Origin of the sequence: Alcanivorax nanhaiticus, from assembly GCF_000756665.1 — a bacterium.
In the GTDB taxonomy this organism is placed as follows: Bacteria; Pseudomonadota; Gammaproteobacteria; order Pseudomonadales; family Alcanivoracaceae; genus Alcanivorax; species Alcanivorax nanhaiticus.
The window spans coordinates 55933-98958 of sequence record NZ_ARXV01000016.1 but is presented as its reverse complement, the minus strand read 5'-3'; the positions used below and the strand labels follow the sequence as shown (position 1 = coordinate 98958).

48 protein-coding genes and 1 riboswitch (1 of these 49 only partly in view) are annotated in these 43026 nt (G+C 58.1%); of the genes, 35 read left to right on the top strand and 13 right to left on the bottom strand.

Features of this window, described 5'->3' with window-relative positions; genetic code table 11:
- Positions 1 to 84 precede the first annotated feature (84 nt).
- The 11 genes from Y5S_RS16320 to Y5S_RS20140 all read left to right on the top strand — a co-directional run bounded on the left by Y5S_RS16320 (position 85) and on the right by Y5S_RS20140 (position 9928).
- Positions 85 to 426, top strand: coding sequence for a DUF3703 domain-containing protein (locus tag Y5S_RS16320; protein ID WP_035234532.1), 342 nt, complete (start codon positions 85 to 87; stop codon positions 424 to 426).
- Positions 426 to 1325 carry a cation diffusion facilitator family transporter gene (locus Y5S_RS16315; RefSeq protein WP_035234531.1) on the top strand — a complete coding sequence of 300 codons (900 nt, stop codon included), beginning with the start codon at positions 426 to 428 and terminating at the stop codon, positions 1323 to 1325. Before Y5S_RS16320 ends, Y5S_RS16315 begins: the two co-directional genes overlap by 1 nt.
- Positions 1326 to 1565: 240 nt before the next feature.
- Positions 1566 to 1784, top strand: a complete 219-nt coding sequence (locus Y5S_RS16310; RefSeq protein WP_035234549.1) for a DUF3820 family protein — start codon at positions 1566 to 1568, stop codon at positions 1782 to 1784.
- A gap of 15 nt (positions 1785 to 1799) precedes the next feature.
- Positions 1800 to 2480, top strand: a complete 681-nt coding sequence (locus Y5S_RS16305) for a DUF4336 domain-containing protein (protein WP_035234530.1) — start codon at positions 1800 to 1802, stop codon at positions 2478 to 2480.
- 227 nt (positions 2481 to 2707) lie between these two features.
- Positions 2708 to 3871, top strand: coding sequence for an efflux RND transporter periplasmic adaptor subunit (locus Y5S_RS16300; protein ID WP_035234528.1), 1164 nt, complete (start codon positions 2708 to 2710; stop codon positions 3869 to 3871).
- The gene (locus Y5S_RS16295) at positions 3871 to 5805 is read left to right on the top strand and encodes a MacB family efflux pump subunit (protein ID WP_035234525.1); all 1935 of its coding nucleotides are present in this window, start codon (positions 3871 to 3873) and stop codon (positions 5803 to 5805) included. The genes Y5S_RS16300 and Y5S_RS16295 overlap by 1 nt, the downstream gene beginning before the upstream one ends.
- Positions 5798 to 7186: an efflux transporter outer membrane subunit gene (locus Y5S_RS16290; protein WP_035234524.1), complete on the top strand. Its 1389-nt coding sequence runs from the start codon at positions 5798 to 5800 to the stop codon at positions 7184 to 7186. Before Y5S_RS16295 ends, Y5S_RS16290 begins: the two co-directional genes overlap by 8 nt.
- A gap of 76 nt (positions 7187 to 7262) precedes the next feature.
- Positions 7263 to 8180: a histone deacetylase family protein gene (locus Y5S_RS16285; RefSeq protein WP_035234523.1), complete on the top strand. Its 918-nt coding sequence runs from the start codon at positions 7263 to 7265 to the stop codon at positions 8178 to 8180.
- Positions 8181 to 8355: 175 nt separating this feature from the next.
- Positions 8356 to 8733, top strand: coding sequence for a sirohydrochlorin chelatase (locus Y5S_RS16280; protein WP_035234522.1), 378 nt, complete (start codon positions 8356 to 8358; stop codon positions 8731 to 8733).
- A gap of 21 nt (positions 8734 to 8754) precedes the next feature.
- Positions 8755 to 8997 (top strand): hypothetical protein, encoded by a 243-nt coding sequence (locus Y5S_RS16275; RefSeq protein ID WP_035234520.1) that lies wholly within the window; start codon positions 8755 to 8757, stop codon positions 8995 to 8997.
- Positions 8998 to 9016: 19 nt separating this feature from the next.
- The gene (locus Y5S_RS20140) at positions 9017 to 9928 is read left to right on the top strand and encodes a transglutaminase-like domain-containing protein (protein WP_065130337.1); all 912 of its coding nucleotides are present in this window, start codon (positions 9017 to 9019) and stop codon (positions 9926 to 9928) included.
- 105 nt (positions 9929 to 10033) lie between these two features.
- On the opposite strand, the gene speE is transcribed toward Y5S_RS20140, so the two are convergent.
- Positions 10034 to 10894: a polyamine aminopropyltransferase gene (speE, locus tag Y5S_RS16265; protein WP_035234518.1), complete on the bottom strand. Its 861-nt coding sequence runs from the start codon at positions 10892 to 10894 to the stop codon at positions 10034 to 10036.
- 197 nt (positions 10895 to 11091) lie between these two features.
- On the opposite strand from speE, the gene speA reads away from it, so the two are divergent.
- The 3 genes from speA to Y5S_RS16250 all read left to right on the top strand — a co-directional run bounded on the left by speA (position 11092) and on the right by Y5S_RS16250 (position 13949).
- Entirely contained in the window at positions 11092 to 12972 is a 1881-nt protein-coding gene (gene speA / locus Y5S_RS16260) for a biosynthetic arginine decarboxylase (RefSeq protein ID WP_035234516.1), read from the top strand.
- Between the two features lie 180 nt (positions 12973 to 13152).
- On the top strand, positions 13153 to 13497 hold the full coding sequence (locus Y5S_RS16255; RefSeq protein WP_035234515.1) for a Rieske (2Fe-2S) protein: 345 nt from the start codon (positions 13153 to 13155) through the stop codon (positions 13495 to 13497).
- On the top strand, positions 13497 to 13949 hold the full coding sequence (locus Y5S_RS16250) for a DUF4112 domain-containing protein (RefSeq protein WP_035234514.1): 453 nt from the start codon (positions 13497 to 13499) through the stop codon (positions 13947 to 13949). The genes Y5S_RS16255 and Y5S_RS16250 overlap by 1 nt, the downstream gene beginning before the upstream one ends.
- 225 nt (positions 13950 to 14174) lie before the next feature.
- On the opposite strand, the gene Y5S_RS16245 is transcribed toward Y5S_RS16250, so the two are convergent.
- The gene (locus tag Y5S_RS16245) at positions 14175 to 14843 is read right to left on the bottom strand and encodes a DUF523 domain-containing protein (RefSeq protein WP_035234547.1); all 669 of its coding nucleotides are present in this window, start codon (positions 14841 to 14843) and stop codon (positions 14175 to 14177) included.
- Between the two features lie 41 nt (positions 14844 to 14884).
- On the opposite strand from Y5S_RS16245, the gene Y5S_RS16240 reads away from it, so the two are divergent.
- Positions 14885 to 15835 (top strand): 2-hydroxyacid dehydrogenase, encoded by a 951-nt coding sequence (locus Y5S_RS16240; RefSeq protein WP_035234513.1) that lies wholly within the window; start codon positions 14885 to 14887, stop codon positions 15833 to 15835.
- A gap of 118 nt (positions 15836 to 15953) precedes the next feature.
- Here the strand turns inward: Y5S_RS16240 and Y5S_RS16235 are convergent, their stop codons facing one another.
- Positions 15954 to 16760: an SDR family NAD(P)-dependent oxidoreductase gene (locus tag Y5S_RS16235; RefSeq protein WP_035234512.1), complete on the bottom strand. Its 807-nt coding sequence runs from the start codon at positions 16758 to 16760 to the stop codon at positions 15954 to 15956.
- A 94-nt stretch (positions 16761 to 16854) separates the two neighbouring features.
- On the opposite strand from Y5S_RS16235, the gene Y5S_RS16230 reads away from it, so the two are divergent.
- Positions 16855 to 17274, top strand: a complete 420-nt coding sequence (locus tag Y5S_RS16230; protein WP_035234511.1) for a secondary thiamine-phosphate synthase enzyme YjbQ — start codon at positions 16855 to 16857, stop codon at positions 17272 to 17274.
- 117 nt (positions 17275 to 17391) lie between these two features.
- On the opposite strand, the gene Y5S_RS16225 is transcribed toward Y5S_RS16230, so the two are convergent.
- The 3 genes from Y5S_RS16225 to Y5S_RS16215 all read right to left on the bottom strand — a co-directional run bounded on the left by Y5S_RS16225 (position 17392) and on the right by Y5S_RS16215 (position 18787).
- Positions 17392 to 18072 (bottom strand): DUF2057 domain-containing protein, encoded by a 681-nt coding sequence (locus tag Y5S_RS16225; RefSeq protein ID WP_035234510.1) that lies wholly within the window; start codon positions 18070 to 18072, stop codon positions 17392 to 17394.
- A gap of 83 nt (positions 18073 to 18155) precedes the next feature.
- Positions 18156 to 18494, bottom strand: a complete 339-nt coding sequence (locus Y5S_RS16220) for a DUF4870 family protein (protein ID WP_035234509.1) — start codon at positions 18492 to 18494, stop codon at positions 18156 to 18158.
- On the bottom strand, positions 18491 to 18787 hold the full coding sequence (locus tag Y5S_RS16215; protein WP_035234508.1) for a BPTI/Kunitz domain-containing protein: 297 nt from the start codon (positions 18785 to 18787) through the stop codon (positions 18491 to 18493). Before Y5S_RS16215 ends, Y5S_RS16220 begins: the two co-directional genes overlap by 4 nt.
- A gap of 130 nt (positions 18788 to 18917) precedes the next feature.
- Here Y5S_RS16215 and Y5S_RS16210 point away from each other — a divergent pair, with 130 nt between their 5' ends.
- On the top strand, positions 18918 to 19601 hold the full coding sequence (locus Y5S_RS16210; protein ID WP_035234507.1) for a hypothetical protein: 684 nt from the start codon (positions 18918 to 18920) through the stop codon (positions 19599 to 19601).
- 189 nt (positions 19602 to 19790) lie between these two features.
- On the opposite strand, the gene Y5S_RS16205 is transcribed toward Y5S_RS16210, so the two are convergent.
- Positions 19791 to 20309, bottom strand: coding sequence for a mechanosensitive ion channel domain-containing protein (locus Y5S_RS16205; RefSeq protein ID WP_231552723.1), 519 nt, complete (start codon positions 20307 to 20309; stop codon positions 19791 to 19793).
- A 21-nt stretch (positions 20310 to 20330) separates the two neighbouring features.
- On the bottom strand, positions 20331 to 20972 hold the full coding sequence (locus Y5S_RS16200; protein ID WP_035234503.1) for an MBL fold metallo-hydrolase: 642 nt from the start codon (positions 20970 to 20972) through the stop codon (positions 20331 to 20333).
- A gap of 178 nt (positions 20973 to 21150) precedes the next feature.
- On the opposite strand from Y5S_RS16200, the gene Y5S_RS16195 reads away from it, so the two are divergent.
- Entirely contained in the window at positions 21151 to 21981 is an 831-nt protein-coding gene (locus Y5S_RS16195) for a mechanosensitive ion channel family protein (protein ID WP_035234501.1), read from the top strand.
- Between the two features lie 138 nt (positions 21982 to 22119).
- Here the strand turns inward: Y5S_RS16195 and Y5S_RS16190 are convergent, their stop codons facing one another.
- Complete coding sequence (locus Y5S_RS16190) at positions 22120 to 23493, bottom strand: cytochrome P450 (protein WP_035234499.1); 1374 nt, start codon at positions 23491 to 23493, stop codon at positions 22120 to 22122.
- 154 nt (positions 23494 to 23647) lie between these two features.
- On the opposite strand from Y5S_RS16190, the gene moaB reads away from it, so the two are divergent.
- The 5 genes from moaB to cobU are packed head-to-tail and all read left to right on the top strand — an operon-like array spanning position 23648 to position 27074.
- Positions 23648 to 24160 (top strand): molybdenum cofactor biosynthesis protein B, encoded by a 513-nt coding sequence (gene moaB / locus Y5S_RS16185; protein ID WP_035234497.1) that lies wholly within the window; start codon positions 23648 to 23650, stop codon positions 24158 to 24160.
- Positions 24157 to 25389, top strand: a complete 1233-nt coding sequence (locus tag Y5S_RS16180) for a molybdopterin molybdotransferase MoeA (protein WP_231552722.1) — start codon at positions 24157 to 24159, stop codon at positions 25387 to 25389. The genes moaB and Y5S_RS16180 overlap by 4 nt, the downstream gene beginning before the upstream one ends.
- Positions 25390 to 25401: 12 nt before the next feature.
- Positions 25402 to 25926 (top strand): hypothetical protein, encoded by a 525-nt coding sequence (locus Y5S_RS16175; protein ID WP_156107817.1) that lies wholly within the window; start codon positions 25402 to 25404, stop codon positions 25924 to 25926.
- Between the two features lie 45 nt (positions 25927 to 25971).
- Entirely contained in the window at positions 25972 to 26550 is a 579-nt protein-coding gene (locus Y5S_RS16170) for a PhnA domain-containing protein (RefSeq protein WP_035234493.1), read from the top strand.
- Positions 26550 to 27074, top strand: a complete 525-nt coding sequence (gene cobU, locus Y5S_RS16165; RefSeq protein WP_035234492.1) for a bifunctional adenosylcobinamide kinase/adenosylcobinamide-phosphate guanylyltransferase — start codon at positions 26550 to 26552, stop codon at positions 27072 to 27074. Before Y5S_RS16170 ends, cobU begins: the two co-directional genes overlap by 1 nt.
- A gap of 161 nt (positions 27075 to 27235) precedes the next feature.
- On the opposite strand, the gene Y5S_RS16160 is transcribed toward cobU, so the two are convergent.
- Both Y5S_RS16160 and cobT read right to left on the bottom strand, forming a co-directional pair.
- Positions 27236 to 27832, bottom strand: a complete 597-nt coding sequence (locus Y5S_RS16160) for a histidine phosphatase family protein (RefSeq protein WP_035234491.1) — start codon at positions 27830 to 27832, stop codon at positions 27236 to 27238.
- A gap of 1 nt (position 27833) precedes the next feature.
- Positions 27834 to 28892 (bottom strand): nicotinate-nucleotide--dimethylbenzimidazole phosphoribosyltransferase, encoded by a 1059-nt coding sequence (cobT, locus tag Y5S_RS16155; RefSeq protein ID WP_052041661.1) that lies wholly within the window; start codon positions 28890 to 28892, stop codon positions 27834 to 27836.
- A gap of 113 nt (positions 28893 to 29005) precedes the next feature.
- Between cobT and cbiB the strand changes: the two genes are divergently transcribed.
- The 10 genes from cbiB to Y5S_RS16105 all read left to right on the top strand — a co-directional run bounded on the left by cbiB (position 29006) and on the right by Y5S_RS16105 (position 40265).
- Positions 29006 to 29926 (top strand): adenosylcobinamide-phosphate synthase CbiB, encoded by a 921-nt coding sequence (cbiB, locus tag Y5S_RS16150; protein ID WP_035234490.1) that lies wholly within the window; start codon positions 29006 to 29008, stop codon positions 29924 to 29926.
- Positions 29923 to 30918, top strand: a complete 996-nt coding sequence (gene cobD / locus Y5S_RS16145; protein ID WP_035234489.1) for a threonine-phosphate decarboxylase CobD — start codon at positions 29923 to 29925, stop codon at positions 30916 to 30918. Before cbiB ends, cobD begins: the two co-directional genes overlap by 4 nt.
- A gap of 83 nt (positions 30919 to 31001) precedes the next feature.
- A riboswitch (cobalamin riboswitch) is annotated at positions 31002 to 31214 on the top strand.
- 111 nt (positions 31215 to 31325) lie between these two features.
- Entirely contained in the window at positions 31326 to 33143 is a 1818-nt protein-coding gene (locus Y5S_RS16140; RefSeq protein ID WP_035234488.1) for a TonB-dependent receptor domain-containing protein, read from the top strand.
- A gap of 82 nt (positions 33144 to 33225) precedes the next feature.
- A complete protein-coding gene (locus Y5S_RS16135) occupies positions 33226 to 34104 on the top strand; it encodes a cobalamin-binding protein (RefSeq protein ID WP_035234486.1) in 879 nt (292 codons plus the stop codon).
- Complete coding sequence (locus Y5S_RS16130) at positions 34091 to 35068, top strand: FecCD family ABC transporter permease (protein ID WP_035234484.1); 978 nt, start codon at positions 34091 to 34093, stop codon at positions 35066 to 35068. The genes Y5S_RS16135 and Y5S_RS16130 overlap by 14 nt, the downstream gene beginning before the upstream one ends.
- A complete protein-coding gene (locus Y5S_RS16125) occupies positions 35068 to 35832 on the top strand; it encodes an ABC transporter ATP-binding protein (RefSeq protein ID WP_035234482.1) in 765 nt (254 codons plus the stop codon). Before Y5S_RS16130 ends, Y5S_RS16125 begins: the two co-directional genes overlap by 1 nt.
- 20 nt (positions 35833 to 35852) lie before the next feature.
- On the top strand, positions 35853 to 37163 hold the full coding sequence (locus Y5S_RS16120; protein ID WP_035234480.1) for a cobyrinate a,c-diamide synthase: 1311 nt from the start codon (positions 35853 to 35855) through the stop codon (positions 37161 to 37163).
- 13 nt (positions 37164 to 37176) lie between these two features.
- Positions 37177 to 37788, top strand: coding sequence for a cob(I)yrinic acid a,c-diamide adenosyltransferase (gene cobO / locus Y5S_RS16115; RefSeq protein ID WP_035234478.1), 612 nt, complete (start codon positions 37177 to 37179; stop codon positions 37786 to 37788).
- Between the two features lie 240 nt (positions 37789 to 38028).
- On the top strand, positions 38029 to 39471 hold the full coding sequence (locus tag Y5S_RS16110) for a cobyric acid synthase (RefSeq protein ID WP_035234477.1): 1443 nt from the start codon (positions 38029 to 38031) through the stop codon (positions 39469 to 39471).
- A 122-nt stretch (positions 39472 to 39593) separates the two neighbouring features.
- Positions 39594 to 40265 carry a class I SAM-dependent methyltransferase gene (locus Y5S_RS16105; protein ID WP_035234476.1) on the top strand — a complete coding sequence of 224 codons (672 nt, stop codon included), beginning with the start codon at positions 39594 to 39596 and terminating at the stop codon, positions 40263 to 40265.
- Between the two features lie 71 nt (positions 40266 to 40336).
- On the opposite strand, the gene Y5S_RS16100 is transcribed toward Y5S_RS16105, so the two are convergent.
- On the bottom strand, positions 40337 to 40825 hold the full coding sequence (locus Y5S_RS16100; protein ID WP_035234475.1) for an FKBP-type peptidyl-prolyl cis-trans isomerase: 489 nt from the start codon (positions 40823 to 40825) through the stop codon (positions 40337 to 40339).
- 182 nt (positions 40826 to 41007) lie between these two features.
- On the opposite strand from Y5S_RS16100, the gene moaA reads away from it, so the two are divergent.
- Positions 41008 to 42021: a GTP 3',8-cyclase MoaA gene (moaA, locus tag Y5S_RS16095; protein ID WP_035234474.1), complete on the top strand. Its 1014-nt coding sequence runs from the start codon at positions 41008 to 41010 to the stop codon at positions 42019 to 42021.
- Positions 42022 to 42074: 53 nt separating this feature from the next.
- Positions 42075 to 42722 (top strand): carbonate dehydratase, encoded by a 648-nt coding sequence (gene can, locus Y5S_RS16090; RefSeq protein WP_035234473.1) that lies wholly within the window; start codon positions 42075 to 42077, stop codon positions 42720 to 42722.
- Between the two features lie 73 nt (positions 42723 to 42795).
- On the opposite strand, the gene Y5S_RS16085 is transcribed toward can, so the two are convergent.
- Positions 42796 to 43026, bottom strand: partial view of a c-type cytochrome gene (locus Y5S_RS16085; protein ID WP_065130335.1) — the end only. 324 nt of this gene lie beyond the right edge of the window; only the last 231 of its 555 coding nucleotides appear in the window; the start codon falls outside the window, past its right edge; its stop codon occupies positions 42796 to 42798.

Below are 43026 nucleotides of genomic sequence, written 5' to 3'. Positions count from 1 at the left end.
GGAGTTATTCAGAGACTCCCTTGAACCTGTAGTCACTATAGCTTTTTTAATGGAGGCGTGGGATAGCAGGAAGAGGTAGCCGAGATGAACGAACAGCAGCAACAGGCCTTTGAGCAGGCGATGAGCAGAGCCCGGCAGCTTTGCCAACAGGGGCGTTGGGGAGAGGCGTTCCCGTGGCTGGAGCGAGCGCATATCCTTGGCCAGCGCAGCACCATGGCACATGTGACCACTCACTGTTGGATGTTCAGGGTTGGCTGGCACCGGCGAGACTGGTCTGAAGTACGGGGCCAGTTGTTGCGCATTCCGGCGGCCCTGTTGATGTCCCGTTTGTGGGTACCGGTGGGAAATACTGGCGGTGCCAACGTGAATCCACTGAAACCCTTGCCCCTGCCGGAGAACCTGAAAATGATCATGGAGAAACGCTGATGCATGGACATCATCACGGCCATCATCATGGTGATGATGAGGGTAAGGCGATTGGTTTGGCCTTCTGGCTGAACTTCACGTTTACCATCATCGAGTTTGTGGGCGGCCTGATGGTCAACTCGGTGGCGATCCTGTCCGACGCCGTGCATGACTTGGGTGATACCCTGGCGATCGGCATGGGCTGGGTGCTGGGCAAGACCAGTAAACGCAAGGCGGACGCCCGTTTCAGTTACGGTTACCAGCGTTTGTCAGTGCTGGCGGCGGTGATCAACGCCGTGGTGCTGATCGTGGGCTCGGTGTTCATCATCAGTGAGGCAGTGCCGCGGCTTTGGGCTCCGGAAATGCCTGATGCCACCGGGATGTTTGGGCTGGCGGTACTGGGTGTGGTGGTGAATGGGCTGGGCGCCTGGCGGCTGTTACGGCAATCCTCCATGAACGCCAGCATGATCCGCTGGCACTTGCTGGAAGATGTGCTGGGCTGGGTGGCAGTACTGATCGTGTCACTGGTGCTGATGGTCTGGGAAGTGCCGATTCTGGACCCGATCCTGTCCATCGGCTTTACCCTGTTTATCCTTTTCAATGTGGCACGCAACTTGTGGGCGTCACTGAAGGTGTTCCTGCAGGCTGTGCCTGCGGATGTGGATGTGCAGCAGCTGGTGTCCCAGCTGTGTGAGCCGGAGCAGGTAAACGGGGTGCATCATGTTCATGTCTGGAGTCTGGATGGTGAGCAGCATGTATTCAGTGCCCATGTGGAGTTGAAGGGCTCTCTGGATGTGGAGCAGGTACAGACATTGAAACAGCAGTTTCGGGCGCTGGTGCTGGATTTCGGGTTTGCCCACTCCACTATCGAGGTGGAATGGCCGGGGGAGTCCTGCCGGCATGAGGATGTCGACGGCTGAGCGTGCGCGGGGTAGGCTGTGGGGCCGATCGTGAGTTTCAAGTTGCAAGCTTCAAGATTCAAGGCGCGGATGAAGCCTTGCTATGCTTCAAGGTCGTAACCGCGCCCTCTTCTTCGGTCGCGGGAAGAAAGAACCTGAGCCGTGACAGCCTGGCTTCGCGTTGCTTCTTGCAACTTGAAACTTGCCACTGATCCCGGTTTTCGCCAGCAGGCTGGCACCTACAAAAGATATCAGGCAGTAATGGATTTCAAACAGGAAGACCTTAAAGCACTGGTGGAACGCACCATGCCTTTCGGTAAATATCAGGGGCGCGTGTTGATCGATGTGCCCGAAGAATATTTGTTGTGGTTTGCTGACAAAGGCTTTCCGAAAGGGGAGCTGGGCAGGCTGATGGCTCTGGCCCTGATGCTGAAAATGGATGGCACGGAAAAGCTGCTCGATCCACTCAGGGCCAAGTAAACCAAGGAGAAACTGATGTCACGCCTTCAACCCCTTGCTGATGTCGTCTGGCATGTATCTGTGCCTCATACCTTTGTGGGTTTGCATGTGGGAACTCGCATGACGGTGGTGAAATTGTCTTCCGGTGGACTGCTGCTGCATTCACCAATACCGGTGGATGATGCACTGGCGGCAGAGTTGGCCGGGCTCGGGGAGGTAAAACATATTGTTTGTCCGAACCTGTTCCATCATGTGTTCGCTGCTCAAGTGAAGGCCCGTTATCCTCAGGCCCTTTTGCATGGTCCCGCCAAGCTGGCGAAAAAGCGCAAGGACCTGAGCTTCGATGCGATGCTTTCGGAAACGCCGCACCCGGATTGGGGAAGTGACTTTGAGTTGGTGTTCATTGAAGGCTCCATGCTCAATGAAACCGTTTTCTTCCACTGTGCCAGTCGCACCCTTATCGCCGCGGACCTGATCGAGAATTTCCACCAGTGTGATCATGGCTTTACCCGCTGGTACCTGAAAATGGGCGGGTTGTGGCAGAAGCCGGGTTGGCACCCGATCCTGCGACTGGTCTACCTGAATCGCCGCAAGGCTCGTGCGAGCGTGACTCGTATTCTTGACTGGCCTGTCGAGAATCTCAGTCTGGCCCACGGCGATGTGATTACCGGTAATGCCCGTAATCAGCTCTACCTTGGGTTGAAGTGGTTGTTGTAGCTACAAGCTACAACAACTGGATAGGGTTGGTCGAAAAGTTCCTGCCTGGCCGCCTTATTCTCATCAATGCAGGCCTCGTTGCAGCACGCAGTGAAAAGGGGATTCGTGTGGTTCAGACATCCCCTCGTGTTGCCGCTTGAAGCTTGTAGCTTGCCCCCCCCTCCACATTTCTTGCACCTTTCTTCGCTATCTTCACTGCCATTATTCATGGTGTGTGTGGACAGTTCATGGCTACCTGGATTCGCCGTTACCCGAAAACGGCTGGTGTTTTACTGATTATGCTGCTCCTGATGCTGGTAACTGGCTGGCGCTGGGGGATGGCGTCTTCCCCGCAGATCCAGTGGCAAACCGTCACGGTGGAACGGGGGGATGTGGAAGAGCTGGTGACCGCGCTGGGGACGTTGGAGCCCAGCGACTATGTGGATGTAGGGGCTCAGGTGTCCGGGCAGTTAACCCGTTTGCATGTGGCGGTGGGTGACCGGGTTGAGGAAGGCCAGCTATTGGCAGAGATTGATGCCTCGGTCCAGCAAAGCAAGGTGGATGCGGGTTTGGCGGAACTGGAATCCTTGCGTGCCCAACGGGATCAGCGCAAGGCCGAACTGGAACTGGCCCGGCTCCAGTTCCAGCGCCAGCAGCGCCTCCACGATGCCAGGGCGACCAGCGAAGATGCGTTCCAGAGTGCGCGCTCTGCACTGGCGGTGACGCAGGCGCAGATCAAGGTACTGGACGCACAGGTGCGTCAGAAGCAGGCCGCCATTGCCGGTGACCAGACCAGTCTGGGTTACGCCAGGATCTATGCGCCACGCACGGGGACGGTGGTCAGCATTGAGGCCCGGGAAGGACAGACGCTGAATGCCAACCAAACCACGCCGACTTTGATGCGCATTGCGGACCTTTCGGTGATGACGGTCTCTACCCAGGTCTCGGAAGCGGATGTGGATCGGCTGCAAAAGGGGATGTCGGTGTATTTCAACACACTGGGCAACAGCAAGTTGCGCTATGACAGCGCTCTGCGGCAGGTGTTGCCCACTCCGGAAGTGGTCAACAATGTGGTGCTGTATACCGCCGAGTTTGATATCGCCAATACCGAACAACGGTTGATGTCGGGGATGACAGCCCAGGTATTTTTCGTGGTGCAGTCCGCCCGCGATGTACTCAATCTGCCGGTGGCGGCGGTGAAACAGGCTGGCCGGGAACAGTGGCAGGTCCAGATTCTGGACAGCCGAGGCAAGGTGCAGCAGCAGAGCGTCAAGGCGGGCATCAGCAACCGGGTACGGATCGCCATTCTGGAGGGCTTGGCTGAAGGCGATAGTGTCATTGTCGGCCAGTCTTCCGCAGCTTCTGCCGCGGATGGTGAGCAACGTCGTTCGCGTGGTCCGAGACTGTTCTGATGGCCTTGATCGAGCTGCGCAACATTCGCAAACGCTACCTTACCGGCGAGCAGCAGGTGGAAGTGCTGCATGGTATTGATCTGGATATCGAGGCCGGTGAGTTTCTTGCCATCATGGGCAGTTCCGGTTCCGGTAAATCTACCTTGATGCACATTCTGGGTTGTCTGGATCAGCCCAGTGACGGCAGTTACCGGTTTGCCGGCAAGTCGGTGACCGGCATGGATCACGAACAGCTGGCCTGGCTACGCCGCGAAATGTTCGGCTTTGTTTTCCAGAGCTATCACCTGATTGGAACCGCCAGTGCCTGGGAGAACGTGGCGCTGCCGGCTATCTATGCGGGTATGCCTCGTGAAGAACGTAAGCATCGTGCAGAGACATTATTGGCTGGGTTGGGGCTGCAGGAGCGCCTTGAGAATCGTCCCAATCAGTTGTCCGGCGGGCAACAGCAGCGGGTGTCCATTGCCAGGGCATTGATGAATGGCGGCAAGGTCATCCTGGCTGATGAGCCCACCGGCGCGTTGGACAGCGCCAGCGGTGAGGCGGTGATGGCGCAGTTGCAGCAACTGGCAGAGCAGGGGCATACGGTCATTGTGATTACCCACGATGCCAAAGTCGCCGCCCATGCGGACAGGGTGGTGGAAATTCATGATGGCAATCTGATTGGCGATGTTCGTCACCGCAATCACCTTGCCGAGCGTGCCCATGCCAATGTTGAACCGCCTGTAGAGCGAGCCCTGCCGGATCTGGGCGAGGTGCGTGAGTCGGTGGTGATGGCCTTGCGTTCCCTGCGCGCCAACTGGATGCGCACCGTACTGACATTGCTGGGTATTGTGATCGGCGTGGGGGCAGTAGTGGTGATGCTCGCCATCGGTGAGGGGGCCAAGCAGGAGGTGGTCGACAGGATCAATGAACGGGGCTCTAACTTGTTGGTGATTCGCCCGGACCGGGGGCAGCAGCGCGTGGCAGATGGGGTGATCGCCACCCTGGTGCCGGAGGATGCAGAAGCGCTGAAAAAACTCCCCAATATCCTTCTGGCTGTGCCGGAGATTTCCGGTAGCGTGACCGCGCGGGCCAACGGCAAGGATATTTCCACCAGCGTTCAGGCGGTGAGCGCGGATTTTCCCCGGTTGCGTGACTGGCGGTTGGAGGCGGGCATATTTTTCGATGATCAGGATCTGACCCGCTATGCTCCGGTAGCGGTGATTGGCCAGACCGTGAAGCGATCACTGTTCCGGAATAGCGACCCACTGGGGCAATTTGTGTTGCTAAACAGCATCCCCTTTCAGGTTATCGGTGTAATGAGCGAACAGGGCGCATCGGGCCGCGGAGATGATCAGGACGATGTGGTGATTCTGCCGCTGACCACCGGAACCCTTCGATTATTCGGGCAGAACTATCTTCGCTCCATCACCCTGGCGGTAGATGACATAACGCAAATTGACGCGACAGAAAAGGCGGCAGTGCAGCTGCTCAGCCAGCGGCATGGCAAGGAAGATGTAAGGGTGTTCAATATGGCATCACTGCTCGACATGGTATCGGAAACCCAGAACACCCTGACCATGCTGCTCGGTTCCATTGCTGGAATTTCGCTCCTGGTCGGCGGCATTGGGGTGATGAATATCATGCTCGTCAGCGTGACTGAACGGGTTCATGAGATCGGCATTCGCATGGCAACGGGTGCGCGCCGTCGGAATATTCTCCAGCAGTTTCTTACCGAGTCTGTGGTGGTGTCTGCATTGGGTGGCGTAGTGGGTGTTCTGGCCGGCGTGTTGATTGGGCTGCTGCTGGCGCAGCTGGGAATGGCCATCATATTTTCTGTGCCGGTCATGGTGGCGTCATTTGTGTGTGCGGCGGGAATTGGTCTGTTGTTCGGCTTTGCACCTGCGCTAAAAGCCGCGCGCCTGAACCCGGTGGAGGCACTCAGTAATGATTAAAAGAGCCTCAGCATTGCTGCTGACAATTGCCCTGCTTTCCGGTTGCGCTATTCAGTCTGGGCTGGAGGCGCCCGAACAGACGATGCCTCAACAGTGGCTTAACCAGCAAAGTGCCAGTGAGGCCATGGTGGAGCACCCCCTATGGTGGCAGCAGTTCGAAAGTCAGGAGCTCAATCAGTTGGTAGAGAAAGCCCTGGCGGCCAATACGGATCTGCAGGTGGCGGCAGCTCGGGTGGAGCAAGCCGATGCCCAGCTGGCCCTGGCAGGTTCCGCCTTGTTTCCGGCATTGGGAATGAATGCCGGAGGTAGCCGTAGTGGTACGGTAGGTGAAAACGGTAGCAGTGATACTTTCAGTGCTTCTCTCAATGCGAGCTATGAACTGGATCTGTGGGGACAAATTCGCAACAGCCGTGATGCGGCACGAGCCTCCTTGCTGGCCAGCCGCTTCAACCGCGATACCGTGCAGCTCACTGTGATTGCCAGCGTGGTGAATACTTATCTGCAGGTGCGTTACCTGCAAGACAATCTGGCGCTGGCGGAAGAAAATCTGCAGCTGGCACAGCAGGTGCTGGCGGTGGTGCAGGTCAAGTTGGAAAACGGCGCAGTCTCACCGCAGGATCTGGCTCAGCAGAAAACCGTCGTGGCCAATGCCCAGGCGCAGTTGCCGTCGCTCCAGCATCAGCTGCGTCAGAGTCGTTATGCGCTGGCCGTCCTGACGGGTGAAATTCCACAAACCTTTACGGTGGGTGGCGGCGCGCTGGAGACGTTGAATCTGCCCACCATCCAGGCCGGGCTGCCGGATCAGGTGTTGGCTCAGCGTCCCGATTTGGCTAGGGCGCAGGCGGTGCTAATGGCTGCTGATTATTCCGTTGCAGCAGCGCGTGCGGACTACTGGCCCTCGATTACCCTGACCGGCAGCGGCGGCTACGCCAGCACGGCCTTGTCATCCCTGTTCAGCGGCGATGCCATTTACAGCCTGGGAGTGTCGCTGGCGCAGACCTTGTTTGATGGCGGGGCCCGAGGGGCGCGTGCGGATCAGGCCAGAGCGGTATGGGATGAGCAGGTGGCAGGCTACACGGGTAGCTTGCTGGTGGCTTTGCAGGAAGTGGAACAGTCACTTAGCAATGTGCAGGCGCTGGCAGATCAACAGCAATTTCGCGCGGAAGCCTATGCCCAGGCCGATGAGGCCTATCGGGTAGCTCAGGTGCGGTATCAGGAAGGAGAAACCGAGCTCACGGACGTGCTCAGTGCGCAGAGCAGCTTCAATAACGCGCGTCAGAATAGTCTGGATCTGATTTATAACCAGTATCTGTCCCGCGTTACCCTCTATCGGGTGCTGGGCCAGGGCGGTAACGAAGTGAAAGGAGCGAGAGACGAGTAGCGAGTTCCGAAACTCGCGCGTTGCTCCATTCCCCCTGGCCAGCCACAATGCCCGTAAACCCGAAATCGGCAGCCCAATGCTCCCCCTCGTTTATCACCCTGATTACAGCTTCCCGTTCCCCGGCGAACACCGCTTCCCCATGGAGAAGTTTTCGTTGCTGCATCGACACCTGCGCTTGCTGGGTATCGCCCACCGAGACAATGAATTTCGACCGGGCAGGGCACGGGCATCACTGCTGGGGACGGTGCACTGCCCGGATTATGTGAGCGCTATTATCAGCGGAACACTGGATCAGAAGGCCTTGCGGCGGATGGGGTTACCCTGGAGCGAGGGACTGATCCGGCGTACCTGTATCGCACCCATGGGGACGTTTCTGACCGCACAGCTGGCGCTCAAACATGGGCTTGCTTGTCATCTAGCGGGTGGCACCCATCATGCCCACTATGATTTCGGTTCCGGTTTCTGCATTTTCAATGATCTGGCCTTTGCTGCGAAGCAGCTGCTAGTCAGCGGTGCAGTGCAAAAAATCCTGATCTTTGATTGTGACGTACATCAGGGTGATGGCACGGCTGCCGTGCTGGAAAATGAACCCCGCGTCTTTACCTGCTCCATCCACTGCGAGAAAAATTTCCCGGTACGTAAGGCTGTCAGTGATCTGGATGTGGGATTGCCGTTGGGTATGACCGACGGGGATTACCTGGACACGGTGTTCGAGACGCTTGCGTCCCTGCTTGAGCAGGAGAAGCCGGATCTGGTGTTCTATGATGCTGGCGTTGATATCTACCAGCATGACCCCCTTGGCCGGTTGGCCATTTCCCTGCAAGGGATCGCCGACCGGGATCGCGGCGTGATACAGCGCTGCCGCGATCAAGGCATACCGGTGGCCACGGTGATTGGCGGTGGCTACGATGATGACAGACAGGCGCTGGCCCGCCGTCACGCGCTGGTGATTGAGGAAGCGGCTAGAATAGCAACAGTCGCGAGTTGCAAGTAACGAGTTTCGAAAAGCAATACCTGTGAACGCCCGACTTCGACCCAGGGTTTTGATCTTCGAAACTCGTTACTCGAAACTTGTCATTAGTCACTCACATGCGCGCGATGCAACGATAAACGTTGGCGAAAACGCGTAAACCAAGATGTCGGCACAAAGGTTATATTCAGGAGATACCATGACCAAAGCCCTGTTGATCATGGCCCACGGCAGCCGCAGTGAAACGGCCAATGATGAATTTCGTGCCCTGGTAGAAAAAGTGGCGGAATCTGCCCATGCCCTAGGGCAGGAATATGCTGCAGTGATTCCCTGTTTTCTGGAGCTTGCCCACCCTTCACTGATTGAAGCGATTCAGCAGCTGGAGCATCAGCCGGTAGAGAGCGTTCAGCTTTATCCTCTGTTCTTTAACAAGGGAAAGCATGTCGGAAAGGATATTCCTTCCCAGATTGAAGAGGCGAGGGAGCGCTTTCCTGAGCTGCATCTGGAGCAGCTGGATTATTTCGGTAATGCACCGGGGTTGGCGGATCTGGTGCTGACTCACCTTTCGATATTCTGAATCAAGACGGCGAGAAGGGTCATGAAAATAATAGTCTTGGCTATTCTGCTCACCGCTTTGATTATCGCAGCAGGTGCCATGGGTATGGCATGGGAGCACAATCCTCAATGTGAATATCACTGTGAGGACGTCGTTTATTGGCCAAACCTGTTTTTGGTTGGAGGTATCTGGTTTCTGATCGTATCAGTCACCATGCTGTTCATTTTATTGCCGCCTTATTGGCTGCTTAACAGGAAAAAGGCTCACAAGAGAATCCAAAAATAAAGAAGGGGGGAGCAGTGTGATGAAGCCGTATCTTGCGTCCACGACCTGCATCGATTGGAAGCATCCTGCCGTTCAGGATAAAGCCCGACAGTTGGCGCTCGGAATCGATGGAGACAAAGACATTGCCCGGCACTGTTTCGAATTTGTTCGTGATGAGATCAGTCACAGCTGGGACGCCCGCCAGAATCCGGTCACCTGTACTGCCTCTCAGGTGCTGGAGCATGGAACCGGGTATTGTTATGCCAAGAGCCATCTGCTTGCCGCACTGCTACGCGCAAACGGGATTCCGGCAGGGCTTTGCTATCAACGTCTCACTATCACCGATGAACCTCCTTATTGCCTGCATGGTTTGAATGCGATCTATCTTCAGGAATATGGTTGGTATCGCGTTGATCCAAGAGGTAACAAGAAGGGTGTGAATGCGCTGTTCTTGCCGCCCCATGAAAAGCTGGCCTTCTCCACTGTCGGGAAGGGGGAGGCGGATCTTCCGGAAATTTGGGCTGAACCTTTGCCACAGATTGTAAGGTTGCTGGAATCTGCAACCACATTTCAAGAGGTGGCGGACAACCTGCCTGATGTGGCCCTGGTATCGCAGCTTGCGGAGGCTGCCTCCAAGCAACCCTTGCCGCCGCCAATTGATGCGCGTTTGAGAAAGAAGTCTTTGGCCAGGCTCAAGATAGGGAAATGGGTAAGAGGGGGGCTTCAGCGCTTGCATCTGCTGCCGCCAGCCATGGAGATGGTTTCCAACAACCCTTTTCAGTGGCGTCTGTACCGAAAAGGAGATGTGTATTTCTTTGAAGCCGATTGTCAATATGGGGGAGTGGCCAAAATCACCCTTGACGAAGATCAGGTGCGCTCCTATCAACAGTTTGGGGAGGCGTACCTCGAGCAGCTTCGAAGGGAGCTCGATGTGCCGTTTCCCTGTGAGTGAGGAGGAGGTCCCGCTACGCTTGAGAGAGTCCAGAAGGTCGGGCTGGTTGTGGGCGAGGGACAGTTAAGAGCAGCCCCTCTTGCCATGGCAAAAGGGGCCTTCTTTCTAGCCTTTTATCGCTTTCTGCATGAAGGGGGGCAGAACCAGAGCGCCTTTATGAATGGCGGCGCAATAGTACTGAGTATCAAACCCTTTGCCTGCCGCATCCGCTTCGCGGAACTCGCCCACATTAATGTTCTTGCCTGCCATGGTGCAGCTCCACCAGCCACTTGGGTAGACCGGCTGCGGGAAGGGCAGGGTCTGGGTGCTGGAGAACCCGGCTTCACGCATGTTGGCGTGCAGATCCTTGATGATGGTGTCACTGTGCAGCAGCGGTGATTCAGACTGTTGCACAATGATGCCGCCCTCGGCCAGCACGCGATGGCAGTCACGGAAAAAGTCTGCCTTGAACAGACCTTCCGCCGGGCCCACCGGATCCGTGGAGTCAACAATGATTACGTCCACGCTGCCGTCTTCACAGTCACGCATGTACTGCACGCCGTCCTCGAACAGCAGTTCGGCACGGGGATCGTCATTGGATTCGCATAGCTCCGGGAAATATTTCTCTGAGTAGCGGGTTACCATCTCATCGATGTCGATCTGGGTGGCCTTTTCCACGCCTGGATGACGTAGCACTTCACGCAGGGTGCCGCAATCGCCGCCGCCGATAATGACGACGCGCTTGGGGTTGGCGTGGCTGAACAGCACCGGATGCGACATCATCTCGTGATAGAGGAAGTTGTCACGGGTGGTGAGCATGGTGGCGCCATCGATGGTCATCAGATAGCCGAAGCTGTCGGTTTCCCACATTTCGATGTGCTGATACTCGGTCTGTACCTCTTCCAGCTTCTGCTTGAGACGCAGGCCGAAGGCGGTGCCAGCGGTGTCAAAGTGCTCGTAAAACCAGTTGTCTTGGGTGCTGCTCATGGGCCTTTCCAGTGGATGGGAGCGTGGTTGCCCCCTGGGTGGTTAATAGTCGCGATTGTAAGACCTCTGCCCCCCCTGTCAAAGGTTGAATCCAGGTCCTAAAAAGGGATGCGACGGATGGCGGCAGACAGGCATAATGGCGGCCATGAGCGCGCCACTGTGGTGCGTGTTGCATGTCAGCGTTAACAGGACAGGTAATGACCGATTCAAGCTCCGTACCGGCTAGCGATATCTACAATGTGGATCGCTGGGGAGACAGCTATTTCCGCATTGATCAGAGCGGCGAGTTGTGTGTGCGACCCAATGGCGAGCAGGGCGGTGAGGCCACTCTGGAAGCCGTGCTGGAAGCCTGCCGGGCGGCCGGATTGCGGGCGCCGGTACTGGCGCGTTTTTCCGGGATTCTGCGCCAGCGGGTAAAGCAGCTGGCCGGGGCCTTCCGCGAAGCGATCGATGGTCAGGGGTATCAGGGGCAGTACACGCCGGTTTATCCCATCAAGGTAAACCAGCAGCGCCGGGTGGTGCATGAAATCATTCGTGCCCGAGAAGACGGTGAGCGCATCGGCCTTGAGGCTGGCTCCAAGCCAGAGCTGCTGGCCGTGCTGGCATTGTCCAATCCCGGTGACACCATCGTTTGCAATGGCTACAAGGATGCGGAATACCTGCGTCTGGCGTTGATGGGCGAGAAGCTCGGCTGCCACGTTCATATCGTGGTGGAGAAGATGTCCGAACTGCCCGCCTTGCTGAGCATTGCGGATGAGCTTGGGGTATCCCCGCGCATTGGGCTGCGCGTGCGGCTGATGAGCATCAGCAAGGGCAACTGGCAAAATACCGGTGGTGAAAAGTCCAAGTTCGGGCTTAGTGCGCCACAGTTGATGAGCGCTATTGAGCACTGCCGTCAGGCGGGACGGCTGGATTGCGTGAAGCTGCTGCACTTCCATCTCGGTTCCCAGGTGGCGAATATTCAGGACATCAAGGCCGGCATGCGAGAGGCGGCCCGTTACTACGCCGAGATGCGTGCGCTGGGCGCGGCGGTGGAAACTGTGGATGTGGGCGGTGGTCTGGGCGTGGATTATGAGGGCACCCATTCGCGTTCCTACTGTTCCATGAACTATGGAGTGGCGGACTACGCCCGCCATATCGTGCAGACCCTGCAGCAACAGTGTCAGCAACGCGGTCTGCCTGAACCCAACATCATTTCCGAATCCGGCCGGGCGCTGACTGCGCACCATGCGGTGCTGCTGGTGAATATCACCGATCAGGAATCTCTTGCGCCGGTGAGCGTGGCCACCCCGACGGAGAACGACGCTGCCGAGCTGCATCAGCTGTGGGATTTGCAGCAGCAGTTGCAGGGTGAGGCGGGCAACCTGCTGGAGCGTTTCCCTGAAGTGGTGGGCGCCTGGCAGGACATTCACCAGCGTTATCTGGCCGGTGATCTGGGGCTGGATACCCGCGCCCGTGGCGAGCAGCTCTATACCAACTGCCTGCTGGCTCTGCGCGGCCGCCTGAATCCGTTGCGCAAACAACAGCGCGAGCTGCTGGATAACCTCAATGAGACCCTGGCCGACAAACTGTTCGTGAATTTCTCTGTGTTTCAGTCAGTGCCGGATGTGTGGGGTATCAATCAGGTCTTCCCTGTGCTGCCACTGTCCGGCCTCAATCAGCCGGTCACCCGCCGTGCGGTGTTGCAGGACATCACCTGTGATTCCGATGGCCGTATCGACCAGTTTGTGGATGGTGAAGGGGTGGAATCGTCCCTGCCATTACCGGACGAGATCAACGGTCACCTGGGGATCTTCATGGTGGGGGCTTACCAGGAAATCCTCGGTGACATGCACAACCTGTTCGGCGATACCGACTCGGTGGATGTGGATGTGACAGAAGAGGGTCGAATCGTGCTCGACCATGCGATCCAGGGTGACACGGTCAGCTCGGTGCTGCGCTACGTGAACTATGATCCGGAGCGGCTGCTGGAGACCCTGGAGCAGAATTGTCGCCAGGCCCATCTGAGCGCCGAAGAGCAGGATGGCTTCATCGAACTGGTACGGGAAGGGCTGGCAGGGTATACCTATCTGGAATAGTGAGTTGCAAGTTTCAAGTTGAAAGTTGCAACGCGAAAAATGTTCACCTGGTTCTTATGCGCAGTGCCCGCGCCCAGCGACAAGCGCGGGCACTGCCTATGCAGCAAGATGATGCTTAATCCGCGTTGCGACTTGAAACTTTCAACTTGCAACTGATTTTCAGCCAGCAAGGAGAGCAATATGCGTTATGGACTCTGTGCCAGCAGTGATATTCCCCAGGGTAAGAGCAAGGCCATGCAGGCCGGTGATACCAAACTGGTGGTGTACCATCTGAGTGACGGTTTTTATGCCACCCAGGCCCGATGTAGCCACATGTTTGCCTCGCTAGGCAAAGGCAAAATTGTGGATGACAAGTGCGTTCAATGCCCGCTGCATCGCGCCCGTTTCGACATCCGTACAGGCGATGTGAGCGAATGGGCCAATTTCCCTCCCGGCGTGCAGCTGCTTAATGTGGTCCGTGGTGAGAAAAAACTGGATACCTGGCCAGTGAGCGAAGAGAACGGCCAGTTGTTCGTGGAGATCTGATGGCAGTCAGTGAAGAAAAGCAGCGCGCAGCGCTGGCGCGGCTGGAGAAATTCAGCCGCTTTACCGATAGCAGTATCGGCATTCCCTTTACCAAGTTTCGTTTCGGTGCTGAAGCCTTGATCGGGTTGATACCTGGCTTTGGGGATCTGGCAGGTCTGCTGTTGGCCAGCTATGTACTGGTTGAGGCGCAGCGGGCGGGGGCCAGCAGCAAGGTCAAGTTACGCATGGTGCGTAATATGCTGATCGATTTTCTGGGTGGCCTTCTGCCGGTAGTTGGCGATGCCTTTGATGCTATCTACAAAGCCAACACCCGCAATACAGAATTGTTGAAGCGGTACCTGGAAGAGCAACTGGAAATTGAGCCGCCACCGAAATCCTTCCCCTGGTGGACCCTTATCTGGCTGTCGATCTTTTTTGCCATTATTACCGGTGGGCTGACGTTAATTCTTTGATCCTGTGTCGCGCCACAAAGAATACCGCGTGCTCAGAGAAACCCGCATGAGCTTGTCTCATAAAGGAAGTCAGTTCGAGTGACGGGTCGCGAGTTTCGAAAGGCAAAACCAGAAAGCGATAGGGGTTGAAGATTTTCGCAACTCGTACTCGCTTCGCTCCTGCAGTTGACCCCGGTTTTGCCTTTTAGCTATTAACTATTCACTGTTAACTATTAATTGTCTTTTCTAGTGCATTGCTTGGCTGAGGCGGGACAGGTAGTGCTGGAAATTCGTCCTCAGTGGCTCTTCCAATAATTCGCTTTTCTCCAGCCGTTGTTGCAGCCAGCTGCCTTGATGATCGTTGTGATGCCATTGTTGGTAGCAGAAGACCTGAAGCAAAAACTGTTGCAGGAAGACCGGTTTTTCCAGGTCGCTTTCATTGGCCAGCGCGATACGGGGATAGAGTTCGTGCAGTTTGCGGGCAAAGGCGCCGGAGCCGGTGGCAATGTTGTTGCCATGTTCATCGTGCAGTGGTGTGGTCAGGTGTCCGCAGCTGGGTGAGCGAGCCTTGAGTACAAACCCGCAAAGAGGGTCGCCCATACGTTCCGCTACTTGCTCCAGAGCCTCAGTATAATCCATGTTGGTATCTGCAACGCCGAGAACCCGTTGCTGGCCGTCAAGCTGTACCACTTGAATGGGGGGGCGGGGAATGGGCAGGCCAATGCTGACTTCGGGGCAGGTTTCACGAAAGCGCATCAGCGGGGCAAGTTGATGCATCACGATCCCATTGTGTTTGTGATCGCCGTCGTACCGCACCTTCTGCCCGGTGAGGCAGGCACTCACCCCAATGACCGGTTTTTGCCAATCCTGCTGCGGCACTGAAAAGCCCATTTTTTCCAGTAGATCCGTTAGCATGGGGGCTCCCATTTTCATTTTTCCCTCTGAAGGACGTGATCATGCAAGGTGTCTTTCTCGATTCGGAAACCGTTAACCCCGATGAGCTGGACTTCAGCACATTACAGGCCTTGATGTCCTGGACCTTCTACCCCTTTACGGATCCGGCGCAGCGTGTTGAGCGTTTACAGCATGCGGAGGTGGTGATCACCAACAAGGTGCTGCTGGATGCGGCAACGCTGGCGGCCTGTCCGTCCCTCAAGCTTATCTGTATTTGTGCCACCGGTACCAATAATGTGGACCTGAATGCGGCCCGGGAGCAAGGCATCACGGTGTGCAACGTTTCGGGCTATGCCCGTGCGGCAGTAGCGCAGCATAGCTTGATGTTGATGCTCACCCTGGCGACACACTGCCTGCAATATGACCAGGCCGTGAAGCGGGGTGACTGGAGTGATGGTCGACAGTTCTGCTTGCTTGATTATCCGATCATGGAGCTGGCCGGGAAAACGCTGGGTATCATTGGTTATGGGGATCTAGGCCGGGAAACGGCCAGACTTGCGGAAGCTTTCGGCATGAAGATCGCTGTCGCCCAGTCGTTCAGCGGCCGCAGCCATGAAGGTCGCGTACCCTTGAGTGAGTTACTGTTGCAATCTGACGTGGTGAGTCTCCACTGTCCGCTGACGCCGCAAACTGAAAAACTGGTTGATGCCGCGTTCCTGTCACAGATGAAGCCGGGTGCCCTGTTGATCAACACATCCCGAGGTGGTCTGGTGGATGAGCAGGCACTGGCCGATGCCCTGCGCAGTGGGCAGCTCGGTGGTGCCGGTCTGGATGTGCTGAGCAGTGAACCTCCTCGCCGCGATCATGTCCTGCTGAGCGCAGACATCCCCAACCTGATCATTACCCCGCACAATGCCTGGGGCACTCGGGAGTGTCGGCAGCGGCTGCTGGATGGGGTGGTGAGTAATATCGAGAACTGGCAGGCGGGAACGGCGACGAATGTGGTGAATTAAAAAATAGTTTCGAGTAACGAGTTTCGAGTTGCAAAAGTCAAAATCCACCAGGCTGGGTCGATGGGTGGTTTCATGTTTTCGCTTTTCGAAACTCGTGACTCGAAACTCGCTCCTGCTTTTACCCTTTCTTCTTCAACCGACTCGCCAGCAGCTGATCCATGCCTCTAAACAGTGGCTGGGGCAGTTTGGTGATGGGGCCGGGGGCGGCGGCCAGTAATACGCTGCCAAGTTTGCCCATGGGGCGGGCGATGCGCGCAGGGCGTTTTTCGCAGGCTTCCACAATCCAGCCTGCCGCTTTCTTTACATGCATCATGGGCATGTATTTGTAGATGGCGGTACGGGAGGACATGGGAGTGCGCACCATGGGAAAATAGACCACCGTGGTGCTGATGCCTTGATGTCCCATTTCCGCCTGCAGTGAGCGAGTGAAGGATTCCAGCGCGCTCTTGCTGGCCAGATAGGCGGAAAACAGCGGGATGGGAATCTGGGTTGAGAGGCTGGAAATATTCACCACATGACCGTGCCCCTGCTCCAGAAAACGCGGCAGCAGTTTCAGTGTCATGGCAACGGCGCCGATATAGTTGAGTTGCACCGTGCGTTCAAAATCATGCAGCCGGTCCAGTGATTGTTCAATGGGACGGCGGATGGAGTGCGCAGCATTGTTCACCAGTGCATCAATCTGCGGTTGCTCGGCCAGGATACGGGTGGCACAGGCCTCGATGGCATTGTTGTCGCTCAGATCACAGGGGTAGATAGCGGCATAAGCGCCTTCCGCTTCCACCCGCTGCTGCACTTCTCGCAGCTGTTCCTCGCGGCGGGCCACCAGGCACAGCCTAGCACCACGTTTGGCCATCAGAATAGCGGCTTCTGCCCCAATGCCACTGGAGGCACCGGTGAGTACAATGGTCTGGCCGTTAAGTTTCATGTCTGCTCCCTGTGGTAAGACATTGAGTCTGCCGATGATCTTGCAGCGAGCCAAGGTCAAAACAGGACGAAGCCACCGTTAGTGGAATACCGATATGTGGAAACAGAAAACCTTGACGCTCCCGGCAAAACGCAGGGGTTGTCATCTGGTGACTCGGGAAGTGCTGGAACAACTGCCGGAGCTGGCCGGGATGAGGGTAGGACTGCTGCACTTGTTTATTCAGCACACCTCGGCATCGCTGACCATCAACGAGAATGCCGACCCGGATGTGCGCGGTGATCTGGAGCGTCACCTGAATGTGATGGTACCGGAAAATGCCCCCTACTATGAGCACACCCTGGAAGGCCCGGATGACATGCCGGCGCATATCAAGAGCGTGTTGATCGGTCCGTCGTTAAGTCTCCCCATTACTGATGGACGTTTGGCGCTAGGCACCTGGCAGGGCATCTATCTCTGTGAGCACCGTGATCACGGCGGAGCAAGAAGATTGGTGGCGACGATTCAGGGGGAATAAAGGCAGTTTTGAGTGACGAGTTTCGAGTTGCGAAAATCAAAGGAAAGACCATTGCGCCCGTGAAGGGGCTGGTTTTGCTCTTCGAAACTCGAAACTCGAAACTCATTTCGTTTTTCGTTATTTCGATATCCACTGCAGGAATTCGCGGCGCTCTTCCGGGGTGGCCTGATTCCATTGGGCTTTCAGGGTATCCAGATAGCTGGCGGCCGGGGTGGCTGCTTCTGCAGCAGCTGGGGCTGACGCTGCGACTTCGGCCTGTGGAGCCACGGTGTTGCTGGCCGGGGTGGTGACGGCTTCGCCGGTTACCGGTGCCAGGAAGCCGCGCTTGAGAATCAGCTCGGATTGTTCGGCGGCGACTTTCTCTCCGCTGGCGGTATTTTCCGCCCAGCCACTGAAGCTGTCTTCCATGGCGCGGGCGGCTTCTACATCTTTGGGTTGTTGGTAACCGAGCACCCACATATCACCGGGTTTGCCGTCGACAATGAAGTTGGCCGGGTTGGTTTTGACAATTTCATGGTTGTCCGCATCCAGCTGCCACAGTTCCTTGTAGTAGGCGAGAATTTCATAGCGGCCAGGGGTCAGTTTCAGGTCCTTGTAGTCGCTGGCGAAGAAGGTGTTTACCCCCTCGATTTCCTTGCCGTTTACGGTGAACACTTCCAGCTGGCTGGGCACCCGTACGGTAACGACCTGGGTGTCGGATTTTACCGGGCCATCATAGAGCTGAACTACCGGGCTGCGGGCGCAGGCGGAAAGCACCAGGGCGAAAAGGGCAACAACAATAATGCGCGGCGACAACATGATTTCTCCTGACTTGTCGGAAGCCCGCCAGTCTGGCGGGCAATAATGGCAATTCGGTGACAGCTTGCTGTGAAAACCGGGGATCAGAAACCCCAGCCATCCACGTTTCGGGGCGCAATGTCCCGATTGAGAGTACTCAGGCCCCGAGCGCAGCGCACAATCCACCAGAGGGTGATCAGCACCATCAGTAACCCGCCGATAAAGGCGAGGGTGGTGATGCCGGCAATGATGGAGTACAGCAGCCCGATCCAGAATGTGCGGTACTGGAAGCGAAAATGCTCACGCAGTGGGGCTGGGGCTTCTCCGGCATACAGGTGAGCGATGATGACTCCGGCGATGGCCGTGATGCCGCCTGTGATCAAGCCTACCAGATAAAGAACATAGACCGCTCTGGCCATGTTGGCCCGGGAATCCCCGTTCATCGGGGCTCACCTTTCATTGGCATTTTGGTGGCGCTTTCCCCTGCTTTGGCGTTGCAGGTGGTGACGCAGCTCTCCATGGTTTCAAAAGGCACGCTGCCCTTGCAGCCGCCCCAGGTGAATGCCTGGCATTCTCCGCTCTGGGCATCGAAGTAGTAGCGTTGGAAGGCAGCCTTGCACATACCAGATTCTGGTGGCTGGTAGCAGGCGTCCGGTAGCGGGGCCTCGGATTCCGTGTTTTGGCAGCCGCTCAGCAGGGCGGCAGTGGCAAGCAGTGCCAGTGAAACGTAGCGCATGATGTGTCCTTACTCTGTTCATGTTCAATGTGGCTACTTTACCGAACTCTTGCGCGGGTCGTAACCGGTTCCTGCATCCTGTCTTCAAGATGGGCTATGCTCCGGGAAAGACAACCAGAGAGAAGCGATCATGAGACAACGAATCAGCGGAGCGATCATCGTGCTTTCCCTGTTGCCATGGCAGCCCGTTGTGGCTGAGCCGCTGCAATTTGCTTTTTTGCAGATGGGGCAGTTGATGCTGAAGGATGAGCAGACCTCTATTCAGGTGGATGGCGAGACTCTGGACGGGAAGTATGACGATCTACCCTTGTTTACCGGTGGCGTGCAGCGGGTCCTGGGCGGTGACCGTTTCAGGTACGGCTATGAAGGTGGTGCGCTGATCAGCTGGCAGAATGACCGGGTCAGCTATTCCGGAGTGGTGGACGGCGGTACCACGATCAATATCAAGGTGGATAATGAATTACTGGTGTTTGGCACCTTGCTGGGGGCTTATGGCGATGTGCGGTTAGGGCAGCATGCGCGTGTTTATCTCTCTGGTGGGCCGATGTTACTGGTCGCGTCCTTGAAGCAGGACAAGCCCGACACCCTGCCGCAGCCTCTCAGCAGTACCGTCGTGATCAACGGTGATGAGCGTGATACCAGTTTTGGGTATGGCGCTTATGGTTCGGCTGGCTTGATCTTTACTCTGACCAATAATGCGGAGTTCGGGGTTGTTGTGCGCGAGCAGGCGGTGGAGATAGATTTCAATGATGCTATCGCCGATTTTCCTTATGAAGGCACGCAGTACATGCTGAGTCTTGGGTATCGGATGTGAAAATCAGCTACGAGCTACGAGCTACGAGCTGCGAGGAGCAACTTTCAAGTTTCAAGTTGCAACGCGACAGCGTTTTACAGCCTCTTAAAGCTTGGAGGCCGCGCCCATCATCTGAGCGCGGCCTCTAACATTTCAGGAGAAAATCAACTTTGCCCGCGTTGAAACTTGCAATTTGTAACTTGCACCCCCTCAATCTGCCCGCATGTGTTTCTGATCTCTTGGCAAAGTGTCGTTCTTCAGACGGATCACGGTTTTTTGCAATAGCAGATTATTGGGCAGGGTATAGCGATGCCCCAGCTCATCCTGAATGGTGATAAAGATCAGGCCCATGTGACGTATCTGTCCGGTGACGGTGTTGTCCCCGTCCAGCAGACGAATACGGTCCCCTACCCGGTAGGGCGCACTGAAAAACAGAATGATGGCGGCAGTGGCATTGCTGAGCATGGACCAGCTGGCAAACAGGGCGACACCAAGCAGGGCCATCAGTGAGGTGGCAAAGACCATCAGGCCATCACCGTTCAGCCCCCACAACACCCCAGTGGCAATCAGACTGATTATCAGGCAGGCGGTGTTGATCACCACTGCGGTCTGGAAGATGCGTGCCCGGCTGTATTCTCGGCGACGTCCCAGTCGTGTGGTGATGCCACGCAACAATGCAGAAAGTGCCCAGGCCAATACCAGAATGACTGCGGTCAGCAGCCATTTCATGCCAATCGATTCCATAGTGTGTTAGCCGTGCTTGCCAGAAACAAAGGGGTTGTTGAGTCGCTCATGGCCAATGGTGGACATGGGGCCGTGGCCTGGGATGAACGATACATCGTCATCCAGTGTCAGCAGCTTGTCCTTGATGGCATTGATCAGGGTGTCGAAATCTCCCTTGGGAAAATCGGTGCGGCCAATGGAGCCGTTGAATAGCACATCACCTACCACCACCAGCTTGCTTTCCGGTTGATAGAACACCACATGGCCGGGTGTGTGGCCGGGGCAATGGCGCACTTCGAACTGTGTGTCACCCACAGTGATGCTGTCGCCATCTTTCAGCCAGCGATCCGGGGTGAACGGCTTTGAAGGGGGGAACCCCATCATCTGTGCCTGCTGGGGCAGCATGTCGATCCAGAACTGGTCATCCTTGTGCGGGCCCTCAATAGGCAGGCCCAACGCCTCTGCCAGCTCAGCCACGGCCCCCACATGATCCAGATGGGCATGGGTCACCAGTATCTTTTCCGGGGTTCCGCCTACTTGCTTGAGGGCTTCGAGAATCTTGTCCAGATCCCCGCCCGGATCGACGATGGCCACCTTGTTGGTGGCTTCGCATTTCAGGAAGGAGCAGTTCTGCTGGAACTGGGTAACAGGCAGGATGGCATATTTCATGGCAGTCAGTCGGCTTGTATCGGTTTGTGGCTGTGGCGGCAGTATAGCTTTCCTGCATGCCGGCCTGCATGTCCAGACAAGTAAAAATATTTGCAAATTCAGACCTGGGAGGGGGGTTGCGGTAACCACCGGAGTGCTATTTTAGGGGTCTTTAAATATGACGTCTAAGGAAGGAACGATGGAAATGGAACAGATCCAGCCTTATCTGGATAAGGCGATTGAGCTGGGTATGACCTATCTGCCCAAGGTGGTGCTGGCGATCATTACCCTGATTGTCGGTTTCTGGATCATCAAACGAATTGGTAAGGGGCTGGGCAAGGTGTTGGGGCATCAGGCCATCGATACGTCTTTGCAGAAGTTTCTTACCAGTTTGGTGGATGTGTTACTGAAGATCCTGCTGCTGGTAGCCGTAGCCGGTATGGTGGGGATCGAAACGACCTCCTTTATTGCCATGCTGGGTGCCATCGGCCTTGCTGTGGGACTGGCGTTGCAGGGTAGCCTGGGCAATCTGGCTGGCGGGGTATTAATCCTGTTCTTCAAGCCCTACCGGGTGGGTGACATCATCGAAGCCCAGGGGCACATGGGCAAGGTGCATGATATCCAGATCTTCACCACCATCCTGATCACCTACGATAACCAGCGTATCGTGATCCCCAACGGGTTGATGTCCAATGGCTGTATCAAGAATGTTTTCTGTGAGCCACAGCGGCGGGTCGATATCGAGTTCGGTATCAGTTACGGAGACAGTATCGAAGAGGCAAGGGCGGCGATTCAATCGGTGATTGATAGCGATGACCGTATTCTGACCGATGGTGCCTTTGTGCCAAATATCTTTGTTTCTGCCCACGCAGACAGCAGCATCAATATGCTGACTCGTGTCTGGGTGAATTCGGAAGATTACTGGCCGGTGTATTTCGGCTTGTTCGAGCAGGTGAAATACGCCTTCGACAAGGCAGGGATCACCATCCCGTTCCCGCAGCGGGATGTGCATTTGTTTCAGCAGTCATGAGGAGCAAGTTGCAAGAGGCAAGTTGCAACGCGGATTAGGGTTCACGGTTATTGAAGGTAAGAGGCCGCGCCCAGCCTATGGGCGCGGCCTCTTGCGTTTCAAGAAGGACGGGGATGATCGCGTTGCAACTTGAAACTTTTAACTTGCAACTCGTTTCTCGATCGTTACCGGCAACCCGTCCTTCGGCATGATCAGTGGGACTTGCTGGGTGGGGACTTCGTAGCCGGGTTTGACGCTGACCTTGTACTGTTTCAGGAAATGGAACAGGAAGGTCTTGGTCTGCAGTTCGGCGAAGTTCAAGCCCAGGCATTTATGGTGGCCGCCGCCGAAGGGGAGCCACTGATAGAAGTGCTGTTTGTGCTCGGCGCGTTCGTCGCTGAAGCGTTCCGGATCAAACCTGTGCGGGTGGCTCCAGTACTCTTCCATGTAGTGGGTATAGAGTGTGGATACGTTCACCAGGGTGTTGCGTGGCAGGGTATAGCCCTGGAAGGTCACGTCCTTAACGGTACGGCGCGGGAAGGTGGTCAGCGGCGGACGCATGCGTAGAGTTTCCTTGAATATCCATCCGGTTTTTTCCAGTTTGCCCAGGTCATCATAGTCCAGGGCATCCTTATCCAGAGACTGCATTTCTTCGAACAGAATGTCCTGCCACTCCGGATGTTTCGCGAGCATGTAGATGACCGAACATAGAGTGCTGGTAGTGGTGTCGTGGGCAGCGAACAACAGGAAGATCATGTGGTTCATCACATCGCGGTCACTGAGCCCGCCTTCCTCGTCGGCGGCCTTGCACAACTCGCTGAAAAAGTCGCTCTGGTCGCTGTTGCGCTTTTCCGGAATCAGGCCGGTGACAAAGTTTTCCAGGTAGCGGCGTCCCTTCATGCCGCGGTACCAGAGGGTGCCAGGGATCTCGACCCGCAGAACCGCCAGTGATGCTTCGGTGGCGTCGATAAAGGACTGGTTGACCTTGTCCGATTCCGGGCCCATTTCCAGACCAAAGAAAATCTGCGCGCCTACGTCCAGCAGTAGTGTCTTGATGTGGTCGAGAAACTTGATCTCCGTGCCGGTGGGCCAGTGCTGAATCTCGTTGCCGATGTGCGCATTCATGCGATCCAGATAGCTGGCCAGCGCGGGCTTCTTGAACGCCTGTTGCATGATGCGGCGGTGGAACTTGTGGTCGGCAAAATCCCGCAACATCAGGCCGTCGGTGAACAGCTTTTCCAGAATCGGGTTCCAGGCGGCACGGCTGGAAAACACGTGATCCGGATCCTTGAGCACAAACTCGTTGGCTTCCGGGCCGAGCAGGGTCACGCCGCGCTGGAACAGGACCGAGCCCTTGAATACCAGGCCATACTTTTTCGCCCGGTCGGTCACCAGCTTGTGGTAGTCCTTGAGGAACGGAATCGTCTCGCCTAGCAGTGGCCAGCCATAATCACCGGGGATATCTTCCAGGTGACGCTGGGGCATGCGGGGGAGCAGGTTAGCCTCTTGCTGGGCGCTTTCCATACGATTCATGTCGTTCTCCGGATAAACATAATGTATAGATTGAATTTACCCCTGCTGTGCCAGACAGAACAGGGGGCTGTCGGCCACGGTCAATTCGTGCTGTTCTGCCCAGCCGCCGGGCAGTTGCCGTGTTAGTATCAGAGCGATAACAAGGAGACCTGATATGACCAAGCCTGCGGCGCAATTCGAGCCACTGGCCCTGGCGGTGCTTACCGTCAGTGACACCCGTACCCCGGAAACGGATACCTCCGGTGATTTACTGGTCGCTCGACTGGAGGGTGCAGGGCACCGTTTGGTGAGACGGCAGATTGTCAAAGATGACGTTTACCAGCTGCGCAAGGTGGTGTCGGACTGGATTGCCGATGAGGAAGTGCAGGGAATCTTGACCACTGGCGGTACCGGTTTTTCGGGCCGAGACTCTACCCCGGAAGCGTTGTCGGTACTGTTCGACAAGCATATCGAAGGGTTTGGGGAGTTGTTTCGTCAGGTCAGTGTGGAGGACATCGGTACCTCCACGGTACAGTCCCGTTGCCTTGCCGGGTTGGCCAACCGTACGGTGATTTTTTGTCTGCCGGGCTCCAATAATGCCTGTGCTACTGGTTGGGATCGCATCATTCAGGAGCAGCTGGACGCCCGGCATCGTCCCTGTAATTTTGTCGGGCAGGTCAGACGGTGAGTGCGCCGCGCCCGCTAATGCCCGTGGCCGAGGCCCTCGAGCGGCTTCTGGCGGCAGCCAAGCCATTTAAGGCGGTTCAGGATATTTCCCTGAATGACGCCCGAGGACAATATTTGGCAAGCCCGGTGCAGGCCCGTGTAGACGTGCCGGCCTTCGATAATGCGGCGGTGGATGGTGTGGCATTGCGCTATGACGATCTGGATGAGCCCGGGCTAACGCTGCCGATGCATTTGCGTGTAGCGGCGGGTGACCCGCCTGCTACCTTGATGCCCGGCCAGGTGGCACGGATTTTTACGGGTGCGCCGGTACCGTCGGGTGCTGACACCGTGCTGATGCAGGAAGACTGTGAAATTGCGGATGGCCGTGTGCGCTTGCCGGGTAAGGACAGCGTCAAGGCTGGTGATAATATCCGTCCCGCCGGTCAGGATGCCCGTCGCAATGATGCGGTCATTGAGCGAGGAGAGCGATTAACTCCGCAAGCGGTGGGGCTGATCGCGTCAGTGGGCGAATCCCGCGTGACCATCAATGCGCCACGTATTCTCGTACTGACCACGGGCGATGAGCTTCAGAAGCCGGAAGAGGCACCGCAGCCGGGCAAGATTTACGACAGTAATGGCCCCCAGCTGGAGCAGCTGCTGATCCAGAGTGGCTTCCCGAATGTGCTGCGGGAGCATCTGCCGGATGCCCCCGAATTAATCCGCAATGCACTGACGCGTTATCTGACTGATCCTCAGCAGCGCCCTGACGTGATTATTTCTACCGGTGGCGTTTCGGTTGGGGAAGAGGATCACCTGCGAGCAGTGCTTGAGACACACGGCAGACTGGATTTCTGGCGCCTTGCGATCAAGCCCGGTAAGCCTTTTACCTTTGGTGAAGTGGACGGATTGCCGTTCTTCGGTTTGCCCGGCAACCCCTCTGCGGTATTGGTGTGCTATCTAATGCTGGTACTGCCAACCCTGCGACGTGCTTGCGGTCTGGAAAAGGTACTTCCGGAACCTGTGCCTTTGCCGGCGAAGTTTTCCATCAGCAAGCCCGGTAAGCGACAGGAATACCTGCGAGTGCGGTGTGTTCCCGGCCAGCAATCGCTGGTGTTGGAAAAACACCCCAATCAGAGCTCGGGAATGCTCAGTTCCGCTGTCTGGGCAGATGGTCTTGCGGTGGTGCCTGTGAATGAAACAGTCTTTCCCGGAGATGAGCTGGATTATTTCTCCTTTGCCGATTTGCTTTAAAGGTTCAATGGAATGATTGTTTCGTCTATGACGTTCTTCTTGCTTGCCATTGCTGCATCAATGGCGCTTTTCTGGGGCGCTATTATTTTCTTTTTGCGCAAGAAAAAGTGGGTCGCCATGGCGGCATCTGTTTTCGTTGTTCCTGCTCTGTGTCTGGGGGCTGGGCGTTTCTTTCCCATGGTCTACCAGGTGAGTGATTGTGACAGCTATCAGGTTGGGGTGCTGCTTTTCCCCAAGGAGCAGCAGCATGGATGGTTGTTTTATGGTGCGGGAAGCTATGTTCAGAATCGAGGAGGTGAGGGGCTCGTAGTGTTTCCTGTCGAGTATCGGCGACTCGTTTCCGGAGTGAGTGGCAGCGGAGATCGTCGGGATGAAGAACACATGTATTCGGTTGCCGCTGATGAACAGATTCACCTGCCCATTCAGGCGATTACTTATACCTTTGCCGAACCGCCGAGCTATCGCGGGGGTGATTATCGAGACAGGGAAACCGTTTATGTAATGGAGTGTGTTTCGCGTCTTTATTCGGCGATCTGATAACTTCTTGCCTCATTCGCTTCTAAAGCTTAAAGGATTTGTATTATGACTCTTGAATCTGCGCTGTTGGCTCGTGCTGACTCCAAGTGCGAATTATGTGGTGCGGCCAGCGGCCTGAGCGTGTATCCGGTACCGCCAACATCGGATGGAACTGCGGAACAATCCGCCTTGTTGTGTGAGGCCTGCCAGTACCAGATTGATAACCCGGGCAATGAGGACGCGAACCATTGGCGCTGCCTGAATGACAGCATGTGGAGCCAACAGCCGGCCGTTCAGGTGCTGGCATGGCGGATGCTCACTCGACTGCGCGCCGAGGGCTGGCCGCAGGATCTGCTCGATATGCTGTATCTGGAAGAGGATGTGCTTGAGTGGGCCCAGGCTACCGGCGAAGGTGCCGTGGAAGAGCAGGGTGTTCAGCATCGTGACAGTAATGGGGCCGTGCTGGAAGCCGGCGATTCTGTCACGCTGATCAAGGATCTGAATGTGAAGGGCGCCAATTTTACCGCCAAGCGCGGTACGGCGGTACGCAATATTTCACTGGTACATGACAACCCGGAGCAGATTGAAGGCCGGGTGGAAGGGCAGCGTATCGTGATTCTTACCCAGTTTGTGAAGAAGAATTAATGACCGCAACGTTGGTGCTGGGTGGAATTCGTTCGGGCAAGAGTGAGCAGGCTGAACGGTTGGCACAAGACCAGGGTGGCCCGGTGGTGTATGTGGCCACAGCGACCATTGGCGATGCGGAAATGCAGGAGCGGGTGCGGGTGCACAAGATGCGCCGCCCGCCGCAATGGTGGCTGGAGGAAGAGCCGCTGTCACTGGGCGGCGTGCTGCGTAGCAAGGCATTGATGAATCCGCCGCCGACGCTGCTGATAGATTGCATGAGTCTGTGGGTGAGCAACCTGCTGCACGCTGGTGACAGTGTGTTTGCCCGCGAGCGCGACAATTTCCTGTCGGCGTTGGTGAGCTATCCGGGGCTGGTGGTGATTGTCAGCAATGAAGTGGGGCTGGGGACGATTGGCATGGACCCGCTCACCCGACGTTTTGCCGATGAACTGGGCTGGTTGAACCAGTCCCTGGCCCGGCGGTGTGACAAGGTATTGTTAACCGTTGCCGGGATTGCCCAGACGCTCAAAGGCGAGCCGTAGCGCCTGCTATAGGAGCGCCAGCGAGTAACGAGTAACGAGTTTCGAGTCGCGAAAGTCAAACTCCTTCAAAGCCTTCCGGGCTGGATGTTTGGGTTTTCGAAACTCGCTTCTCGAAACTCGAAACTGGTTTGTTCGCGCCTCAAGCGGCGCTCCTAAGCCGACTAGCCGTGTGAGACCAGGCAGCTCAGTGTGCCGAATTCGGTTTGATCCAGTCGCACCTGGGAACGATTGGCAAAAGGCACATGGAAACCGGCCATGGCGTTGCTGGGGGTGAGGCCCAGAACATGTCCCAGTACCATGCGAATCACCCCACCGTGACACACCAGTAGCACTTTCTGTCCTGCCAATTCCTGGCTCCAGTGCTGCCAGGCCGTACCGATGCGCTGATAAAAATCCTGAACGGTTTCTGCATTGGGTGGCGGATAATTTTCGGCATCGCGCCAGAAGTTGGCTTGATGATCGCCATACTCCTGTGCCACCTGTTCGCGAGTTTTTCCTTCCCAGTCGCCAAAACAGATTTCCTTGAAGCCCTCTGCGACAGTGACAGGAACCTTCAATTGTGCCGAAAGCTCGCTGGCAAACTCGCGACAGCGCAACAACGGTGAGGTGAGGATGTGATCCCACTCTTCGTCTTTGCCAATGGCATCACGCATTTGCTGCCAGCCCAATTCGCTGAGCGGGTCATCCCGATGGCCGCGATACTTGTGGCCGCCGGCTGGCTCGCCGTGGCGGATCAGATCGAAAAACGTCGTGGTCATGTCAGTCGTTCCCGCTGTTGCTGACGCCAGCATCGGCAAAGGTGGCCATGTGATTGTGCAGAGCACAGGCGCTGCGTAGCAGCGGTACCGCCACAGCGGCACCGCTGCCTTCCCCCAAGCGCATGCCCAGATCCAGTAGCGGTTCTGCGTTCAGGGCGTCCAGCACCAGCCGGTGACCGGGCTCCTGTGAACGATGGGCATACAACAGCCAGTCCGTCAGTTCAGGGCGCAGGCGTACTGCGGCCAGCGCAGCCACAGACACAATGAAACCGTCCACCAGCACAGGAACCCCCCGTACCGCACAGCCAATGAATGCCCCGGCGATAGCGGCGATTTCGAAACCGCCCAGGGAGGCGAGGCAGGTGAGCGGAGCGGGGTCGTCGCCGTGACGGGCCAGGGCCCGTTCAATCACGGTGACCTTGCGCTGGACACCGTTGCTATCCAGCCCGGTACCGGGGCCCGCCAGCGCTGCCGGTGCGGCCCCCAGCAGGGCACAGGCCAGGGCACTGGCGCTGGTGGTATTGCCGATACCCATCTCGCCGGCAATGAAAAGCTGGCTGCCCTTATCGGCGGCGCGCCGGGCGGCCTTGTCGCCCGCCAGCAGGGCCTGCTGCAGCTGGGCATCGCACATGGCCGCCTGCTCGGCAAGGTTGGCGGTACCGGGGGCGATCTGCTCATCGATGACGCCGTCGGTGAGGGGCGGGGGGGTGGCCGTGCCCAGATTGATCACCTCCAGTTGGGCATTCAGTTCCCGGGCCATGACACTGATGGCCGCGCCGCCGGTGACGAAGTTGGCAATCATCTGCCCGGTGACTTCCTGGGGAAACAGCGAGATGCCCTCCGCGCAGACACCATGATCGGCGGCAAAGACGGCAATACTGACCCGGTCCGCAGCCGGAGTGTTGGTCTGCTGAAGCGACGCCAGGGTGACGGCAAGCTGCTCCAGTTGTCCCAATGAGCCCGCCGGTTTGGTGAGCTGTGCCTGATGGTCCAGGGCGCTCTGGCGATGCGACTGGCTGGCGGTGGCGATGGCATCTTGCCAGGGAAAATATGTACTCAAGACGGGCTCCCGAAATCGGTGCTGGGGCAGGAAAGCGGCAAATCCTCTGCCCACGGCCAGGGAGTGTCAAGTACACTGCCCGGCGTTTGCCGCCGAAACCGTCAGGAAAAACCGTGTCGTTATCGCTGTTATCCGCCGCACTTGTGGCCCTGCTGCTGGATGCCATTCTGGGTGAGCCTCGTCGTGCGCATCCGTTGGTGGTGGTGGGCCGTTGGGCTGCCTGTCTGGAGCAGCGGGGTAACCGTCATGGCGGCAGTGTTGTGGCCGGTGGAATCGCGTTGTTGTGCGTCATCCTGCCCGTCATGTTGATGGTGGTGTTGCTGCTGGCGTGGCTGCCGGGTTGGGCGAGTTGGTGTTTTCAGGTGCTGGGCCTGTGGTCGGTCATTGGCGGGCGGAGTCTGATCGAGCACGGGCGGGCGGTTGAACAGCCGCTCGTGGCGGGCGATCTGCACACCGCGCGGGAGCAGGTGGCCCGGATGGTCAGCCGTGATTGTGAGGCACTGGACGAAGAGGGGGTGGCCAAAGCGGCCACGGAATCCCTGTTGGAAAACGGCGCCGATGCGGTTTTTGCGTCATTGTTCTGGTTTCTGGTGGCGGGCCTGCCCGGCGCGGTGTTGCATCGACTGGTGAATACCCTGGATGCCATGTGGGGCTATCGCACCTCACGTTTTGAACGGTTCGGCAAGGTGGCGGCACGGTTGGATGACCTGCTGGGCTGGTTGCCGGCCCGGCTGACGGCATTCAGTTATGCCCTGTGCGGGCATTTTTCGGGTGCCATGGCCTGCTGGCGGCGGCAAGCTCCCTCTTGCGACAGCCCCAATGCCGGGCCGGTGATGGCCGCTGGTGCCGGGGCGCTGCAGGTGCGACTGGGAGGCGCCACCCGCTATCACGGTGAGTGGAAAGACAAGCCCGTGTTGGGCTGTGGGCAACAGGCCAGTGCCCATAGCATCGATGCAGCCATCCGCTTGGTGCGCCGCAGTATGGGGTTGTGGGTTGTTGCCATGCTGGCTGTGGCACTGGTGGCCGGCCCATGAGTCTGTCAGCGAACAACCTCCACGGTGGTCGCCTCAATGCGGCCGTCAGGCGTTGGGGAATTCCCCGCAGTGACTGGCTGGATCTGTCCACGGGCATCAGCCCCTGGTCTTGGCCGGTGCCGGCCATGCCGGAGGAGGTATGGCGGCGGTTGCCGGAAGACGATGATGGGTTGCTGGCTGTGTGTCGGCGGGTGTTGTCTCTGCCGGATGAGGCGGGTTGTCTGCCGGTGCCGGGTAGCCAGATGGCGCTGCAGAATCTGCCCCGGTTGCGCTCGCCCGGTCGGGTGGGAGTGCCAGTGCCGGGCTATGCCGAGCATGGTCTGGCCTGGTCGCGCCAGGGGCATGAGGTGGTGGCCCTGGCGGAGTCGGCCATCGACGCTGCCTTGCCTTCCCTGGATGTGCTGGTATGCATCAACCCCAACAATCCCACCGGCACCCTGTTCCCCTGGGAAACCCTGTTGCGCTGGCATAAGGCGTTGGCCAGTCGGGGTGGCTGGCTGGTGGTGGACGAAGCGTTCATGGAAGCCTGTGATGGGGTGTCGTTAGTCACGCAGACGCATCGGCCGGGGCTGGTGGTGCTGCGTTCGCTGGGCAAGTTCTATGGCTTGGCCGGCGCGCGTGCCGGGCTGCTGTTGGCACCGCCTGCGCTGTGCGAGCAGATGCAGATCCTGCTGGGCCCTTGGGCACTCAGTCACCCGGCACGATTTCTGATGGCCTCGGCGCTGGCGGACACACAGTGGCAACAACAGCAAAAGGGGCGACTGCGACAGGCACGGCAACGGCTGACCGCATTGCTCGCGGACGCCGGGATCTCCTCATCGGGGGCCTGTGATCTGTTTGCCTGGTGTCCCCGGGCGGACGCGTTCTTGTGCATGGAAAGGCTGGCCCGTCAGGGCATCCTGGTGCGTGAATTTCGAGAGCCCGCCGCCCTGCGCATCGGCTTGCCGGCCAGCGAGGACCAGTGGCAGCGTCTTGCCCGTGCGCTGGTCTGAATCGCACTGTCGACATATTCATGGCCACTTGAGCGCTGCTCATACTGGGCGATAGTGTTTGCCAAAGCCCCTCACCATTGGTAATTTCGCGCCACCTTTTCGGTGCCCACCCTGATCACGGGGTGAGTTAAACGGGAAGTCGGTGATCCTTCTGGAAGAATCCGACGCTGCCCCCGCAACGGTGATTGAGTCAACGACAGTCGAAGTGCCACTGTGCCTTGTGCATGGGAAGGCGATTGTCGAGAGGCGCGGCCTCGCTCATCAGCCCGGAGACCGGCCGAACAGGAACCAGGCGTTGCGGCGGGCGATGGCGGGGAGCAATGGCGCGTTTCGCGCTGCCCCCGAGTTGTGTCCGCTGCGGCTAAATCCAGGCCGTGCGGGTGGGCACGGCAGAGGGGATCACTTCCATGACATTCCGTTTTCTGGCTGCCGGTGCGGCAGCAACTTTCTCCCTGTTGCCGTTGGCAGCGATTTCCGATGTGAGCGCAGAGGGCGAGCAATACGCCATGCTGGACCCGGTGGTGGTGACGCCGACCCTGACCAGCCGCACTGCCGATGCGTCGCTGTCTTCCGTGACCGTTGTCGACGAACAGACCCTGCGCGAGCAGCAGCCCGTGGACATGGCGGACCTGTTGCGCGGCCAGCCCGGGATCGACACCACCGGCAATGGCTCGTTCGGCAAGAATGCCAGTGTGTTTATCCGCGGTACCTCCAGTGATGCCACCTTGCTGCTGGTGGATGGGGTGCGGTTGCGTTCCGCCACGGCGGGCAGCCCGGCCTGGCAGTACCTGCCGCCGCAGATGATGCAGCGGGTGGAAATTGTTCGCGGTCCCCGTGGCAGCCTGTACGGCGCCGATGCGGTAGGTGGCGTGGTGCAGGTGTTTACCCGTGACGAAGGCACCTGGCTGAATGCTGGCGGCGGCACTTTCAATACCTGGAATCTGGGGGCGGGCAGCACCCTGAGCCATGGCGGCACCACCGTTACTGTCGGCGCCAATGTGTTTGATACCGATGGCACCGAGCTGCGTGAAGACAGCGAGGAGCGTGGTTACGACAACACCTCCGGTATTGCCAAAATCCGTCACCAGTTTGGTGATGCAGGCAGCGTCGGTGCCTTTGCGTTTCGCGCCGAAGGCAACAGCGAGTATGAAGGCGGTGCGCCGGAAGATCTGCGCGATACCGATTACCTGCTGCAAGTGGCGGGGCTGAAAGGCGATGTGTGGGTCACCGATAGCTGGCAGGCCAAGGTCCTGCTCAGCGAGGCAAAAGATGAGAGTGAGGATTTTGCCGATGGTCAGAGCAACGGCATCTTCGATACCCGCACGCGCACGGCCAATCTGCAGAACATCTTCGTGCTGGGGAATCACCAGTTCATCCTGGGCGGGGAATACCAGGCGGATGAAATCACCAGTGATAACGATTACGACGAAACCCGCCGCGACAACAAGGCCGGGTTTGGTCAGGCACTGCTCACTTTTGGCAGGCTGGATCTGCAGGGCAGCTTGCGCCATGACGATAACGCCGCCTTTGGCAGCAAGGTCACCGGGGCGGCAGCGGTAGGTTACAAGCTGGATCAGCAGCACCGCGTGCGCGCCAGTTATGGCACTGCGTTCAAGGCACCGACGTTCAACGATCTCTATTACCCGGGTTTTGGCAACGCCGACCTGAAGCCGGAATCCTCGGAAACCGGTGAGGTTGGCATGCGCGGTCAGTACAGCGTGTGGTACTGGGATGCGGCGCTGTACCGCAGCAATATTGACGACCTGATCAGCTACGACCCGGTGTTGATGGCGCCGGGCAATGTGGAGAAAGCCACGGTGGAAGGGGCCGAGCTGGCCATGGGGCTGGAATGGCAGCAGTGGCGTGCGCGGCTGGCATTTTCTGCCCTCAAGCCGGAAGACGACGAAACCGGTGACATCATCGCCCGTCGGGCACAGCGCATGGGCCGGCTTGATGTGGATCGCAAGATTGGCCCGTTTTCTCTGGGTGGTACCGCCAGTTTCCAGGGGCATCGTTATAATGATACCACCAATACGCAGCGACTGTCCGGCTTCGGATTGCTGGATCTGCGGGCCGGTTGGCAGTTTGCCAAGAACTGGACCGGCCGGGTTGTGGTCGAGAATGTACTGGACAAGGAATACACCACCGCACAGAACTTCAGTGGTTGGGATTATCTGAATGCCGGGCGTTCCGTGATGGTGAGTGTCAGCTACGATACCCTGTAACCCTGAGTGGCAGGGTGGGTTGTCGCCTTGCCATTAACCGATTGAGTGTCGCGAGTGTTTCGCGCCGGGTAAAAGGACAATAATGAACATGCGCCGTCTGCTGTCTGCAATCTTGCTGGGACTGACATTGTCAGCCAACGCAGAGCTCTGCGTTACGGATGATGCAGACCGCCAGGTGTGCGTGCCGCAACCCGCCAAGCGCATTGTGGCCCTGTCCCCGGGGGCAACGGAGCTGCTGTTTTCGGCCGGTGCCGGCGAGCAAATGGCCGGGGCAGTGAGTTTCAGCGATTATCCGCCGGCGGCAAAAAAGCTGCCTCGAGTGGGCAGCTATAAACGGCTGGATCTGGAAGCGATTGTAGCCATTCAGCCGGACCTGATTGTGGCCTGGCGCAGTGGCAATCCCATGAGTGAGGTGGAGCGCCTCATGGACATGGGATTGACTGTCTATGTCAGTGAGCCACGTCGTTTCGAAGATATCAGTTCCACCATCAAACGTTTCGGCAAGCTGGCCGGCACTCACGCTATCGCGGACGGGGCCGCTGACGGTTTTCAGTCTGGTATTACTGCACTACAGATGCGGTACGGAAACATGGCTCCAGTCACTGTGTTCTATCAGGTCTGGGATGAGCCGTTGATGACAGTGAACGATGAGCATCTGATCAGCGAAGCGATTCGCATCTGCGGCGGAGTAAACGTCTTTGGTGAACTTCCCTCTCTTGCGCCGCGCATCAGTCGTGAAGCGGTGCTGGAAAAAGATCCCCAGGTGATTGTGGCTGGCGGCATGGGCGAGGACAGCCCGGGCTGGCTGGACCCCTGGAAGGCGTTCTCCTCGTTGCAGGCGGTGGAGCTGGGCAACCTGTTCTTTGTGCCGCCGTCCACACTGCAGCGCCCTACCACCAAGATGCTGGCGGGAACCCGTACCCTTTGCCAGCATCTGGAAACCGCCCGTGCCCGTCGCTAGTCGTTCCCTTCCCGCGTTACTGCTGCTGGCGGTTGGCGGTGTGCTGAGCCTGTTGATGGCGTTGGCGGTGGGCAGCGTGTCCATAACGTGGCAGGAATTGTTGGCGGTGCTGGCGGGGCAAGGTCAGGGGTTGCACCAGGAACTGGTGTATTCGCTGCGCGCGCCGCGGGCCCTGTCCGCGTTTGCCACTGGCGGACTGCTGGCCCTGGCAGGTGCCCTGATGCAGGTCTTGTTGCGCAACCCGCTGGCGGACCCTTATGTGCTGGGTATTTCTGGCGGTGCGGCGGTGGGCGCGCTGTTGTCCATGCTGCTGGGGTTGGGCACCGCCATGGTGTCCGGGTCCGCCTTTGTGGGGGCGCTGCTATCCACTGTGCTGGTGTTCGGTCTGGCCCAGGGGCGCGGCAGCTGGACACCGACGCGCTTGTTGCTCACCGGCGTGGTCATTGCCGCGGGCTGGGGTGCGGTGATCACCTTTCTGCTGACACTGAGTCCCACCGAAAAGCTGCCAGGCATGCTCTACTGGTTGATGGGCGATCTCAGCTACGCGGATTCACCGCAGACAGCCTGGTGGGTGTTGATTCCGGTGTTGTTACTGACCTTGCCTCTGGGACGCAGCCTGAATGTGCTGGCCCGGGGGCCGCTGCAAGCGGCGGCACTGGGCGTGGCGGTGAAACCGCTGGAGTGGGGCGTGTATGGCCTGGCCAGTCTGCTCACCGCGGTGGCGGTGACCACGGCAGGCAGTGTGGGCTTCGTCGGTTTGATTGTGCCGCACATGTTGCGACTGGTACTGGGCAATGATCAGCGTCTGATCCTGCCCGCCAGTGTGTTGGCTGGTGGCGCCCTGCTGACGGTGGCCGACACCCTGGCGCGGACCCTGATGGCCCCGGAGCAGTTACCGGTGGGGGTGATCACGGCCCTGCTTGGTGTGCCCACCTTCCTGTTCCTGCTGTACCGGAGTCGCTGATGGCGGTACTGGAAGCCCGTAATCTGGTAGTGGACATCCCGGGTCGTGAGGGAGGGCATGCGTTCAGTGCCCGTGTGCTACCGGGTCAGCGCTGGGGGGTGCTCGGCCCCAATGGTGCGGGCAAGACTTCCCTGCTGCATACCCTGGCCGGGTTGCGGCCAGCGCGCTCCGGGGAGGTGTTGCTGGATGGGCAGTCCCTGAGCGGATTGACGCGCCGGGCGGTGGCACAAAAACTGGCGGTGGTGTTCCAGGAGCGACAGGACAGCTTTCCCGCCACCGTGCTGGAAACCGCTCTGGTTGGTCGCCACCCCTTCCTGTCCCCCTGGCAGCGGGAAAGCGCGGAGGATCTGCGCCTTGCCAATGGCGCGCTGGAGCGGTTGTCTCTGTCGTTGCTCAAGGATCGGCTGGTCAGCACCTTGTCTGGCGGTGAGCGTCAGCGAGTGTCCATTGCCACCGCCCTCACCCAGCAGCCGGCGATCTGGCTGGCAGATGAACCCACCAATCATCTCGATCTACATCATCAGGTGGCTGTCATGGCCTTGCTGAATCAGCAGGCAGAGCAGGGTGCTGCGGTGTTCATGTGTCTGCATGACCTGAATCTGGCCGCCCGCTGGTGTGACCATATCCTGTTGCTGTTTCCGGATGGTGAGCTGTGCTTTGGCCCGGCCGACACCATGCTGGTGCCGGAGGTGCTGGAGCGCCTCTATAACCAGTCGCTGTCCGTGACCACCGTCAACGGCAAGCCGGTTTTCGTGCCGGCCTGACTTTTTCCCAAGGGAGCATTATGTCGAACCCATTGGTTGCCACGGTACCTGCGGCGCTGATCAGTGCCCCCGGCTCCGGGCAGGGCAAATCTCTGGTTACCGCAGCGCTGGCCCGTCTGCATCGTAATGCCGGGCGGCGGGTCCGGGTGTTCAAGTTCGGTCCTGACTATCTGGACCCGATGGTGCTGGAGGTGGCCAGCGGCGCACCGGTGTATCAGCTGCAGCCCTGGATGACGGGCGAGCAAGAGTGTCGTTGGCGGCTGGCCGAGGCCGCCCAGGAGGCGGACCTGATTCTGGTGGAGGGCGCCATGGGCTTGTTCGATGGCACGCCGTCCAGTGCGGATCTGGCCGTGCTGGCCGGGATTCCCGCTATCCCGGTCATCGATGCCTGGGGCATGGCGCAGACGTTTGGCGCCGTGGCGCTGGGGCTGGCCAGCTACCGTGATGATCTGCGCGTCAGCGAAGTGATCGCCAATCAGGTGGCCAGTGAACGGCACGGCGCGCTATTGAAAGAAGGGCTGCCCGATTCCCTTTCCCTGTTCGGCTGCCTGCCCCGTGATGAGGCCCTCAATCTGCCGGAGCGACATCTGGGGCTGGTCCAGGCCGGTGAACTTGATGATCTGGATGCGCGTCTCGATCAGGCTGCGAACATGCTGCTGGAGGCCGGGCTTGACCGCTTGCCGGCGGCGGTGACGTTTCGTGCCGAGGCTCCGGAGCCACCACCGGCCCTGCTACGGGGGCATCGTATCGGCGTGGCTCGCGATGCCGCTTTTGCCTTTCTCTACCCTGCCAACCTGGACCTGCTGCAGGCCATGGGCGCGGAACTGGCCTTCTTTTCGCCGCTACGGGATAGCACCCTCCCTGAGGTGGATGCCCTGTGGTTACCCGGCGGCTACCCGGAACTGCATGGGGCGACGCTGGCGGGCAATGCGCCCATGCGTGATGCCGTGCAGGCACATCATCAGGCGGGCAAGCCGATCCTGGCGGAGTGCGGTGGTTTGATGAGCTGCCTGACCTCACTGGTGGACGGAGACGGTGTGGCGCACGCGGGGCTGGCACTACTGCCGGGCACCGCCACACTGACGAAAAAACTGCAGGGGCTGGGGATGCAGGCCTGGTCGTGGCAAGGCCACACCTTGCGTGGCCACACCTTTCATCATGCCGCCGTCGAGACCCCATTGGCCGCCACCTGGCAGAGCCAGAAGCAGACCGGGACGGGCGGGGAGGCGATTTATCGAAGCGGGAATCTGGTGGCCAGTTTCTTTCATGGCTACTTCCCCTCCGCGCCGGAAATGGTGGCGCACATCTTCACTGGTACCCTCACCGAGTAACGAGAGCAGGACAATGAGACAAGATCCGAAGAGTCAGGAGCGTCATGCCTGGCGGATGGAAAAGAAGCAGCAAATCATGCGTGAACGTATTGCCAATGCGGACAAGGAGCAGGGCATCTTGCTGGTGCTCACCGGTCCCGGCAAGGGCAAGAGCAGTTCCGGTTTTGGCATGCTGGCCCGGGCATTGGGCCACGGTATGAAAGTGGGCGTGGTGCAATTCATCAAAGGCGCATTCAGCACCGGCGAAGAAGCGTTCTTTCGTGATCTGCCCAACGTGGATTATCACGTCATGGGCGAAGGCTATACCTGGGATACCCAGGATCGCGAGCGGGATGTGGCGGCCGCCAATGCCGCCTGGGACATTGCCGCCAACATGCTGCAGGACGACAGCTACGATCTTGTGCTGCTGGACGAACTGAACATCGCGTTGCGCTACGAGTATATCGACCTGGACCGGGTGCTGGATGATTTGCAGAATCGCCCCGCCATGCAGCACGCCGTCGTCACCGGGCGCTATGCGCCAAAGGAACTGATCGAACTGGCCGACACCGTGACCGAAATGAAAGTGGTGAAGCATGCGTTTAAGGATCAGGGAGTGAAGGCGCAGAAGGGCGTCGAGCTTTAGTGAATAGTTAAAAGTGAATAGTTAACAGCGAAAACCCGAAATGGATGGGCGTGAGGTTGTGGCGAGACGTTCAAAGTTTAAAGTTGAAAGTTTAAAAATAAAAAATGCGCAAAACGCTGCCTTTATTCGGGGCTGCGGTCGCGGCTTGCTGTCTGGGCGCGGCCTCGTCGCTGTGATTCCGGAAGGCATCGGATCGCGTTTCAACTTTGAACTTTCCACTTTCAACTCCGGGTCGTGGTCATGCTGACACTGATGGTCCAGGGCTGCACTTCTGATGCGGGGAAGAGCACGGTGGTGGCGGCGCTGTGTCGCTGGTTTGCGCGGCGGGGTTATTCGGTGGCGCCGTTCAAGCCGCAGAATATGGCGCTGAATAGTGCGGTGACCGTGGATGGTGGCGAGATCGGTCGGTCCACTGCATTGCAGGCGTTGGCCTGTGGCATCGAGCCGCATAGCGACATGAATCCGGTCTTGCTGAAGCCGCAAACCGATATGGGTGCGCAGGTGATTATTCGCGGCCAGGTGCTGGGCAATATGCAGGCGCTGGATTATCACGCTTATAAAAAGACTGCCAGTGAAGCGGTGCTGGCGGCATGGGAGGCGCTCTGCTCCCGCTACGATGTGGTCATCGTGGAGGGTGCGGGCAGCCCTGCCGAAATCAATCTGCGTGACAACGATATTGCCAACATGGGCTTTGCCGAGAGGGTGGATTGCCCGGTGATTCTGGTGGCTGATATCGATCGTGGCGGTGTGTTTGCGCATCTGGTCGGAACGCTGGATCTGTTACCGGAAAGCGAGCAGCAACGCACGCTGGGTTTTGTCATCAACCGTTTTCGTGGCGACCTGTCCTTGTTGCAGGGTGGGCTCGACTGGCTGGAAGCGCGCACTGAAAAACCGGTGTTCGGCGTGCTGCCCTATCTGCATGGCCTTACCCTGGATGCGGAAGATGCGGTGGACGAGCAGGGCGACCATGAAGAAGCGTCGCTCAATGTGGTGGTGCCGGTGTTGCCGCGCATGAGCAACCACAATGATTTCGATCCGCTGCGTCTGCATCCGAAAGTGAATCTGCACTTTGTCAAAATGGGCGAGCCGTGGCCGCAGGCGGATCTGGTGATTCTACCCGGCAGCAAGGCGACCCGTGCCGATCTGGCCTTTCTTCGTGAGCAAGGATGGGATAAGCAGATCCAACGGCACCTGCGTTATGGCGGTAAGGTGCTGGGGATTTGTGGCGGGTTTCAAATGCTCGGTGAGCGTATTGATGATCCCGAAGGGCTGGAGAGTGAGCCAGGCAGCAGTGAGGGGCTCGGCTGGTTATCCATGTCGACGCGTCTGGTGGCTGGCAAGCAGCTGCGCAACGTGACGGGGCTTTTTCTGCCTAGTGACACGCCGATTCATGGCTATGAAATCCACAACGGGGTGACGGAGGGTGCGGCCTTGTCCCGCCCGATGTTGAGACTCGGGGATGACCATGACGGAGCGATCAGCGCGGATGGTCAGGTGATGGGGTGTTACCTGCATGGTCTGTTCGATCATGCCCCGGCGGCGGATAGCATCTTGCAGTGGGCTGGATTAAGGACGGCGGCAGCGGTGGATTACGACGCGCACCGTCAGCAGGATCTTGACCGTCTGGCGGACATGATTGATGCCTCCATGGATATGACGCTATTGCTATCGCAAATACAGTAGTTGCGCTATAGGACGTCCTCTTTCGTTTGGGTGAGGTGGGGCATTCTGTTGCTCGATAAGGGATGAGTGCTTTCCAGTGACGCATGTTGTAACTTCATGCCCTGACAAACAGGGAGAAAATGATGCACAAGGATGCTGCGCACGCCGGTCAGGCGATCTACACGCCGTTGACCTTGAAGCTCTATGACCAGGCCGTGTTGGGCTTGTCTTGTCGCTGGTTATGGAAGTGTCCGTCCAGCGCGTTGCTGGCTAACTACCAGCAACACATCACCAGTAATCATCTGGATGTGGGTGTGGGCACCGGCTATTTCCTGGACAAGGTGTTATTTCCTTCTGCACAGCCGCGCATTGTGCTGATGGACCTGAACCCGAACAGCCTTTCTGCCTGCGCGGATCGTATTCAGCGCTTTCAACCGCAAACGCAACGCTGCAATGTTCTGGAGCCGCAGTCATTCAATGGGGAGCGTTTTGATTCGCTGGCGATGAATCTGTTGCTGCATTGTTTGCCTGGCAGCATGCCAGAAAAGGCGAAGGCGCTGGATAATCTCCTGCCGTTGATGAATCCCGGGGCAAGGGTGTTTGGCGCGACTTTGCTTCAAGGCGGGGTAGAGCGTTTCATGATGGCGAAAGGGTTGATGAAGCTTTATAACATCAAGGGTGTGTTTTCCAATCAGGACGACTCTCTAGATGGCTTGAAGCTGGAACTGGAACGTCGGTTGGATAACGTGTCTGTGCAGCCTTTCGGCTGCATGGGGCTGTTCAGCGGTGTGGTTCGTCCGGCTCCTGGTATTTAGTGTCAGGTCCCCAGCGCCATAAAAAAGGCTCCCGATAGGGAGCCTTTTTTATGGCGCTGGGTTAGCAACGATCAGTGATCGTGGCCGCCCGGGCCGTGTACGTGGCCGTGCTCTTTTTCTTCGTCAGAGGCTTCACGCACTTCGGTGATCTCTACGGCGAAGTTCAGGGTCTCACCGGCCAGCGGGTGGTTGCCGTCTACGGTGACTTCGTCGCCTTCTACAGCGGTGATGGTGAAGATGCGCGGGCCAGCTTCAGTTTGGGCCTGGAACTGCATGCCTGGTTGCAGGTTGTCTTCGCTGCCCTCGAAAGCGCTCTTCGGCACTTGCTGAATCAGCTGCTCGTGACGCTCGCCGTAACCTTCTTCCGGGGAAACGGTCACATCCAGCTTGTCGCCAGCCTGCTTGCCGATCAGGGCGTTTTCCAGGCCGGGGATGATGTTGCCGGCACCGTGCAGGTACGCCAGGGGTTCGCCACGCTCGATGGAGGAATCAATGGTCTGGCCGGCGCTGTTGGTCAGGGTGTAGTGGATGGACACTACGGCGTTTTCAGAAATTTGCATGGAAACCCTTTTGGGGTAGATGAATTTGGAATGCGGCGGCCAAAAAGGGGCCGCAACACCCGTAAAGACGCACATTCTAACAATAGCGCGCCCGGCCTGACCAACCGGGGCGGTCAGGAACCGATAAACGTGGTCAGGTGAGGCTTTCGCTTCTCTGGCCCACAGTTTGCTAAAGTGAGGGCATGAAGAGCGCAGATCAAGCCCCGCCTGCAGTGTTGCAGGACCGTTTTGGGCGCATCATTGATTACGTCCGGCTGTCGGTGACTGACCGCTGCGATTTCCGCTGTGTGTACTGCATGGCGGAGGACATGACCTTTGTGCCACGGGCCCAGGTGCTGACCCTGGAAGAGATGGGACGCCTTGCTCGTGTCCTGGTGGATCTTGGCGTCCGGAAGATCCGGCTGACGGGTGGTGAGCCTCTGGTGCGCCGTGATGTGGCGCAATTGGTGCACGATATTGGTGCCATCCCGGGGCTTGGTGAACTAAATATGACCACCAATGGTTCCCGGCTCGACCGCTATGCCGATGAATTGAAGGCAGCAGGGCTGGACCGGATCAACATCAGTCTGGACTCCCTGAATCCGGATTTGTTTCGCCAGTTGACCCGGACCGGTGATCTGAACCAGGTGCTGGCGGGGATTGAGGCGGCCCGGCAGGCGGGCTTCCGGCGGATCAAGTTGAACAGTGTGATCTTGCGCGGTCGCAACCACCAAGAGGTCCCGGCCCTGGTGGATTTTGCCCTGGAGAAGGGGCTGGATATCTCCTTTATCGAGGAAATGCCGCTGGGTCAGATCACCGAGCATGACCGTGGCCTTGAATTCGTGTCCTCCGCGCAATTGCGCGATGACCTTTCTGCCCGGCTGAATCTGGTGCCGCTGGCAGAGAAAACCGGGGGACCGTCCCGTTATTGGCGGGTGCCCGGCAGCGACAGCCGGATCGGTTTTATTTCCCCGCATTCCCAAAATTTTTGCGAATTGTGTAATCGAGTGCGGGTCACGGCGGAGGGGCGTATGCTCTTGTGCTTGGGTCATGAGCACAGCGTGGATCTGCGCGCGGTGCTTCGCGCTCACCCGGACGATGACGGCCCCCTTCGCGACGCCATCATTGGCGCCATGGCGATCAAGCCGGAGCGCCATGACTTCAGTCTTGATCAGGGTGAGCAACTGGTACGATTCATGAATATGACTGGTGGTTAACCGTATGCATGCCTGTTGCATGCAGTGTGAATGCGTGAAATAAGCGAGAGACCATGAAAACCCTGCCTGAACTGTTTTCCAATAATCAAAAGTGGCGTGTCGAGATCGAGAAACAGCATCCGGGTTTCTTCGAGGCGCTGGGTCAGCAGCAAAGCCCGGAATTCCTGTGGATCGGTTGTGCGGATTCCCGCGTACCGGCCAATGAGGTGGTGGGCCTGATGCCCGGTGAACTGTTTGTTCACCGTAATGTGGCCAACCTGGTCAATCATACCGACCTGAACCTGCTGTCCGTGCTGCAATTCGCGGTGGATGTGCTCAAGGTGAAGCACATCATGGTGGTGGGGCACTACGGCTGTGGTGGCGTGAAAGCGTCCATGGAAGACGAGCCCCACGGCCTGATCGACAATTGGCTGCGCCAGGTGCGTGAACTGTACCTGCGTAACCGCAAGAAGCTGGCCGAACTGCCGGATGACCAAGCGCGTCTGGATAAGATGTGTGAGCTTAACGTGGCCCGTCAGGTGATCAATGTGTCCAATACCACCGTAGTTCAGGAGGCCTGGCGTCGCGGTCAGGAGCTGACCATCCACGGTTGGGTGTATGGCATCGGTGATGGCGTGCTACAGGATCTGGACATTCAGATCCAGGGCAACAAAGAGCTGCGCACCCTGGAAAACAACGAGTACGACAGCTGTTCGAACTAAGCCGCTGCAGAAAATCAAAAGGCCGCATCCAATACTGGGATGCGGCCTTTTTGTTAGGCAGAACTAACGTAGTTTAGTGGGCATGGTCATGATGCTCATGGCCTGTGGGGGTTCCCGATTTTTCATCACCACCGGTTAATATTTTCCATTCCTCTTCTGTCATGCCCGGCAGCGTTTTCAGCAAGGCGACCATGTCCCACAGAGACTCATCATCATGGCTGGCGCCCCAGGCGGGCATGCCGCTCATCTTGATGCCGTGCTTGATGGTCCAGAACGCACTGGCGGCATTGTGGATGCCGTGCTC

Bases quoted from the DNA above. Each gene is read 5' to 3' on its own strand.
- Y5S_RS16320 (WP_035234532.1), top strand. From the start codon at position 85: ATGAACGAACAGCAGCAACAGGCCTTTGAGCAGGCGATGAGCAGAGCC.
- Y5S_RS16315 (WP_035234531.1), top strand. From the start codon at position 426: ATGCATGGACATCATCACGGCCATCATCATGGTGATGATGAGGGTAAG.
- Y5S_RS16310 (WP_035234549.1), top strand. From the start codon at position 1,566: ATGGATTTCAAACAGGAAGACCTTAAAGCACTGGTGGAACGCACCATG.
- Y5S_RS16305 (WP_035234530.1), top strand. From the start codon at position 1,800: ATGTCACGCCTTCAACCCCTTGCTGATGTCGTCTGGCATGTATCTGTG.
- Y5S_RS16300 (WP_035234528.1), top strand. From the start codon at position 2,708: ATGGCTACCTGGATTCGCCGTTACCCGAAAACGGCTGGTGTTTTACTG.
- Y5S_RS16295 (WP_035234525.1), top strand. From the start codon at position 3,871: ATGGCCTTGATCGAGCTGCGCAACATTCGCAAACGCTACCTTACCGGC.
- Y5S_RS16290 (WP_035234524.1), top strand. From the start codon at position 5,798: ATGATTAAAAGAGCCTCAGCATTGCTGCTGACAATTGCCCTGCTTTCC.
- Y5S_RS16285 (WP_035234523.1), top strand. From the start codon at position 7,263: ATGCTCCCCCTCGTTTATCACCCTGATTACAGCTTCCCGTTCCCCGGC.
- Y5S_RS16280 (WP_035234522.1), top strand. From the start codon at position 8,356: ATGACCAAAGCCCTGTTGATCATGGCCCACGGCAGCCGCAGTGAAACG.
- Y5S_RS16275 (WP_035234520.1), top strand. From the start codon at position 8,755: ATGAAAATAATAGTCTTGGCTATTCTGCTCACCGCTTTGATTATCGCA.
- Y5S_RS20140 (WP_065130337.1), top strand. From the start codon at position 9,017: ATGAAGCCGTATCTTGCGTCCACGACCTGCATCGATTGGAAGCATCCT.
- speE (WP_035234518.1), bottom strand. From the start codon at position 10,894: ATGAGCAGCACCCAAGACAACTGGTTTTACGAGCACTTTGACACCGCT.
- speA (WP_035234516.1), top strand. From the start codon at position 11,092: ATGACCGATTCAAGCTCCGTACCGGCTAGCGATATCTACAATGTGGAT.
- Y5S_RS16255 (WP_035234515.1), top strand. From the start codon at position 13,153: ATGCGTTATGGACTCTGTGCCAGCAGTGATATTCCCCAGGGTAAGAGC.
- Y5S_RS16250 (WP_035234514.1), top strand. From the start codon at position 13,497: ATGGCAGTCAGTGAAGAAAAGCAGCGCGCAGCGCTGGCGCGGCTGGAG.
- Y5S_RS16245 (WP_035234547.1), bottom strand. From the start codon at position 14,843: ATGCTAACGGATCTACTGGAAAAAATGGGCTTTTCAGTGCCGCAGCAG.
- Y5S_RS16240 (WP_035234513.1), top strand. From the start codon at position 14,885: ATGCAAGGTGTCTTTCTCGATTCGGAAACCGTTAACCCCGATGAGCTG.
- Y5S_RS16235 (WP_035234512.1), bottom strand. From the start codon at position 16,760: ATGAAACTTAACGGCCAGACCATTGTACTCACCGGTGCCTCCAGTGGC.
- Y5S_RS16230 (WP_035234511.1), top strand. From the start codon at position 16,855: ATGTGGAAACAGAAAACCTTGACGCTCCCGGCAAAACGCAGGGGTTGT.
- Y5S_RS16225 (WP_035234510.1), bottom strand. From the start codon at position 18,072: ATGTTGTCGCCGCGCATTATTGTTGTTGCCCTTTTCGCCCTGGTGCTT.
- Y5S_RS16220 (WP_035234509.1), bottom strand. From the start codon at position 18,494: ATGAACGGGGATTCCCGGGCCAACATGGCCAGAGCGGTCTATGTTCTT.
- Y5S_RS16215 (WP_035234508.1), bottom strand. From the start codon at position 18,787: ATGCGCTACGTTTCACTGGCACTGCTTGCCACTGCCGCCCTGCTGAGC.
- Y5S_RS16210 (WP_035234507.1), top strand. From the start codon at position 18,918: ATGAGACAACGAATCAGCGGAGCGATCATCGTGCTTTCCCTGTTGCCA.
- Y5S_RS16205 (WP_231552723.1), bottom strand. From the start codon at position 20,309: ATGAAATGGCTGCTGACCGCAGTCATTCTGGTATTGGCCTGGGCACTT.
- Y5S_RS16200 (WP_035234503.1), bottom strand. From the start codon at position 20,972: ATGAAATATGCCATCCTGCCTGTTACCCAGTTCCAGCAGAACTGCTCC.
- Y5S_RS16195 (WP_035234501.1), top strand. From the start codon at position 21,151: ATGGAAATGGAACAGATCCAGCCTTATCTGGATAAGGCGATTGAGCTG.
- Y5S_RS16190 (WP_035234499.1), bottom strand. From the start codon at position 23,493: ATGAATCGTATGGAAAGCGCCCAGCAAGAGGCTAACCTGCTCCCCCGC.
- moaB (WP_035234497.1), top strand. From the start codon at position 23,648: ATGACCAAGCCTGCGGCGCAATTCGAGCCACTGGCCCTGGCGGTGCTT.
- Y5S_RS16175 (WP_156107817.1), top strand. From the start codon at position 25,402: ATGATTGTTTCGTCTATGACGTTCTTCTTGCTTGCCATTGCTGCATCA.
- Y5S_RS16170 (WP_035234493.1), top strand. From the start codon at position 25,972: ATGACTCTTGAATCTGCGCTGTTGGCTCGTGCTGACTCCAAGTGCGAA.
- cobU (WP_035234492.1), top strand. From the start codon at position 26,550: ATGACCGCAACGTTGGTGCTGGGTGGAATTCGTTCGGGCAAGAGTGAG.
- Y5S_RS16160 (WP_035234491.1), bottom strand. From the start codon at position 27,832: ATGACCACGACGTTTTTCGATCTGATCCGCCACGGCGAGCCAGCCGGC.
- cobD (WP_035234489.1), top strand. From the start codon at position 29,923: ATGAGTCTGTCAGCGAACAACCTCCACGGTGGTCGCCTCAATGCGGCC.
- Y5S_RS16140 (WP_035234488.1), top strand. From the start codon at position 31,326: ATGACATTCCGTTTTCTGGCTGCCGGTGCGGCAGCAACTTTCTCCCTG.
- Y5S_RS16135 (WP_035234486.1), top strand. From the start codon at position 33,226: ATGAACATGCGCCGTCTGCTGTCTGCAATCTTGCTGGGACTGACATTG.
- Y5S_RS16125 (WP_035234482.1), top strand. From the start codon at position 35,068: ATGGCGGTACTGGAAGCCCGTAATCTGGTAGTGGACATCCCGGGTCGT.
- Y5S_RS16120 (WP_035234480.1), top strand. From the start codon at position 35,853: ATGTCGAACCCATTGGTTGCCACGGTACCTGCGGCGCTGATCAGTGCC.
- cobO (WP_035234478.1), top strand. From the start codon at position 37,177: ATGAGACAAGATCCGAAGAGTCAGGAGCGTCATGCCTGGCGGATGGAA.
- Y5S_RS16110 (WP_035234477.1), top strand. From the start codon at position 38,029: ATGCTGACACTGATGGTCCAGGGCTGCACTTCTGATGCGGGGAAGAGC.
- Y5S_RS16105 (WP_035234476.1), top strand. From the start codon at position 39,594: ATGCACAAGGATGCTGCGCACGCCGGTCAGGCGATCTACACGCCGTTG.
- Y5S_RS16100 (WP_035234475.1), bottom strand. From the start codon at position 40,825: ATGCAAATTTCTGAAAACGCCGTAGTGTCCATCCACTACACCCTGACC.
- moaA (WP_035234474.1), top strand. From the start codon at position 41,008: ATGAAGAGCGCAGATCAAGCCCCGCCTGCAGTGTTGCAGGACCGTTTT.
- can (WP_035234473.1), top strand. From the start codon at position 42,075: ATGAAAACCCTGCCTGAACTGTTTTCCAATAATCAAAAGTGGCGTGTC.